This window comes from Nocardia coffeae (assembly GCF_019890715.1).
In the GTDB taxonomy this organism is placed as follows: domain Bacteria; phylum Actinomycetota; class Actinomycetes; order Mycobacteriales; family Mycobacteriaceae; genus Nocardia; species Nocardia jiangxiensis.
On the sequence record NZ_JAINZY010000003.1, the window covers coordinates 515465 to 571892 of the forward strand.

General features: G+C 66.6%; 57 protein-coding genes (2 of these 57 cut by a window edge). 34 read left to right on the plus strand and 23 right to left on the minus strand.

Annotated elements, in window-relative coordinates:
* Nucleotides 1-380: the 3' end of a DUF8176 domain-containing protein gene (locus K7711_RS15775; protein WP_222970074.1), read on the plus strand. The gene continues 613 nt to the left of window position 1, outside the view; the window shows 380 of its 993 coding nt (coding positions 614-993); its start codon lies off the left edge, out of view; its stop codon occupies nucleotides 378-380.
* Between the two features lie 19 nt (nucleotides 381-399).
* On the opposite strand, the gene K7711_RS15780 is transcribed toward K7711_RS15775, so the two are convergent.
* Entirely contained in the window at nucleotides 400-2046 is a 1647-nt protein-coding gene (locus K7711_RS15780; RefSeq protein WP_222970076.1) for an ABC-F family ATP-binding cassette domain-containing protein, read from the minus strand.
* A gap of 148 nt (nucleotides 2047-2194) precedes the next feature.
* On the opposite strand from K7711_RS15780, the gene K7711_RS15785 reads away from it, so the two are divergent.
* The 8 genes from K7711_RS15785 (at nucleotide 2195) to K7711_RS15820 (ending at nucleotide 7843) form a co-directional block, all read left to right on the plus strand.
* Nucleotides 2195-2389: a PspC domain-containing protein gene (locus K7711_RS15785; protein WP_040819176.1), complete on the plus strand. Its 195-nt coding sequence runs from the start codon at nucleotides 2195-2197 to the stop codon at nucleotides 2387-2389.
* A 113-nt stretch (nucleotides 2390-2502) separates the two neighbouring features.
* A complete protein-coding gene (locus tag K7711_RS15790; protein ID WP_222970078.1) occupies nucleotides 2503-2820 on the plus strand; it encodes a DUF6802 family protein in 318 nt (105 codons plus the stop codon).
* Between the two features lie 297 nt (nucleotides 2821-3117).
* The gene (locus K7711_RS15795; RefSeq protein ID WP_222970080.1) at nucleotides 3118-3453 is read left to right on the plus strand and encodes a hypothetical protein; all 336 of its coding nucleotides are present in this window, start codon (nucleotides 3118-3120) and stop codon (nucleotides 3451-3453) included.
* 28 nt (nucleotides 3454-3481) lie between these two features.
* Complete coding sequence (locus K7711_RS15800; RefSeq protein WP_222970082.1) at nucleotides 3482-5242, plus strand: hypothetical protein; 1761 nt, start codon at nucleotides 3482-3484, stop codon at nucleotides 5240-5242.
* A 38-nt stretch (nucleotides 5243-5280) separates the two neighbouring features.
* The gene (locus K7711_RS15805; RefSeq protein ID WP_222970084.1) at nucleotides 5281-5805 is read left to right on the plus strand and encodes a hypothetical protein; all 525 of its coding nucleotides are present in this window, start codon (nucleotides 5281-5283) and stop codon (nucleotides 5803-5805) included.
* Nucleotides 5806-5852: 47 nt separating this feature from the next.
* The gene (locus K7711_RS15810; RefSeq protein WP_222970086.1) at nucleotides 5853-6452 is read left to right on the plus strand and encodes a hypothetical protein; all 600 of its coding nucleotides are present in this window, start codon (nucleotides 5853-5855) and stop codon (nucleotides 6450-6452) included.
* 78 nt (nucleotides 6453-6530) lie between these two features.
* A complete protein-coding gene (locus tag K7711_RS15815; protein WP_222970087.1) occupies nucleotides 6531-7217 on the plus strand; it encodes a hypothetical protein in 687 nt (228 codons plus the stop codon).
* Nucleotides 7218-7231: 14 nt separating this feature from the next.
* Nucleotides 7232-7843, plus strand: coding sequence for a hypothetical protein (locus K7711_RS15820; protein WP_222970089.1), 612 nt, complete (start codon nucleotides 7232-7234; stop codon nucleotides 7841-7843).
* Between the two features lie 13 nt (nucleotides 7844-7856).
* Here the strand turns inward: K7711_RS15820 and K7711_RS15825 are convergent, their stop codons facing one another.
* Complete coding sequence (locus tag K7711_RS15825) at nucleotides 7857-8678, minus strand: YbaB/EbfC family nucleoid-associated protein (RefSeq protein WP_222970091.1); 822 nt, start codon at nucleotides 8676-8678, stop codon at nucleotides 7857-7859.
* A gap of 208 nt (nucleotides 8679-8886) precedes the next feature.
* On the opposite strand from K7711_RS15825, the gene K7711_RS15830 reads away from it, so the two are divergent.
* The 5 genes from K7711_RS15830 to K7711_RS15850 all read left to right on the plus strand — a co-directional run bounded on the left by K7711_RS15830 (nucleotide 8887) and on the right by K7711_RS15850 (nucleotide 10742).
* On the plus strand, nucleotides 8887-9030 hold the full coding sequence (locus K7711_RS15830; protein WP_222970093.1) for a hypothetical protein: 144 nt from the start codon (nucleotides 8887-8889) through the stop codon (nucleotides 9028-9030).
* Nucleotides 9027-9191, plus strand: coding sequence for a hypothetical protein (locus tag K7711_RS15835; protein WP_222970095.1), 165 nt, complete (start codon nucleotides 9027-9029; stop codon nucleotides 9189-9191). The genes K7711_RS15830 and K7711_RS15835 overlap by 4 nt, the downstream gene beginning before the upstream one ends.
* Nucleotides 9192-9321: 130 nt before the next feature.
* Entirely contained in the window at nucleotides 9322-9867 is a 546-nt protein-coding gene (locus tag K7711_RS15840) for a hypothetical protein (protein WP_222970097.1), read from the plus strand.
* Nucleotides 9868-9942: 75 nt separating this feature from the next.
* Nucleotides 9943-10362: a MarR family winged helix-turn-helix transcriptional regulator gene (locus tag K7711_RS15845; RefSeq protein ID WP_222970099.1), complete on the plus strand. Its 420-nt coding sequence runs from the start codon at nucleotides 9943-9945 to the stop codon at nucleotides 10360-10362.
* Nucleotides 10363-10409: 47 nt separating this feature from the next.
* Nucleotides 10410-10742 carry a rhodanese-like domain-containing protein gene (locus K7711_RS15850; RefSeq protein ID WP_222970101.1) on the plus strand — a complete coding sequence of 111 codons (333 nt, stop codon included), beginning with the start codon at nucleotides 10410-10412 and terminating at the stop codon, nucleotides 10740-10742.
* A gap of 53 nt (nucleotides 10743-10795) precedes the next feature.
* Here K7711_RS15850 and K7711_RS15855 read toward each other — a convergent pair whose 3' ends face one another.
* The 6 genes from K7711_RS15855 to K7711_RS15880 all read right to left on the minus strand — a co-directional run bounded on the left by K7711_RS15855 (nucleotide 10796) and on the right by K7711_RS15880 (nucleotide 16713).
* Nucleotides 10796-11749 (minus strand): hypothetical protein, encoded by a 954-nt coding sequence (locus K7711_RS15855; protein ID WP_222970103.1) that lies wholly within the window; start codon nucleotides 11747-11749, stop codon nucleotides 10796-10798.
* A gap of 437 nt (nucleotides 11750-12186) precedes the next feature.
* Nucleotides 12187-13350 carry a hypothetical protein gene (locus K7711_RS15860; RefSeq protein ID WP_222970104.1) on the minus strand — a complete coding sequence of 388 codons (1164 nt, stop codon included), beginning with the start codon at nucleotides 13348-13350 and terminating at the stop codon, nucleotides 12187-12189.
* Nucleotides 13351-13362: 12 nt separating this feature from the next.
* A complete protein-coding gene (locus tag K7711_RS15865) occupies nucleotides 13363-14013 on the minus strand; it encodes a hypothetical protein (RefSeq protein WP_222970106.1) in 651 nt (216 codons plus the stop codon).
* Nucleotides 14014-14017: 4 nt separating this feature from the next.
* Complete coding sequence (locus tag K7711_RS15870; protein ID WP_222970108.1) at nucleotides 14018-15286, minus strand: hypothetical protein; 1269 nt, start codon at nucleotides 15284-15286, stop codon at nucleotides 14018-14020.
* Nucleotides 15283-15627 carry a hypothetical protein gene (locus tag K7711_RS15875; protein ID WP_222970110.1) on the minus strand — a complete coding sequence of 115 codons (345 nt, stop codon included), beginning with the start codon at nucleotides 15625-15627 and terminating at the stop codon, nucleotides 15283-15285. Before K7711_RS15875 ends, K7711_RS15870 begins: the two co-directional genes overlap by 4 nt.
* 225 nt (nucleotides 15628-15852) lie before the next feature.
* Complete coding sequence (locus K7711_RS15880; RefSeq protein WP_222970112.1) at nucleotides 15853-16713, minus strand: dienelactone hydrolase family protein; 861 nt, start codon at nucleotides 16711-16713, stop codon at nucleotides 15853-15855.
* Nucleotides 16714-17007: 294 nt separating this feature from the next.
* Here K7711_RS15880 and glmS point away from each other — a divergent pair, with 294 nt between their 5' ends.
* Complete coding sequence (gene glmS, locus K7711_RS15885; RefSeq protein WP_222970114.1) at nucleotides 17008-18873, plus strand: glutamine--fructose-6-phosphate transaminase (isomerizing); 1866 nt, start codon at nucleotides 17008-17010, stop codon at nucleotides 18871-18873.
* Nucleotides 18874-18921: 48 nt separating this feature from the next.
* Here glmS and K7711_RS15890 read toward each other — a convergent pair whose 3' ends face one another.
* Nucleotides 18922-20115, minus strand: a complete 1194-nt coding sequence (locus K7711_RS15890) for an MFS transporter (protein ID WP_222970116.1) — start codon at nucleotides 20113-20115, stop codon at nucleotides 18922-18924.
* A gap of 136 nt (nucleotides 20116-20251) precedes the next feature.
* Here K7711_RS15890 and K7711_RS15895 point away from each other — a divergent pair, with 136 nt between their 5' ends.
* Entirely contained in the window at nucleotides 20252-20743 is a 492-nt protein-coding gene (locus K7711_RS15895; RefSeq protein ID WP_222970118.1) for a MarR family winged helix-turn-helix transcriptional regulator, read from the plus strand.
* Between the two features lie 498 nt (nucleotides 20744-21241).
* The gene (locus tag K7711_RS15900) at nucleotides 21242-21781 is read left to right on the plus strand and encodes a transglycosylase SLT domain-containing protein (RefSeq protein WP_222970120.1); all 540 of its coding nucleotides are present in this window, start codon (nucleotides 21242-21244) and stop codon (nucleotides 21779-21781) included.
* 4 nt (nucleotides 21782-21785) lie between these two features.
* Here the strand turns inward: K7711_RS15900 and K7711_RS15905 are convergent, their stop codons facing one another.
* Nucleotides 21786-22208, minus strand: coding sequence for a plastocyanin/azurin family copper-binding protein (locus K7711_RS15905; protein WP_235747213.1), 423 nt, complete (start codon nucleotides 22206-22208; stop codon nucleotides 21786-21788).
* 198 nt (nucleotides 22209-22406) lie between these two features.
* Here K7711_RS15905 and K7711_RS15910 point away from each other — a divergent pair, with 198 nt between their 5' ends.
* Nucleotides 22407-23846 carry an NAD(P)H-hydrate dehydratase gene (locus K7711_RS15910; protein WP_222970375.1) on the plus strand — a complete coding sequence of 480 codons (1440 nt, stop codon included), beginning with the start codon at nucleotides 22407-22409 and terminating at the stop codon, nucleotides 23844-23846.
* A gap of 10 nt (nucleotides 23847-23856) precedes the next feature.
* On the opposite strand, the gene K7711_RS15915 is transcribed toward K7711_RS15910, so the two are convergent.
* Nucleotides 23857-24675, minus strand: coding sequence for an SDR family oxidoreductase (locus K7711_RS15915; RefSeq protein WP_222970122.1), 819 nt, complete (start codon nucleotides 24673-24675; stop codon nucleotides 23857-23859).
* A gap of 162 nt (nucleotides 24676-24837) precedes the next feature.
* Between K7711_RS15915 and alr the strand changes: the two genes are divergently transcribed.
* From alr to tsaD, 6 genes are all read left to right on the plus strand, one after another.
* On the plus strand, nucleotides 24838-26013 hold the full coding sequence (gene alr / locus K7711_RS15920) for an alanine racemase (RefSeq protein ID WP_372460144.1): 1176 nt from the start codon (nucleotides 24838-24840) through the stop codon (nucleotides 26011-26013).
* A gap of 47 nt (nucleotides 26014-26060) precedes the next feature.
* Nucleotides 26061-27107: an alpha/beta fold hydrolase gene (locus K7711_RS15925; RefSeq protein WP_235747215.1), complete on the plus strand. Its 1047-nt coding sequence runs from the start codon at nucleotides 26061-26063 to the stop codon at nucleotides 27105-27107.
* The gene (gene tsaE, locus K7711_RS15930) at nucleotides 27100-27546 is read left to right on the plus strand and encodes a tRNA (adenosine(37)-N6)-threonylcarbamoyltransferase complex ATPase subunit type 1 TsaE (RefSeq protein ID WP_040819206.1); all 447 of its coding nucleotides are present in this window, start codon (nucleotides 27100-27102) and stop codon (nucleotides 27544-27546) included. Before K7711_RS15925 ends, tsaE begins: the two co-directional genes overlap by 8 nt.
* A gap of 244 nt (nucleotides 27547-27790) precedes the next feature.
* On the plus strand, nucleotides 27791-28540 hold the full coding sequence (tsaB, locus tag K7711_RS15935; RefSeq protein WP_040819207.1) for a tRNA (adenosine(37)-N6)-threonylcarbamoyltransferase complex dimerization subunit type 1 TsaB: 750 nt from the start codon (nucleotides 27791-27793) through the stop codon (nucleotides 28538-28540).
* A gap of 91 nt (nucleotides 28541-28631) precedes the next feature.
* Nucleotides 28632-29144 carry a ribosomal protein S18-alanine N-acetyltransferase gene (gene rimI / locus K7711_RS15940; protein WP_222970130.1) on the plus strand — a complete coding sequence of 171 codons (513 nt, stop codon included), beginning with the start codon at nucleotides 28632-28634 and terminating at the stop codon, nucleotides 29142-29144.
* 91 nt (nucleotides 29145-29235) lie between these two features.
* Nucleotides 29236-30270 carry a tRNA (adenosine(37)-N6)-threonylcarbamoyltransferase complex transferase subunit TsaD gene (gene tsaD / locus K7711_RS15945; RefSeq protein ID WP_222970132.1) on the plus strand — a complete coding sequence of 345 codons (1035 nt, stop codon included), beginning with the start codon at nucleotides 29236-29238 and terminating at the stop codon, nucleotides 30268-30270.
* A 152-nt stretch (nucleotides 30271-30422) separates the two neighbouring features.
* Here the strand turns inward: tsaD and K7711_RS15950 are convergent, their stop codons facing one another.
* The 4 genes from K7711_RS15950 to K7711_RS15965 form a co-directional block, all read right to left on the minus strand.
* Complete coding sequence (locus K7711_RS15950) at nucleotides 30423-32042, minus strand: phospholipase C (protein WP_308014752.1); 1620 nt, start codon at nucleotides 32040-32042, stop codon at nucleotides 30423-30425.
* Between the two features lie 118 nt (nucleotides 32043-32160).
* Nucleotides 32161-33333, minus strand: a complete 1173-nt coding sequence (locus K7711_RS15955; RefSeq protein WP_222970377.1) for a Dyp-type peroxidase — start codon at nucleotides 33331-33333, stop codon at nucleotides 32161-32163.
* Nucleotides 33334-33377: 44 nt separating this feature from the next.
* On the minus strand, nucleotides 33378-34565 hold the full coding sequence (locus K7711_RS15960) for an EfeM/EfeO family lipoprotein (RefSeq protein WP_222970133.1): 1188 nt from the start codon (nucleotides 34563-34565) through the stop codon (nucleotides 33378-33380).
* Nucleotides 34566-34803: 238 nt separating this feature from the next.
* Nucleotides 34804-36315 (minus strand): Hsp70 family protein, encoded by a 1512-nt coding sequence (locus K7711_RS15965; RefSeq protein WP_222970136.1) that lies wholly within the window; start codon nucleotides 36313-36315, stop codon nucleotides 34804-34806.
* Between the two features lie 713 nt (nucleotides 36316-37028).
* On the opposite strand from K7711_RS15965, the gene groES reads away from it, so the two are divergent.
* Together groES and groL are read left to right on the plus strand one after the other, a co-directional pair.
* Nucleotides 37029-37328, plus strand: a complete 300-nt coding sequence (gene groES, locus K7711_RS15970) for a co-chaperone GroES (RefSeq protein ID WP_040819216.1) — start codon at nucleotides 37029-37031, stop codon at nucleotides 37326-37328.
* 158 nt (nucleotides 37329-37486) lie between these two features.
* Complete coding sequence (groL, locus tag K7711_RS15975) at nucleotides 37487-39094, plus strand: chaperonin GroEL (RefSeq protein WP_222970138.1); 1608 nt, start codon at nucleotides 37487-37489, stop codon at nucleotides 39092-39094.
* A gap of 1017 nt (nucleotides 39095-40111) precedes the next feature.
* Here the strand turns inward: groL and K7711_RS15980 are convergent.
* The 3 genes from K7711_RS15980 to K7711_RS15990 all read right to left on the minus strand — a co-directional run bounded on the left by K7711_RS15980 (nucleotide 40112) and on the right by K7711_RS15990 (nucleotide 41827).
* Entirely contained in the window at nucleotides 40112-40411 is a 300-nt protein-coding gene (locus K7711_RS15980) for a hypothetical protein (protein WP_051192733.1), read from the minus strand.
* A gap of 1 nt (nucleotide 40412) precedes the next feature.
* Complete coding sequence (locus K7711_RS15985; protein ID WP_040819222.1) at nucleotides 40413-40988, minus strand: sigma-70 family RNA polymerase sigma factor; 576 nt, start codon at nucleotides 40986-40988, stop codon at nucleotides 40413-40415.
* 545 nt (nucleotides 40989-41533) lie between these two features.
* The gene (locus tag K7711_RS15990) at nucleotides 41534-41827 is read right to left on the minus strand and encodes a WhiB family transcriptional regulator (protein WP_040819224.1); all 294 of its coding nucleotides are present in this window, start codon (nucleotides 41825-41827) and stop codon (nucleotides 41534-41536) included.
* Nucleotides 41828-42490: 663 nt separating this feature from the next.
* Here K7711_RS15990 and K7711_RS15995 point away from each other — a divergent pair.
* From K7711_RS15995 to K7711_RS16005, 3 genes are all read left to right on the plus strand, one after another.
* A complete protein-coding gene (locus K7711_RS15995; protein WP_222970140.1) occupies nucleotides 42491-43399 on the plus strand; it encodes a hypothetical protein in 909 nt (302 codons plus the stop codon).
* Nucleotides 43400-43520: 121 nt separating this feature from the next.
* Entirely contained in the window at nucleotides 43521-44099 is a 579-nt protein-coding gene (locus K7711_RS16000) for a sigma-70 family RNA polymerase sigma factor (protein ID WP_040819228.1), read from the plus strand.
* Nucleotides 44092-45300 carry an anti-sigma-D factor RsdA gene (locus tag K7711_RS16005; RefSeq protein ID WP_222970142.1) on the plus strand — a complete coding sequence of 403 codons (1209 nt, stop codon included), beginning with the start codon at nucleotides 44092-44094 and terminating at the stop codon, nucleotides 45298-45300. Before K7711_RS16000 ends, K7711_RS16005 begins: the two co-directional genes overlap by 8 nt.
* Nucleotides 45301-45421: 121 nt before the next feature.
* Here the strand turns inward: K7711_RS16005 and K7711_RS16010 are convergent, their stop codons facing one another.
* Complete coding sequence (locus tag K7711_RS16010; protein ID WP_019932909.1) at nucleotides 45422-45835, minus strand: DUF5319 domain-containing protein; 414 nt, start codon at nucleotides 45833-45835, stop codon at nucleotides 45422-45424.
* A 393-nt stretch (nucleotides 45836-46228) separates the two neighbouring features.
* Between K7711_RS16010 and guaB the strand changes: the two genes are divergently transcribed.
* Nucleotides 46229-47770 carry an IMP dehydrogenase gene (gene guaB, locus K7711_RS16015; protein WP_235747217.1) on the plus strand — a complete coding sequence of 514 codons (1542 nt, stop codon included), beginning with the start codon at nucleotides 46229-46231 and terminating at the stop codon, nucleotides 47768-47770.
* A gap of 268 nt (nucleotides 47771-48038) precedes the next feature.
* Nucleotides 48039-49172 carry a GuaB3 family IMP dehydrogenase-related protein gene (locus K7711_RS16020; protein ID WP_222970144.1) on the plus strand — a complete coding sequence of 378 codons (1134 nt, stop codon included), beginning with the start codon at nucleotides 48039-48041 and terminating at the stop codon, nucleotides 49170-49172.
* Nucleotides 49173-49334: 162 nt separating this feature from the next.
* Here K7711_RS16020 and K7711_RS16025 read toward each other — a convergent pair whose 3' ends face one another.
* A complete protein-coding gene (locus tag K7711_RS16025; protein WP_222970146.1) occupies nucleotides 49335-50132 on the minus strand; it encodes an alpha/beta fold hydrolase in 798 nt (265 codons plus the stop codon).
* 376 nt (nucleotides 50133-50508) lie between these two features.
* Between K7711_RS16025 and guaA the strand changes: the two genes are divergently transcribed.
* A complete protein-coding gene (gene guaA, locus K7711_RS16030) occupies nucleotides 50509-52083 on the plus strand; it encodes a glutamine-hydrolyzing GMP synthase (protein WP_222970148.1) in 1575 nt (524 codons plus the stop codon).
* A 67-nt stretch (nucleotides 52084-52150) separates the two neighbouring features.
* On the opposite strand, the gene K7711_RS16035 is transcribed toward guaA, so the two are convergent.
* From K7711_RS16035 to K7711_RS16045, 3 genes are all read right to left on the minus strand, one after another.
* The gene (locus K7711_RS16035) at nucleotides 52151-52372 is read right to left on the minus strand and encodes a hypothetical protein (protein WP_222970150.1); all 222 of its coding nucleotides are present in this window, start codon (nucleotides 52370-52372) and stop codon (nucleotides 52151-52153) included.
* Nucleotides 52365-53879: a PspC domain-containing protein gene (locus tag K7711_RS16040; protein WP_222970152.1), complete on the minus strand. Its 1515-nt coding sequence runs from the start codon at nucleotides 53877-53879 to the stop codon at nucleotides 52365-52367. Before K7711_RS16040 ends, K7711_RS16035 begins: the two co-directional genes overlap by 8 nt.
* An 88-nt stretch (nucleotides 53880-53967) precedes the next feature.
* A complete protein-coding gene (locus tag K7711_RS16045) occupies nucleotides 53968-54612 on the minus strand; it encodes an MspA family porin (RefSeq protein WP_222970154.1) in 645 nt (214 codons plus the stop codon).
* A gap of 801 nt (nucleotides 54613-55413) precedes the next feature.
* On the opposite strand from K7711_RS16045, the gene K7711_RS16050 reads away from it, so the two are divergent.
* Both K7711_RS16050 and K7711_RS16055 read left to right on the plus strand, forming a co-directional pair.
* Nucleotides 55414-56178, plus strand: coding sequence for a TnsA-like heteromeric transposase endonuclease subunit (locus K7711_RS16050; protein ID WP_222970156.1), 765 nt, complete (start codon nucleotides 55414-55416; stop codon nucleotides 56176-56178).
* 4 nt (nucleotides 56179-56182) lie between these two features.
* Nucleotides 56183-56428, plus strand: the start of a protein-coding gene (locus tag K7711_RS16055) for a hypothetical protein (protein WP_222970158.1). It continues 2016 nt past the right edge of the window; the window shows 246 of its 2262 coding nt (coding positions 1-246); its start codon is at nucleotides 56183-56185; its stop codon lies beyond the right edge, outside the window.

A 56428-nucleotide genomic window follows, 5' to 3' on the forward strand; every position in this document is an offset into this window, starting at 1 on the left:
ACGCGGACGAGGTCTCCGGCACCGATCCCGGCGGCACGAGTTCGGGCCCTGATGCGATCCTCGCCTTCGAGCGCGCCTACTACGTGCAGCGTTCCGGTTCGGCGGCGCGCGCGGTCGTCACCGACGATGCGACCGTGTCGTCGGCGTCCGCCGGCCCCTCGGCCTTTCCCGCCGCGGAGAACATCCAGCGCGGGATCAACCAGGTCCCCGTCGGCACCCGGTACTGCGTGCAGGTCACCCGCGGCAGCTCCGACGGCAGCCAGTGGGAGGTCCGTCTCACCCAGCAGAAGCCCGGCGAGCAGCCGCACACCTTCACCCAGATCGTCAGCACCCGAACCATTTCCGACCGCACCCTGATCTCCGCGATCAAGGAGGGCTGAAAGGCCGGCGGTGCGCCGATCAGTCCTGGGTGAGCTGCCCGTCGGTCATCCGCCACCGCCGCGTCGCCCGGACGGTGTCCAGCATGCGGCGGTCGTGGGTGATGAGAATCAGTGTGCCGGTGAAGGATTCGATGGCCTGCTCGAGTTGTTCGATCGCGGGCAGGTCCAGGTGGTTGGTGGGTTCGTCGAGGATCAGCAGGTTCACCCCGCGCGCCTGGAGCAGGGCCAGGGCGGCGCGGGTGCGTTCGCCGGGGGACAGGGTGTCGTTGGCGCGCAACACATGTGGCCCGCGCAGCCCGAATTTGGCCAGCAGCGTGCGGACCTCGGCCTCGGGCTGGTCGGGCACCTGGGCGCCGAATGTTTCGGCGAGCGAGGCAGTTCCGCGGAACAGGCCGCGCGCCTGATCGATCTCGCCCACGGCCACCGCCGAACCCAGTGTCGCGGTTCCGCTGTCGGGCGCGATCTTGCCCAGCAGCACGGCCAGCAGAGTGGACTTGCCGGATCCGTTGGCGCCGGTCAGCACGATGCGATCGCCCCAATCCACCTGGGCGGTAATCGGTCCCAGCGCGAAATCGCCGCGGGTGAGGCTCGCGCCGGTGACGGTGGCGACCACCGAGCCGCTGCGCGGAGCCGCGGCGATCTCCATCCGCAGCTCCCACTCCTTGCGCGGCTCCTCCACGACCTCGAGACGTTCGATGCGCCGCTGGGTCTGGCGCATCTTCGAGGCCTGTTTCTCGGTGGACTCCGCGCGCATCTTGCGGCCCGCCTTGTCCGAATCGTTCTTGGCCTTGCGGCGGGCGTTGCGGACGCCGTGTTCGAGCCAGTTGCGTTGCGTCATCGCGCGCGCCTGCAGCCCCTCTTTGGTGTCCGCGTACTCCTCGTAGGCTTCGCGGGCGTGGCGGCGGGCGATCTCGCGCTCGGCCAGATAGGACTCGTAGCCGCCGTCGTACAACCCGACCTGCTGCTGCGCCAGATCCAGCTCGACGATGCGATTCACGGTGCGTGCCAAGAACTCCCGGTCGTGGCTGATCACCATCAGCGGCACCCGCACCCCGGACACGAAGCGCTCGAGCCGGGCCAGCCCGTCCAGATCCAGGTCGTTGGTCGGCTCGTCCAGCAGCAGAATGTCGAAGCGGGACAACAGCACCGAGGCCAGACCCGCCCGCGCGGCCTGCCCGCCGGACAGACCCGTCATCGGAGTGTCCAGCCCCAGCGGCAGGCTCTCGATCAGGCCGAGTTCCGCGGCCACCTCCTGCGCCCGCTGGTCCAGATCCGCACCGCCCAGCGCCAGCCAGCGCTCCAGGGCGGCGGAATAGTCATCCGCGTCGTCCGGGGCTTCGGCCAGGCGTTCGGCGGCGGCGTCCATGATCTGTTGTGCCGCAGCGACTCCCGTGCGCCGGGACAGAAACCCCAGTACCGTCTCGCCGGGCGCGCGCTCGGGTTCCTGCGCGAGATAGCCGACCGTCGCGTCGGGCGGGCTCAACGAGATCTGCCCCTCGGACGCGTAGCCATCGGACAACATCCGCAACAGTGTCGACTTCCCGGCCCCATTCACCCCGACCAGCCCGATCACGTCTCCGGGCGCCAGAATCAGATCCAGATCGCTGAACAGGACGCGTTCACCGTGCCCGGCGGACAGGCTGCGGGTGTGCAGCGTGGCGGTCACGACCGCCGTCCTCGGCTGACAAGCTTGTTCACCCTCATGAGTCTGCCGTGCTCGGGGTTGTACCCCGAGATCGGGCCCGGGGAAATCAGGGTGCGCATCGGTCCTGGTCCCGATGTGCGTTCGAGTGCTCCGGCGGCACAGTGGAGATATGACAACCAGTGATATGCGCCGCCTGACCCGTTCCCGTACCGATCGCTGGATCGGAGGCGTCTGCGGTGGCCTGGCCGAATACTTCGGCTGGAACGCCACTCTCGTCCGCCTGCTGTTCATCCTGTCGTGCCTGCTGCCCGGACCGCAGTTCCTGATCTACCTGGTGCTGTGGGTGGTCATTCCGAAGGAGTGAGCCGACATCGGCGAGTTATCCACAGGAACGAGCAGAAGGCGGATGCGCCGCGGGTGGGTCGGATGACAGGATGGAACCACTTCCCTGCCGGACCCCCATCCGAGGAGCTGTACATGGTCAATTCGGGCGACCTGCCAGGCCTGGACATGCCGGACGTCGACGCGCATTCCGATCTCGGCGGCCTCGGCGCCATCGAGCTCCACCACCCCACCCAGGATCTCAACGGCGACCACATCCCCGACGCCGAAACCGTCCAGGGCCCGCACTCGGTGGACGTGTGGAGCGATATGGACCACGACGGCTTCGCCGACCACCTCACCGCCGTGGACAACGACGGCGACTATTCGGCGTGGGAGTTCCACCACAACTCCGACGGCACGACCGAATGGGTGCGCACCGATCAGGGACATCTGGGCGATCACAAGCACTGAGCGAGGCCGGATTCGACGGCCTGCGGAAGCTGGACCCGCGGTGGTGCGAGTGCATTCGACGCTACGTCGATGTCGCCGCTTGCCGCCGTGGGGCCGACAGCTCGGCTGATCGCGTTGTGCAGCTGTGCGATCCGATTCACCAGTGCGGGCGGATTGCCCGAACTCCCGCTATCGGCGACTCCTATGATCGAACGGAACCGTTCGTATTCCGCGTGCGTCCAAGTTGGTAGGGCGTTCGCAGGCCGAAGGATCGGCGCGGCGATCGCCAGGACCGGTCGGGGAGTGGAGGAGGCAGCGATGGCGAACGCACCGTTGGACGTCAGCACGGACGATCTGGCCAAACTTGCTGGTCATATGCGGGATTCGGCGACGACTGTCGCCAATCAGTCCAAGGCGGTGAGCAGCGGCGATCACATGTTCGGTACCGGACGCAACGGCGCGGAGTGCGAGGCCGGTCGTGCTTACGTGGCGCAGGGCACCGCGATCCACGACGGGCTTCAGCACATCGCCGACTGGCTACAGCACTGGAGTGATGCGACCACTGCCACGGCCACCGCACTGGGGGCGAGTTCCATCGCATACGGTTGGACCGACGGTTACAACGCCGAGCAGATCTCGAATGCCGACAAGTAGTCGCGGACAATCACGGGGAGTATGAGATATGGGGATTGCGGCACCGACCGGCGACGAGGTCAAGGCGCACGCGGGCGAGTCGGTCGATCAGATTCTCGACTGGGGCGCGAAGGGGGGAATCGTATATTTCATGAAATTCTACCCGCTGTATCTGAAACTGTGGCCTTCGAATCGTAGCCTCACGGATATCGAGGCCCGATACGACGAACAGCGCGGCATGAACCTCGCGAAACTCGCCGGGACCCGTGATGCCCTGTCGTCTGCGCTCACCCAAGCGCAGACGGAGCAATACACTCAGCAGAACTGCGCTATTCGCCTTCAAGCTGTCTGGAGTGGTGGGGCGACCTCCGAGACTGCGCACAAGATGGCTGTCGAGCAGGTTCGGCTGGCAGGTAGTGATATCGAAGCAGCGCAGGCTGCAGTCGATGCGATCAGCAAGTTCATTGACATGGCTCGCAGTGCGGTGACCGGTAAAGCGGCCAATGTTCGCAGTATCGCCGATTTCGACGGGGAAGATCCGAAGCTACAGATTGATGGCAGGTCTGCGGATGACATTCAGGAAATGATCGACATTCGTAACGCCAAGGAATGGATCAGTAATAAACAAGCGGATCATGTGGAAGACTGGTTCCCTGCCAGGCAGTTGAACAAGCTGTATCCAGACGATGAAGGTAAGAATTCTGTCAAACACTATGATGCTGGCGCCATAGGGCGGGGGGAGGCCGCTCAGATTGCGGTCAATTGGTGGTTGGATAACGTCTTCAAAGGAGATGTCGAAAGGAAGCTGGCAATACTCGACACGGTTTGCAACGAGGCCGACGGCGATATCAACAGCGGCTACAAACTCGTCACCGATGCGATGAACGCGGTGCACGACACCAGGTATCCGCGCCCGGCAACGCAGAACGCCGCCCCAGCACCGGCCCCCTCGCCATCCCCGTCACCGTCTCCATCTCCGTCCAAGTCGACAACCACGGCATCGACGACGACCGACGACTCGGGGGACAAGACGACAACCACGTCTCCCACGAAGAACACCAACACCAACAGCAACTCGAACCTGAGCACCACACTCTCCAGCCTGGCCAGTCAGGCCAGTTCGCTGACCAGCACTGCCTCCTCGGCATTGAACGGTCTGGGGAGCACGGTGAATTCGGTGGTCACGCAGGGGGAGAGCGCGATCAGCGCGCTGTCCGGGCAGATCGAGAAGGGCATCGACGGCGTCCTGAAGTCGGCGAGCGGCGCATCGGGCGCCTCGGGGAAGTCCGTAGCCGAATTCGATATCGCCGGAAAGCATGTGAAGTTCGGGCTCGGTGCGCAGGGCGGTCTGTCGCTGGATCTTTCGGACTCCGCCGGCGAGGACAAGACCTACACACTCGAACTCGACGAGCACGGGATGCCCGTCATCTCCACCGAGGACCACGGGGCGTCGGGCCCGCACGGTACTTCGGATGCTCAGGGCGCGTCCGGATCTCACAGCACATCGGATTCGCACAGCTCTTCCGGCTCGCAGAGCAGCTCGGAATCTCCAGGCGCATCGGGCAGTTCGTCTTCGACAACCTCGGACTCCGGCAGTCAGGCGAGCAATCACAGCTCGGGTGAGCAGAATTCGGCGACCGAGCAGACCGGGAACAAGACGCCGAGCCTCGACACCGGGACCAGCGTCACCCCTGGAACTGCCACGCAGAAGGACCAGTCCAAGTCCGACCAGGTCAAGAATCAGACCACCCCTTCACCGGCGAAGCCGTTCGACAGTGGCGCAGAGCTTTCCGAGGCGGGCCCGCTGTGATCTACGCAGGTACCGACTGAACACGGAGTGTCGAAATCGTGGACTACGCCGCTGAAATCGAGCGCATCGGAGCGGAGAACCGCCGCCGCATGTCGATGTTGATGGACGAGCTGGACGAGGCCAAACTGCAGACCGAGCGCAATGCTCAGGCATGCGCCGAGCGGTTCGCCGCGGAAGCGGCCCACGAGCAGGGCGAGCGCGAACAAGCCGCCCTGCCCACAGCCGACGAGGAACACGCACGCCGCGCATCCGAAGCCCGCGAACAGCAGGAGGCAGCGGCCCGCCGCGAAGCGCAAGCGCAGCAACAACGCACGGCTCTGCGAGCCGCACCCGTGCGCAGGGCCAACGACCCCGCGATCCAGCAGCACTACGAGCCACTCCGCGAAAACCGCGAGCAGACCGAACAACTCACCGAAGCCGAACGTCGCGAGACCGAACTCCGCGAACAACGCGCCGCCATCGCCCGCGCCGCCGCCTTCCGCAAGGCCAACGACGTGGTCCGCCCGGTCGACGACGAAGACGAGGACGACGAGTACTACCGCCGCAAGAGCTGGCTGGTCTGAGCAGGCCGGCGTCGCGGTTGGTCGGATCGATGATCGAAGGGGGATGAATGGCCGTCGGTGTGAAAGTGCCACCAAGCGAAGACTTCTCGGGTTTCTGCGGCTTGGTCGCCAAGCAGGGGGAGCATTTCGGGCCCATGGTCGCTTGGACCGGAAAGCAGTGTTCGGATGTGGACGGCCTGGATGGACTGTTGACGGTGCTGAAGCCGACCGTCAAAGGAGCGGCCGAAGAGATCGGCGACATGCTGAAGCAGTGTCAGACCGGTATGGGGACTATCAAAGACAAGGTCAGCACGGTCGACAAGGAACTGCGGACCGAGGACGAGAAGAATGCGGCCGCGCTGAAGCAGGCGTTCCCGGACATGGTCTCCGGGGTTCCCGATATCTCGACTTTGAGCACCCCGGCCGGAGAGCAGTTGAACTTCAACGACGAGGAAGTGACACTGAAGGAACCGTCGGAGACCAGCAGTACCAAGTCGTCGTTGCTCACGAGCGTTGCTGCGGGATTTATTCCGGGGGCCAAGGACAATAGTAGTCCTTCGGTTCTCGCGCAGTACAAGGATGACTTCAAGGCAAAAGGTCTGGGTAATAAGTGGAGCTCTGCAAAGGGGACCAGCATATCGCAGACGAAAGGGATTCTGACAAAGTAGATAACCGGTGAAGGTAATTCTATCTGGATAGCCGACAAGGCATTCAAGTTCATCACCGGTCACAGCTTCATCGATCTTATGCTCAAGCCGATACTCGGTGATTGGGACCGCCTGATTTACCTGCATGACGCATACGACACGCTCGGCGACGCATGCTATACGGTGGCGGGAACTCTCCGCAAAGGATCATGGAAGCTCGGCAGCGAATGGCAGGGCGATACGGCCACCGCGTTCGATTCGTACATGTTCCGCTGGACGAATGGAATCGGCGGAGTCGGAGATCGGGCCAAGGTCATAGCGGACGAGTACAAAAAAGGGCACACGATCATCCTTTCCATCGTGCAACTGGTCGTCTCTTATGCGAGCCAGGCGCTGGACAAGGAGATCAAGCAACTTGCCTTGGATGTCGAGAAGACGGCAGCGGTCGACGGGGCGGTGGAGGTTATCGGTGGCGGTCCGGAGGATCCGCTCGCCGATATCGTTGCCGGTTTGTTCACTGCCGCGCAAGCAGTGCAGATCTACAAGGATGTCAGAATGGTGGTAAATGTTATCGAGCAGATCGATAATTACTACAATCTGATCAAAGAGACGGTGGAAGAGGTGAAGTCGGTGGTCGAGAAGATGCAGCATCCTGATTTCTCGGGGAATCAGAGCGTCGGTAGCCTGATTCGGGATGTCGAACAGCACGGTTTCGACTTCGAGAAACAGGGCGGCTGGACACCCGAGGACGGTACATCCCGCACCGGCTACCTGGCGGCTCTCTGATCGGGGCGAATCGAATGCTGGAAAATGCGACGGAGTTCAGTGTCAAATTTCGATTTCTCGGAGAGAAGCGACACGATATCTTTGTTCCAGGGGAACGAAAACCGATTGCTCGCATGGAGCTGGTTGATAGGACCAGGCCTGGAAGCAAGCCGAACGTGGATCTCCTTCGTGTGTCCACCGGGGAAAAATTTCGGGACGCTATCGGATACGTCAGGCTCGGTGAATCTGCGCTGAATGCTGCGCGGAGGAGGGTTGGGAAGGTTTCTTTCGCAGGCGGGTATCCTGACGGTCCCATCACCGGTGAATTCGACCAGTTCGGGCTCGGCAAGCTGACACGGCAATGCGTTCGAAGCGACTCCAAGGCTTCGAACGGAAAAATGAGTCGCTGGGCCATGTTCAGGGAGGAAACGGGTCCTCATATTGCCCGGTACAGTAGTGCTGAAAGTGCCGGATTCACGGTAACCGCGCCGCGGAAGGGGTCGCGGGTCCATTTTACGGTGCACGACGAACGAGTGGACCGATTTCTGATGCTGGCCACCTACCAGCAAGAGGAAAAGGCCAATTTTCTCTTCATCGCGGGCTTGTGGTTGCTGATGGGCGTGCTGCGTCTACTTCCCGGGGCATGAGAATGGCCGGAGATCAGACCATCCAGGATTGCCGGGGCTGCCCGTAGCCGTCGTCCTCGTCCCAGTCGGACGGTCCGACGACCTGGTCGCGGTTGGGTTTGCGGGTGCCGGGGATGACACGGTTCACGGAGACCGGGGGTGCCGGTGGGGGAGTGACGGGCGGGGTCTGCGGAGCCGAGGGACTGTCCTGATCCGGCACCTGGGGGATCGGGAAGAAGACATCCATCTCCGGCAGATCCGCCGGGATGATGTCCGATTCCACTGCGCCCATACGGGTTTCGTACATCTGGCGGGCGGCCCGTTCGGCTGCCTCGGTGATCGCCGCCGCCAATGTGCCGACGGTGCCGCCCTGGTAGGCATTCGGCGAGATCTGCACGACCGCAACGATCCCCAACGCATCGACGCCGACGCGGGCCGTGTGATCGGTCGACGCCGCTTCCACTCCGGAATTCTCGTTCGTAGCGGATGCGTTGGTGGAGTGCGGGATTCGCGGCTCGTCGACGGCCTCGCTCAGTTCCCGGCCGATCTCCGCGATCGGCGCCACCGCCGACTTCGTGCTCTGCCGAACCTGGCGAGTGGCCTGCTGAGCCGCCTCCACCACCGATTTGCCGAGATACTGCGGAGTACTGCGACGAAATGTCTCGGGAGCCAGCGTCACTGCGGTGACCGCACCCGTGGGGCTCACCGTCACCTCGACCAGTCCGTCGGCGGACCGGGCCTTCGCGCTGACCGCCGCAAGCTGCCGCTGGGCGGCCTTCAGACCGGCCTCCTTGCGATCTATCTCGGCAAGGATCGCATCGAAATCGATCGATTCGAAGCCGGCTTCTTCGCCCATCGGAACTCCCACACCCTCGGTTACTTCGCTCGATGATAGCCCCGGCGACAGAATGCCGGGCGCCAAGCCGTGGTGATCGGAAACACCCTGTGCAACATGGGAAATCGAAGGAACCGAACCTGGTCCGCATGCGTCCAAGGAGTCAGCGGGAGACACTGACGGCCGGTAACCTACCGGCCGATACATCCAGAGCGAAGAGGGGACGCGCGTGGCCGCAGCGCTGAATGTGCTGTCGACGGAGGACATCATCGGCTATCCGGGCTCGGGTGCCGAGCAGGGGGAACGCCTCGAGTCGGTGAACTGCACCGGGTTTTCATCGTCCCGAATCTCGATGAGTTCGCGGGATTCGTGACGCCCAGTCGGGCATTCGATTTCCTGCTGGCCTTCTCCTGTCTCCTGGTGGCGCACGACAATTGGGGTTCGCTGAGCCTGCGCAAGTTCGTGACGAGATTTGCCTCGCACTTCGATCCACAGAGCTGGAAGGGGCCGAAGGCGCTCGCGGGCTGCAGATAGGGGATCGCCGGGATGACTCGGCGACGGAACCGAGAAGTACAAAATCCGTTGGGTACCAACATAATCGGTATATTCGATTCGTCAGGTAACCCGGTGGAGCAGTAGTTCGATCAAGGGGAGATGAACCATCATGCTGGGTGAACTGGCGAGTTTGATCGCACGTGACTTGGTCATGGATCGGGTCGACCGATACGTGGAACGCAGGCAGGAGCGTAAAGGAAAGTTCGGTGTGCCGGTCGTGACGTCGGTCGCCGCGATCATCGGCACCGTGGCCACGGTCGGATGGCTTCTGGTCAACTTGCGCTTCGAGCATTCGGACGGTGTGCCGACCTGGATTTTCGCTGTACCAGGTGCGCGTTTGGCCTTGGTGTTGCTGGTTGCCTACGGTCTGCGCCCTGGTGGGACTGCGCGGCGCGGCGGTCGGTGGTATTTCGCGATGGTATTCGCCGAGATTGCCAATCTGGTCGTCGTCATGGCCGACGTGGTCGGCCTCATCGCAGTCGGTCTCGCAGACCTCGTCAGGGGACTCAACGCGATCAGTCCGGCCGGCGGGGTCGACCTGGGGCCGAAATGGCTCGGGTTGGCGCAGACCGCACTGATCGTCGTCGCGTTACTGGCCGATGCGGTTGTCGGCCTGGCTTTGCTCATCCGGCGGCGAGCATTGGAGCCGAGCTGATCCGGTAGCGGCTGCTGCCGCAGTCGGCTGACCGCGCTCGGCCTCGCCCTCGACGGATCGCGGTAGCGTGCACGCATGTCCGACGCGCCCCCGTTCAGCCCCACGATCATGCTGCTGACTCTGAGTCGGGTATGGGAGGCGAGGCTTGCGGACGGTCTGAGGCCGCTCGGGCTGACGACGCGGCAGTACGGGCTGCTGGGACATATTCGCGGGACGCCGGGGATCTCGTTCAGTGAACTGGCGCGACGTTCGCGGATCACCGTGCAGAGTGCGCACACCGCGGTTGCGCGGTTCGTCGCGGCCGGTCTGGTCGATGACGGGACCGCGCATGCCGGCGCGGCGTCGACCCTGAGTGTCACGGCCGAGGGGGCCGCCGTGCTGGATCGGGCCGCGGCTCTCGTCGTCGATCTCGACGTGGAGTTCGCCGCCCAGAATCCGGAGCTGGCGGATGCTTTGCGGGCGCAGATGATGCGGGCGCTGTCGTCATCGGAGTAACCTTCAGTTAGGCTGAAGGTTATGGAATATGGCAAGGCTCGGAACGTATGAGTATCCGGCACTATCTGCGTCGGCCCCCGGCTGTCAGTGCCGCGGAGGCGGTTTCGCTCGTCGAGCGCGGCGCGCTCGTGGTGGACGTACGCCGCCAGTTCGAGTGGAATCGGGTGCACATTCCCGGTGCGGTTCACGCACCCCTGGAAGTGCTGCTGGACCGCTGTGCGGAGTTTCCCGAGGATCGTCTTCTCATCACTTTCTGCACCGGTGGACTCCGATCGGCGGGTGCGGCGAACTTGTTGGTGGAGAACGGATTCGAGGCAATCAATATGAGCGGCGGTCTGGTGCAGTGGCGTGCCGCGGGCGGTCCGCTCACCGACTCCTGAGCGGCTTTCGGCGACTCTGGTCGTCGTCGGTAGCGGCCCTGGGGCCCGTCGCTTCAGTGGGTTTGGGGGCCTACGACATCGACGGCCTTGTCGGCGGCCGCATCTACCCATGGCTCCACGCTGCTGTCCTGGGTCAGGTTGATGTAGATGCCGGTGGCTTGGATGAAGTACCGATGGTTCGACAACGACCACTGGGACTTGGTGGCGCGCGCGATGTCGCCGCTGCAGGCCGCGTGGCCGACTCCTGTTGTGGGACACCAGATTGCCCAGTCCTGGGTGGCCCCCTTCAGGGCGCTGTAGGCGAGGTTGACATTCACCGTGTCGGGAAAGACCAGGACATTCACCGAGACCAGGATGTGTTCGGCGCTGTCGATGTAGGTCCCGGACATATTCGTGGTGCAGTTGTTCTGGCGCAGCGCGTTCTTCACATTCTCGGAATCGGATTCCTGGATGCAGACCTGCGGACCGCTGCCCACCAGGTTGTACCGCACCCCCTTGGCATCTGTGAAGGATTGGGCCAGTAGGGCATCCGCGGTGAACGGGGTCCGGTCGGTCGAGGCCTCGTCGAGTGTGTTCGGGTCGAACGGTGGTGTTGTCGGGGCAGTCGAGTATGTGGTGGTCGGGGACCAGCTGTCCGTGGTCGTGGTGGACGAGGTCGAGTGTGCGGAAGCGGAATCGTGGCTGCCGGAATTACTCGCGACGACCGCGATCACCGCGACCAAGGCGACGACAACGACGCAGCCCAGGACGATGGCGATCACCTTGCCGGCCCCGCTCGATCGGGGCGGAACGTAGTACGGCTGCTGCACCGGCGGCTGTTGCCAGGACTGCTGGCCTGGCTGTTGCTGCCAGGACTGCTCGACCGGCTGTTGCGGCCATGATTGCTGGGACTGCTGCCCGGGTGACCACTGCTGCGGTGGCTGTTCCGTCGGAGACTGCTGTGGCGACTGTCCTGTCGAAAGCTGCTGCGGCGGTTGGCCGGTCGACCCAAGCTGCTGTGGCCACATCGGCTGTGTGCCTGGGTGCGGTGTCCCCGGTTGCTGCGGCCATGTCGGCTGTACCCCGGGTTGCTGTGGCCACGCCGACTGTGCCCCTGGTTGTGGCCAGTTCGGCTGTGCCTGTGGCTGCTGGGTCCCCGTCGGCTGCGGCCCCGGTTGCTGCGGCCAGGACGTCGGCGGCTGCGGCTCGCCGCCGATCGCGTTGTTCCCGAACCACACCGTGGGTTGCGCCGGGGAGGGGGTCGGCGCCGATCCCGCCCCCTGCCTCGGGTCGCTGCTGCCGCCGTCCTCACCCTGCCGACCGTGCGGCGGGACCTCGCCTGACATTTTTCCCCTCCCATAGACGGATAATTCCGTCTCGACATGCTGTTCGGAGTGTAGAACATGTGGAAGATCGGGGTGCGGCCGGGAAAATCGCAAAGTCGGTGGCCGTCAGGCGGTTTCGGTCAGCGGCGGTCGCGCCACTGCACCGCGGTCAGGATGTAGTCCTCGATTCGGGCCGGTCCGGGCAGATCGCCGGCGGGTGAGCAGAACGCGACGGCGAAGGCGGGCGGGACGTACAGGTCCATCAACCAGATCGCGAGCAACCTGCCGAACGACGGATATCGGCCGGTATCGGGGCGGAGTGCAACCAGACCGAACACGGCTTTGCCGAGTGTGGTGTGGACGATCGCCTGGATGATCACGCGGTTGACGAACGAGGTGGCCAGCCAGCCGAGGACCGTGAATACCGCGATCGGTACGGCGTGGTGCCAATCACGATGTAACAGAGCATCTTTGGCGGACTCAGGCGCTTTCGTGAAGGCGACGGCCGCGCCGATTGCGAGATGGATGAGCACGTCGAATGCGAATCCGAGTGCACGCCTGAGCTTGCGCGGCGACGGATAATCCGGATCATCCAGCGCACCATGCCGTTTCGGCTTCGCCTCGGTGTCGGGCGCACCGGGACGTTTCATCATGACCCGGCCGTTCTCCCGCTGCATCTCGTACCCGCCCGCATCGGGCGCGCCGGATGACCTCGGCTGATCGGCTCCTGGATCGCGGTAGGTGAAGGTCGGAGGCTGCCTCGCTGCGGAGTAATACGCATACCGCAGTGGTCCGCCACCCTCGTTCACCGAGATGATGCCGTACTTTCGCGGATCGCCCGCGAACCAGATCTCGGTGGTCCTGTGGTTCACCAGCTTGCCGATCTGATTCGACCAGGTGTTCAGGATCAGCGCCGACACCGGCCGCCGGTTCCCGTCGAGCACTTCCACCCACTCGTAACGGCCGGTGGAGATGTAGTTGATCGGCCAGCACATCCACGGATTCCGCTTCAACGCCTTGCGCCGCCGTCCATGTATCCACAAGAACGTCAGCGCGAACATCAAGCCGAAAACGAACACGATGAACAGCGGCCCGGGGAGGAACCGACCAGCCTTCGCCGCACCGTGCATCCCCGGCTGATCGAACTTGTTCACCGCAACCACGGCCAACGGCCCGCAAGCGGCACTGAAAAGCGTTGCCACCCAGAGCCACAACCGGCGATGCCCGAGCGCGGCACGAGTGGCAGGCCAATCTATCGCCCGTGGCGGACGATCGGAATCGACGCCACTGAAGGTTTGGTTCACCATCTCTCCCGGCTAGAGATTCAGACTGGAGTACGCGGGCGTCAGCTCGGTGAAATCGATCGATGTGGCCATGCCGAACAGCATTTCGCCGTACAGCGGGCCGGAATCGACCGCCAGTGTCGAGAACTCGATAACCGCCACGTTCGTGCCGTCATCAGAGGGGACCAGCGCTTCGAGCTGAAAGACGGTGACATCGTCGGATCTGCCCTCGTACGCCGAAAGGTCGGGGGCGGGGAACCGACGCGTGAACTCCGAGAACAGCATCGGTCGGCCGTCGGCCTCGACAGGTTCGACGACGGTCGAGGGGGCCTGGGCCAGCTTGTTCATCGCGAAGTCCTGTACGACGAGCCGTGGATTCTGCGGATCTCCGCCCTGCAGAAGTGAAATCGTGATCCACGACGTGACCTGTTCGCCCGCCTCGGTCAAGTGGCGACCGACTCCGCAGTACACGGTCCGGCGAGCCGCCAGTGCCTTCAGGAAGAACTCGAGCACGCCCAATACGTCGGAAACACTCGAATTCAGCGCATCCGGAGCGGCTTCGGTGATCGGTCCCGCGGCATTCTGGAGGGCCTGGTCGATATTCGTGAGCGGGAGCGGATGGTATCCGGGCGGGATATCCACTGTGATCGAATACTCGATCTCACGTTTCGGTGTGATGCTCATGTCCTCAGCTCGTCGCCTCGTTGTATCCCCAGGTCCCGATCTTGGTCACCGAAGTCTTGAGCCCCTTGAAGACCTTCAGTGCAACTGCGGGATCGGCTGTGGCATGCGCGCCTTCGACCTTCATGGCTTGGAGGACCGTATGGGTTCCCGCAGTGAAACCGCTGCTGTTGAGCGCTGTCGCAAGCTTGTTGGTGCCATCGCCGATCATCTTGTTGTTTACCCATCCGGGGGCATGCGCGGATTCCGACCACGCACGCGCCATGCCTTCGAATCGGCCGACGTCACCAGCCGCATCACCCAACATGGCAACCTTTCCGACCTTGGCCAAACCGCCCACCCCGGGGATCACGCTCAGCGCGTCGCCGCCGACGGTCTCGGCAGCCTTCAGTTTGTCCGACCAACTGCCGTGCAGGAATGCGTTGCGGATGTCCTTGTCGGTCGCGTCCAATGCGAGTGCTCCTGCGCCTGCGGCAAGCGAGACCCCCAGGGCGATGGCGTCGATCGGCGGGGGAGTGACGACAGCCAACAATCCGGCTACCGAGGAGATGATCGAGAGAGCCTCGTGTAATCCCTTGCGATGCTCGTCGATCCACTTCCCCACCGCCTTCACCGCATCGGTGATGCTGTCCCACCAATGATGGTTCGGGGCGCTGGGGGCGAAATCCTTTGCGGCGGCGTCGAGTTCGGCGGCGACCTTGCGGGCGAGTTTGCCGTGTTCGGATTCCAGGTCCTTGGCTCGCTTGATGACGGAATCTATTGCGCCCTGGTAGTTGTCGACCGAGGTGCCGGCGGAGCGGACGGCGGCCGTGGCGGTGTCGAGGCGGGATTGGGCTGCGGCCAGGGCATTCTGGTCGGTGAAGGTTTGGTTGGCCAGGCCGAGGTCCGGATTGGCCTTGGCTTGTTGCAGGGCGGTGACGGCCTTGGCGTGGTTGTCGCGGGCCTCGGCGGCTTCGGTCTCCAGGGTTTTGGCGGTGTCCTGGTAGCCGACCAGGCCGGTGTGCCATTCGTCCAGGACGGTGACGGCGCGTTCGAGGGAGTTCTGCGCGTAGCCGAGATCCTGGGCGAGGGTGTTGTCGAAGTGGGAGCGGAACGCGTCGCCCGCGTCGCCCTTCCAGATGTCGTCGTTGCTGTTGCGGAGACGTTTGAGCAGATCGTTGGTCTCTTTGACGGCGGTACCCGCGGAGTTGATCTCGGTTCGCAGGCCCGAGACGTCGTCGGGCGTGCCGGGGACCGGGTTGAAACCGATGTTCGGGTACGGGTTGGCCTGGTTCATGCCTTGGTCTCCGTGCCGGAGGTGCCCTCGACGACGGACTTCGCCTGCGCCAGGGCCTGCGCGAACGCGGTGTCGGCCTCCTGATAGGCGTCGTGGCATTGCGAGATGCCGTCCGCGGTGGACGTGGCGGACTTGCCGATCTGCTCGATCCCGTACTTCCATCGGCGTTGGAAGCTTTCGGCGGCATCGTTGAGCACCTTCGGTCCGATATCGCCGTGACCGCCCTGCGCCATCGCCTTCATCGCATCGGTCAGCACCTGTTCGGAGTTGCGCAACGACTGCACCGCTTTACCCAGTGCCTCGATGTCCACCGAGAGAAAACCAGCCAATTCTCCAGCCACCTTTTCATTCCGTCACGAGACGTACGACGTCTTCAGTGCTTACTTGGACGTCTCCGACACCGTTCCGGTTCCATAGCATTCGGGTATCTCCGCATGCTCGGGCAAGGCTCGATCGCGCGACGGCCGATCGGCGGCCAGCGCGCAGCCGACGAACGAGCAGCAACGGACACTCAGCGTGAAATCGGGCAAAGCGGGCGAATTATGCTGTCCGTCAGGTGGTTTCGCTTACTTGCGCAACAGCTGGACAACCTGCAGCAGCTCCATCTTCGACGGAGGTTCGGGCTCCTCGACCGCATGCGGATCGATGATCGCCGTGCGTGCGATCACCTCTTCCGGTTCGGCGAACGCCTTGTACTTCTTGTCGCCGAGCAACTGGTAGGTGAGATATCCGACAAGCAGGCCGCGGGTGAGGCGTTCGGTCTTGGGTTCGAACTTGGTCGCCCCCAGCGCGGAAAGGACCCGACGGCCCCGGACGATGCCGTTGCGAGACGCGCCGTCGACCGAGCGCAGCACCGCGGGACCACCCCACGCGGCGGCCAGCGCGACGGCATCGGAGCCGACCTCGTCGAGCTCCGCGCCGGCGCCCAGGATCAGAGCGGGCGATTCGATATCGGGCGCCAGGGATTCAGCGGAGGGGGCGGTGACCGCGGGGTAGAGCGCGGCGACGGCCGCGACCTTGCGCTGCGAAGCCGCGATGACCGCGGCGCCCGCACCCATACCGTGACCGGCCAAGGCCAGTTTGTCGGGATGAACGCTGATCTTGCCCTCGCCCAGCCGCACTCCGGTGCAGATGTCCAGGGTGGTGAGCAGGTCGGTGGCCAGGTTCAGGTGCGAGGGGATCGGTCCGCGCTCGGTATCGGGTGCGGCCGCGACGAAACCCCAGGAGGCGAGATGTTCGAGCAGCTTGCGATAGTTGCCCGCACCGGTGAGCCAGCCGTGCCCGAACACGACGGCGGGCAGGTTCAGACCCGTCTCCGGGGTCAACACCAACCCGGGCTGCCCGGCGATGCCGAGATTGCCGTGCAGGACCCGGTGGGGGCCGGGGCTGGCCAGGGTGCTCAGGAGCGATTTCACAGACGCCGACACGACGTCGAATTTATCCGATAGCCGTCCGCGAACGGCGTTTCGCCGGATCTCGGGGTCGTCGTCGAGCCGATCGATCGGGGCGGCAACGCATCTGCCAGCGGTTTCCCGGGGCGAATAGCTCCGACGTTCGCAACCGTCCGCGTCGGACGCGCCCGGGTCCCGGACACGCCAAGACCGCGCCGCTCGAGCGAATGTGCCCCTTTGCCGCACCGAACGAGCGCAGCCGGGCACGTGCGCGAGCGCATCGCGCGGCCCTGTCGCTGTCCCGGTTGCGCCCCAGTACGCTGGTGCCCCATGTGCGGAATCGTGGGCTACGTGGGATACCGGGACGCGCTCGGCGTCGTCGTGGACGCGCTGCGCCGTATGGAGTACCGGGGATACGACTCGGCGGGTGTGGCCATCCTGGACGGTGCGGGCGAGATCGCCGTCGAACGCAAGGCCGGTCGCCTGGCCAATCTGGAGGCCGAGCTGGCCGAGGCCGGAGTGTCGAACTTCGCCGGAACCACCGGAATGGGTCATACCCGATGGGCGACGCACGGCGCGCCCACCGACCGCAACGCGCATCCGCATCGCGATGCGACCGGTGCGGTTGCCGTGGTGCACAACGGCATCATCGAGAACTTCGCGCCGCTGCGGCATGAGCTCGAATCCGCCGGGGTGGAGTTGCGCAGCGATACCGATACCGAGGTCGCGGTGCATCTGGTCTCGCGCGCCTACGACTCGGGGCCGACCGCGGGTGATTTCGTCGCCAGTGCGCTGGCCGTGCTGCGTCGGCTCGAGGGTGCGTTCACGCTGGTGTTCACCCATGCCGCGCATCCGGACACGATCGTGGCCGCGCGGCGGTCGACACCACTGGTGGTGGGCGTCGGCAAGGGCGAGATGTTCATCGCCTCGGATGTCACCGCGTTCATCGAACACACCAGGGAGGCAGTCGAACTCGGGCAGGACCAGGCGGTGGTGATCACCGCCGACGGGTACGCCGTCACCGATTTCGACGGCAATTCCGGTGTGCCGACCCGCCCGTTCACCATCGACTGGGATCTGGCCGCCGCCGAGAAGGGCGGTCACGACTACTTCATGCTCAAGGAGATCGAGGAGCAGCCCGCCGGGGTCGCCGACACGCTGATCGGACACTTCGACAAGGGCCGGATCGTGCTGGACGAGCAGCGCCTGGCCGATCAGGAGCTGCGCGAGTTCGACAAGGTCTTCGTCGTCGCCTGCGGCAGTTCGTATCACGCGGGTCTGCTCGCCAAATACGCCATCGAGCATTGGACGCGGCTGCCCGTCGAGGTGGAGCTGGCCAGCGAATTCCGTTACCGCGACCCGGTTCTGGACCGGTCCACGCTGGTGGTGGCGATCTCGCAGTCCGGGGAGACCGCGGACACGCTCGAGGCCGTGCGGCACGCCAAGGAACAGCGGGCGCGGGTGCTGGCCATCTGCAATACCAACGGCGCGCAGATCCCGCGCGAGTCCGATGCGGTGGTGTACACCCGCACGGGCCCGGAGATCGGCGTCGCCTCCACCAAGGCGTTCCTGGCGCAGATCACCGCGAATTACCTTGTCGGCCTTGCCCTCGCGCAGGCGCGCGGGACCAAGTACCCGGACGAGGTGGCTCGCGAATTCGGCGAACTCGAGGCGATGCCGGCGTTGGTGGAGCGCGTGCTGGAGACCGCGCCGCAGGTACGGGAGATCGCGCGCCGGTTCGCGAACGTCTCGACGGTGTTGTTCCTGGGCCGCCACGTCGGCTATCCGGTGGCCCTCGAGGGTGCGCTCAAACTCAAGGAACTGGCGTACATGCACGCCGAGGGCTTCGCCGCGGGTGAGCTCAAGCACGGTCCGATCGCGCTGATCGAGGAGGGGCTGCCGGTCATCGTCGTGATGCCCTCGCCGAAGGGCCGCGCCGTACTGCACTCCAAACTGCTCAGCAATATCCGGGAGATCCAGGCGCGCGGCGCGAGCACCATCGTCATCGCCGAGGAGGGCGACGACACAGTGCGGCCCTTCGCCGACCACCTCATCGAAATTCCGGTCGCCCCAACGCTTTTCCAGCCGCTGCTGTCGACGGTCCCGCTGCAGATCTTCGCCGCGGAGGTGGCCCAGACCCGCGGCTACGACATCGACAAGCCGCGCAATCTGGCCAAGTCCGTCACGGTCGAGTAGTAGCGGGCCGCCGGATGCGGGTGGTCCGGCGGCCCGGCGCGACGCGGGTCAATCGGCTACTGCGGCAAGCGGTTCGGGTTCCGGGGTGACCTGTGCGACCGAACGTCGCTCGAGGGCGCCCGAGAGTGCGGCCAGGCCCAGGGCGCTGCCGGACAGGACGACGCCGACCCAGTTGGGCGCGGTGTAGCCGAATCCGGCGGCGATGACGAGGCCGCCGAGCCATGCGGCCAGGGCGTTGCCGAGGTTGAAGGCGCCGATGTTCAGGGCCGAGGCCAGGGTGGGTGCGCTGGCGGCCTGATCGAGGACGCGCTTCTGCAGCGGCGGGACGGTCGCGAATCCGAGTGCGCCGATCAGCACGACGGTGATCGCGGCGGCGATCTTGTCGTGCGCGGTGAGTGTGAATACGCCCAGTACCACGGTCAATGTGCCGAGGGTGAGGTAGAGCATCGGCATCAGATGGCGATCGGCGTAGCGGCCGCCGATCAGATTGCCGATGAGGAAGCCCAGGCCGAACAGCACCATGATCCAGGTGACCGAACTCTCCGCGTATCCGGTGACCTCGGTCATCATCGGTGCGAGATAGGTGATCGCGGCGAACACGCCCCCGAAGCCGAGCACCGTCATGGCCATGGCCAGCAGCACCTGGGGATTGGCCAGGACGGCCAGTTCGCTGCGCAACCGGGCTTCGCGCGGGGCGGCCTGATCGGGGACCAGCGCCGCGACCCCGGCGGTGGCGAGCAGGCCGACCGCTGCGATCAACCAGAAGGTGATCCGCCACCCGAAATGCTGGCCGAGCAGTGTGCCCAGCGGTACGCCCAGGACGGTGGCGACGGTGAGTCCGGTGAACATCAGCGAGATCGCTCCGGCGCGGCGATCCGGGCTCACCAGCGTTCCGGCGACGATCGACCCGATCCCGAAGAATGCGCCGTGCGCCAGCGAGGCCACGATGCGGCCGGTCAGCATCAGGCCGAAAACCGGTGCGAGAGCGGACAATACGTTGCCGGCGACGAGTAGCAGCATGCTGATCAGCAGCATCCGCTTGCGGGAGACGCGGGTGCCGAGTCCGGTCATGATCGGCGCGCCGATCAACACGCCCAGGGCGTATCCGCTGACCAGCAGGCCCGCGGTGGGGATCGGTACGTGATAGCCGCTCGCGATATCGGGCAGCAGACCGACGACGGCGAATTCGGTGGTGCCGATGGCGAACGCCCCGAGTGCCAGGGCCAGGAGTGCGAGGGGCATGGGTGGAGCCTCCACGTGTGTTGCGGGTAAGCATTACAGGCGTCGACAATAGTTGCAGACGCGTGTTAATTGCAAGCGCGGTATATTTCGGAAGCGGGGTATCCTGAAGAAACAACGCCGCACGCAGGAGGAATCGATGACCGCGGACGCCGCCCTGACCGGTCTCGCCGACGGCTGGTACGCACTGTCGGTGCTGCACGCCCGGATCGAGGCGCATATCGAACGCGCGCTGCAGGCCGGTCACGAACTGAGCGTCCGGGAGTATTCGCTGCTGGTGGTGCTCAGCCGTCAGCACGACGGGCAGGGCGGGCACCTGCGGATGAATCAGGTCGCCGATGCGGTGGCCTTGAGTCAGAGTGCGACGACCCGGCTGGTCACGCGGTTGGAGGATCGCGGTCTACTGCAGCGTTATCTGTGTCCCGACGACCGCCGGGGGATCTACACCGATGTCACTGCGTCGGGATTGCGGTTGCTCGATCAGGCGCGGCCCACGCATGACGAATCCCTGTCCGGCGCACTCCGGCAGGCGGCCGCGGACCCCGAACTGTCTCCCTTGGTCGCCGCGGTCGAGGCGCTGAACGCTTCCTCGGCGCACGGTGCGCGTACTCGCGAATACCGTCCGGTGTAGCTGGCGGCCGTGCCGATGTCGCTCGATTCGGTCGCGTGGTCACCGGTGGATAACGCGAGCCGTTCATATATCGCAATCCGGTGGCGCGGCCGGTCATGGCGGCTTCGTATCGTTGTCACACTGGTCACGCTGGTGTGATCCATTATCAGACGCTCTCCGAGAGTCAGATATGTCACTCCCGAAAGAGTGTTTAGTTGTCTTTTCGTTAACCTTGCGTTCATCTGTCGCGACCATTCTGTGACTTGCCGAGATGAGCTTCCAGCAAATCTCCAGCAGGTGGACACGACCGCTTCGGCGACATTCGTCGCCACGGCCGCGTCGGCAGTCGCCGGTTCCGGATCCGGTGTGAGACCGCGCGTATCCGTCATGTCTTCGGATAACTGAATCTCCAACTCCCAGAACACAACCGACAAACGGACAGGTAGCGGTGAACGCTCCGGCCGCCAGGTCGAATCCGAGCGCTCTCGGTACCGTCGCGCTGTCAGAAACACAGTCGAGATGAACTTTCGAAAACTGATCCCCCTGACCCTGCTAGCCGCCGTCGCGGTCGTACCCGTGGCAGCAAACGCTCAGACCCCCATCGCCGGTGTGCCGCCGCAGTTGCAGCAGCAGGCCCTGCAGTTGCAGCAGCAACTGCCGATGGCGCAGCAGAACCAGCTGCAGCAGTTCCTCCAGCCGATGCCGCAACCGCTGCCGCAGCTGATCCCGCCGGCCTTCGCGAACAACCTGGACGGCTGGATCCGCAACGCGCAGTTCGTCATGTCGCAGCGCGGCATCCCCGGCAGTTACGAAGGGATCCACCGCAACATCATGCGGGAGTCGGGTGGCAACCCGCGCGCGATCAACCTGAGCGACTCCAACGCCGCCCGCGGCATCCCCTCCAAGGGCCTGATGCAGGTCATCGACCCCACCTTCCGCGCCTATCACGTGGACGGCACGTCGTGGGACATCTACGACCCGGTCGCCAACATCAGCGCGGCCTGCAACTACGCCGCCCACCGGTACGGCACGATCGATCGCGTGTTCTCGGCGTACTGATCTGCTACTGCACGGTGATGGTGCCGTGCATGTCCGGGTGCAGCGGGCACAGATAGCGGTACGTGCCCGGCACGGTGAAGGTGTGACTCCAACTGCCCGTATTGAAGATCGGGCTGTTGATGCCCATCGCGCTGTCACCGATGCCCTGCACCGCGTGCGGGAAACGATCGGCGAAGTTCCACGTCACGGTGCCACCGGCCTTGATGGTCACCGCATCGGGTGCGAACTTCATATTCTTCACCTGGACCGTCACCGCTCCCGCGGGCGCGGCCGCCTCGGCCGAGGATTCCGACCCGGTCGCCGAACCGGATGTCGGTGCGGATGTCGTTGTCCCGGAACCACATCCGCTCACCAGTAGGGTTCCCGCGAGTGCGGCGACGCCGAATCCGGCACGCAGCATTTTCCGGCGGCTCCAGTCCATCGGCATGCCGCCCAGCCTAGCCCCGCCCGATAACCCCCGGTTCGCCGCAGCACCGTTGTCCGGTTCGTCGCGTTACGGCGCCGACCGGTGACGGCCGCTGCGCAGCGGTTACGTCTCGTTGCATCGACAGCGCGGTCGGTGCCGCGGCGTACTCTGCTGTCGTCGGATGTGCCGGGGTCGGTGGGCAGGAGGCGAACGATGGCGGTGCGCGGGTATTACCCGGTCGATGCGGTTCGGACAGCGGAGTCCGAGCTGTTCGGGCGGGTCGCGGCCGGGGTGCCGATGCAGCGGGCGGCGTACGGGCTGGCGAATGTCGTCGCGGGGGAATTGCGCGAGCGGACCGGCGGCGTGGCCGGGCGTTCGGTGACGTTGCTGGTCGGGTCGGGGGACAACGGCGGCGATGCGCTGTGGGCCGGGGCGATGCTGCGGCGGCGCGGGGTCGCGGTGTCCGCGGTGCTGCTCTCGCCCGAGCGGGCGCATGCCCTGGGGCTGGCGGCGTTGCGGCGGGCGGGTGGGCGAATTCGGGAGGATGTCGGCTCGCCCGATCTCGTGGTCGACGGGATCGTCGGTATCTCCGGACACGGTTCACTGCGGCCGCGAGCAGCGGAGCTCGTTGCGGCGGTGGATGTTCCGATCATCTCCGTGGATCTGCCCAGTGGCGTTGATCCGGATACCGGCGCGGTGGACGGGCCTGCCGTGCGGGCGGATGTGACCGTCGCATTCGGTGCGTACAAACCGGTGCACGCGCTCGCCGCGCCCTGGTGCGGGCGAATCGAATTGGTGCCCATCGGATTACGTCTGCCCGAGGCCGAACTCGCCGCATTGGAACCGGGTTCGATCGGTGCCCAGTGGCCGGTTCCCGGCCCGTACGACGACAAATACACCCAGGGGGTCACCGGTATCTGCGCCGGGAGCGCGACGTATCCGGGTGCGGCGGTGCTGTGCACCGGCGCGGCCGTGGCGGCGACCTCGGGAATGGTGCGTTACGCCGGTACCGGTGCAGCTGAGGTGCTCGCGAACTTTCCGGAAGTCATTGCCGCCGAGACGATCTCGTCCACCGGCCGAGTGCAGGCCTGGGTGGCGGGGCCCGGCGCCGGTACCGACGACTTCGCCCGTGAACGACTTTCGGAAATCCTCGCGACGGATCTGCCGGTCGTCGTCGACGCGGACGCGCTGACCCTGGTGGCCGCGGACCCCACCCTGATCGCGGGCCGCACCGCGCCGACCGTATTGACCCCGCACGCCGGTGAGTTCGCCCGCCTCACCGGCGCGGATCCGGGCCCGGACCGGGTGGCGTCCGTGCGCGATCTCGCCGAGAAGTGGCAGGTCACGGTGCTGCTGAAAGGTCGAGCCACGCTGATCGCCGCGCCCGGTCGCCCGACCTTGATCAACGAGGCGGGCGGTTCCTGGGCCGCCACCGCGGGCGCGGGCGATGTGCTGTCCGGCGTCATCGGCGCACTGCTGGCGGCCGGGCGCGACCCGTCCTGGGCCGCCGCGGCAGCCGCCCGAGTCCATGCCCTGGCCGCCAACCTCGCCGCGTACGCCGAATCTCCCAGCGGCCCAGGCGCTCCCATCTCGGCGAGTCCGCTGTTGCAGCACATCCGTCCGGCGATTCAGACCTTGCGCAGCTACGGCATCGGGTAGCGGCCGGGTTTCACTTGCCCTGGGCGAGTTTGGACACCGTGTCCCATTCGCGCCACTGCGCCAGCCGGGATTCGTAGTCGGCGGTGGCGATGCCCAGCGGATCCACGCCGAAGAAGATCCGCAACGGCGGTTTCTCGGCGTCGACGATCTGCAGGATCGCCTCCCGGGTGCCGGTCGGCTCGCCGACGCTGCGCGCGGCCCGCTGCTTCTCCCGGACGTCGCGAACCGCCTCGTATGCCGGATTCGGGGTGCTGCGCTTGGCGGACGGCCCGGCCCAGTCGGTGCTGAAACCGCCCGGCTCGATCAGCGTCACGTGAATGCCGAAATCGGCGACCTCCTGGGCGAGCGACTGGGAGAACCCCTCCAGCGCCCACTTCGACGCGTGGTACGCGCCCACATTCGGGAATGCGCTGATCCCGCCGATGCTCGACACCTGGATGATGTGGCCGCTGCCCTGCGCACGCAGAATCGGCAACGCCGCCTGCGTCACCCACAGCGCGCCGAACAGATTCGTCTCCAGCTGCGCGCGGACCTCCTGTTCGGTGAGCTCCTCGATCATGCCGAAGTGGCCGTAACCGGCGTTGTTCACCACGATGTCGAGCCGCCCGAAATGCTGCGCCGCCTGCTGGACGGCCGCGAAATCCGCGTCCCGGTCGGTGACGTCCAGGTGCAGCGCCAGGAAGGTGTCGGGATGTGCGGCGGTCAGATCGTCGAGAGTGCTCATCTCGCGTGCGGTTCCCGCGACCCGGTCGCCCCGCTCGAGCGCGGCGATCGCCCACTCGCGGCCGAATCCACGCGACACACCGGTAATGAACCAAACCTTGCTCATGGTGACCTTCCATGTCAGTGGTCGGGGTCTGTCGGCCCCGTGATCAACGGTAGGCACCTGGAGTGTGCTCCAAGCAAGCGCTTCTCCGAGGCTTCTGCGCAGATTGCGGGGCGGATGCTGGAACGCGACCGACCGCGGACGACGGTCCGGACCGACCGGACGATGGTCCAGGGTGTGGCAATGGCAGGATCGGTAGCCGTGAACAGCACAGCAGCGCAGGTGGAGACCGTCATCGACCTGGACGCCATCGCACACAACGTGCGTGTGCTGCGCGAGTACGCCGGTGACGCCGGGGTCATGGCCGTGGTCAAGGGCGACGGCTACAACCACGGTGCGGTGCAGGTGGGCCGTGCCGCGCTCGCGGCCGGGGCCGCCGAACTCGGCGTCACCACGATCGCCGAGGCGCTGCATCTGCGGGCCGCGGGGATCGACGCGCCGATCCTGAGCTGGCTGAACATCGCCGACGCCGATTACTCCGCCGCGGTCGCCGCGGATATCGAACTCGGCGTGTCCTCGGTGTGGCAGTTGCGGGCGATCGAACAGGCCGCGCGCGCCACCGGGGTGAGGGCCACGGTCTCGCTCAAGGTCGACACCGGACTGAATCGCAACGGTGTCTCCGATATCGAATATCCGCAGGTCCTGGGGATGCTGCGGGAGCTGGTCGATGAGCGCGCGGTCCGGTTCCGGGCGATCTTCTCCCATCTCGCACACGCCGACACCCCGCAGCATCCGGGCAACGACATGCAGCGCGATCGGCTCCTGGACGCCATCGCCGCGGCGAAGGAGTTCGGTCTCGAGCCCGAACTCGCCCATCTGGCCAATTCGGCCGCCGCGCTGGCTCGGCCCGATCTCACCTTCGACATGGTCCGGCCCGGCATCGCGATGTACGGGCTGTCGCCGATCGAGGAGGCCGGTTTCGGGCTGCGTCCCGCGATGACGTTCCAGGCGCAGGTCGTACTGGTCAAGCGGGTCGCCGAGGGGGAGGGCGTGTCGTACGGGCACGAGTGGATCGCACCGCGCGACACCACCGTGGCGCTGATTCCGGCCGGATACGCCGACGGTGTGTTCCGGTCACTGGGTGGGCGGATCTCGGTGCGTATCGGCGAACGCGACTATCCCAGTGTGGGCAGAGTGTGCATGGACCAGCTGGTGGTCGATCTGGGAAACGACGCCGCCGGAGTCCAGGAGGGCGATACCGCGGTGCTGTTCGGTGGCGGTCCCGGGCAGACGCATCCGCAGCGATGGGCCGATCTGCTGGGTACCATCCACTACGAGATCGTGTGCTCGCCGCGTGGGCGGGTGGCGCGACGGTATGTGGGCGGAGGGGCTTGTTCATGAAATATGCTCGGCCACAAAGGATTGTGAAGGTCGTCTGTCAGGGTGGGATGGCGACCGCGGGTGTGCTCGGCACGCTGGCCGCCGCCCATGCGTTGCGGCGCGTCGGCGCGTCGGTGCAGTGGCCCGCCCGCGGCGACGACCTGCGCGACGAGGATTTCACCCTGCTCGATCGGGATCGGGCGCGCACGGTTGCCACCGAAGACGGTGTGGCACTGGCGGTTCGGGAATGCGGCTCCGAAGATGCTCCCGCCACCGTGGTTTTCGTGCACGGATTCTGTAACAGTATGGAGTCCTTCCACTTTCAGCGGCGCGATCTCGAGAAGCTGTGGGGCCCGGACGTTCGCATGATCTTCTTCGATCTGCGCGGGCACGGCCGCTCCGGTGAGTCGAGTGTGGGCGGCTGCACGGTGCCGCAGCTGGGCCGCGATCTGGTCGAGGTGATCCGGGCGTGCGCGCCGGACGGTCCGTTGATGCTGGTCGGACATTCCATGGGCGGCATGGCGATTCTCGCTGCCGCCGCGCAGTTTCCGGAGTTGTTCCAGGAGCGGGTGCGGGCGGTCGCGTTGCTGTCGACGGCCGCGGCGGAGGTCGCCTCGGCCGGTGTGCCGCAGTTGCTGCGCAATCCGGCGCTCGACGGATTCCGGCTCGCCGTGCACAGCGCGCCCGCACTGATCCAGGCCGGGCGGGTCGCCGCGCGGCAGGTGATCAATCCGATCCTGCACGTCAGCTCGTTCCACGGCGACGTGAGCCCGACGCTGTCCCGGTTCACCACCTCGATGATCGATCGGACGCCGGTCGCCACGGTCGTGAAATTCCTCGAGGCCCTGCGGGTGCACGACGAATCCGCGGCGCTGCCGACCCTGGCGGCGCTGCCGGAACTGGTCCTGGGCGGCGGGCACGACATGGTGATTCCGTTCCGGAATTCGGTCGCGCTGGCCCGCCGGTTGCCCGATGCCGACCTGGTCCGCGTCACCGACGCCGCGCATATGGTGCACATGCAGTATCCGGATCTGGTCAATGCCGCACTGGATCGTCTGCTGTTGCGTGGCGGGCTGCTCGGCGCCGGGGGAAAGCAGGAGGTCGCAGGTGGCTGAACAGCGGATTCTGCCGACGGTCGAGGATACCGAGGCGCTCGGTCGCGAACTGGCCCGCGATCTGGGGCCCGGTGATCTGGTCGTGCTCGACGGTCCGCTGGGCGCCGGGAAGACCGCGCTGACCCGCGGGCTCGCCGACGGGCTCGGTGTGCAGGGACGAGTCAGCTCGCCGACGTTCATCATCGCCCGGCAGCATCGCGCCGGGGATCATCCCGGCGCGGTCGGCATGGTCCACGTCGATGCCTACCGCCTCGGCGGGGATCTGGACGAACTCGATTCCCTCGATCTGGACACCGATCTGGATCACGCGGTCGTGGTCGTCGAATGGGGTCTGGGCGTCGTGGAACATCTCACCGATCGGCACCTGCGCGTCGTGTTGCGCCGCGAGCCGGACTCGGACGTTCGCACCGCCACCTGGGAGTGGGTCGCGGCCGGCTGAACCGCCGCGGTGTGATGCCGGACACCATTCCCGGGTTCGAAAGCCGGATCGACCGGTGGTGCACATCGCGGTGACGGTCGCATCGTTGCCGGTAGTCGTTGCGGTACTTGGTCGTTGGCGGCGATGGACGAATCGGCGCCATCCGACGCGCCGCGGGACGGCGATACCGGTGCGATGGAAGGGTGAACCGGGGGCGGGCAGGTTGCCGTCGGGGAGGTGACCAACCGGTATCGTTGAGGCAATCATGCTTGTACTCGCCCTCGACACCGCGACGCCTGCCGTCACCGCGGGACTGGTGGCACTGGAGCAGACCGCGCCCCAGCACCACGAGGTCCATACGCTCGCGTCCCGGGTGACCGTGGACGCTCGCGCTCACAACGAGGTGCTCACTCCGCAGATCCTCGAATGCTTCGACACCGCAGGGCGTTCCCGCGCCGAACTCGACGCGGTCGTCGTCGGTGTCGGGCCGGGCCCGTTCACCGGCCTGCGCGTCGGGATGGCGACCGCCGCAGCGTTCGGCGACGCGTTGGGTCTGCCGGTGTACGGGGTGTGCAGTCTGGACGCGATCGCCGCGGCCGCGTGGCGCGACATCTCCGCGGTCGACGCCGAACTGCTGGTCGTCACCGATGCCCGTCGTCGCGAGGTGTACTGGGCTCGCTATCGCGCGGTGTCCAAGGCGGCCCTGGCCGGATCCTTCGTGGTCGGCAACGGCAACGGCGGTCCGCAATCCCGTGCGGTGGTGCGCGTCGCGGGGCCGCAGGTGTGCAAGCCGGGTGATCTGGAGTCCGGCGATTCCACCGTGATCGCCGGATCCGCTTCGCACGTGGACTTTTTCGATCTTCCGGTGCTGCCGGTGGAGACCCCGTCCCCGGCCGGACTGGTCAGCTGCGCCGCCGCCGAACTGCTGGCGCGGGCGACCCCGCAGCCGCTGGTCCCGTTGTATCTGCGCCGCCCGGATGCGGTCGAACGCAGTTATCAGGCGGTCCGGGCATGAGTGGTCAGGGCCGGAGGCGGCAGCGGAGCGTCACCACGCAGGCCCCCGCTCATGCCCGAGATGATGCAGCCATGAGTGGTCAGGACACAGCATGAGTGACCGGATCGCACCGGCGATCCGGATCGAGCCGATGGATCGGTCCGCGATCGATCGTTGTGTGGAACTCGAGAAGGTGCTGTTCCCCGAGGACGATCCCTGGCCGGATGTGGCCTTCGAATCCGAGCTGGCCGGTGCGCACAACCGCTACCTGGTCGCGCGGGACGAATTCGGCCACATCGTCGGCTACGCCGGGATCGCGCTGCTGGGTCCGCTGGATCACCCCGAGGCCGAGGTGCACACGATCGGCGTCGACCCGGACAGTCATCGTGGCGGGATCGGCACGACGCTGCTGCGCGCGCTGCTGGCCGAGGCGGGTAAGCGCGGCGGGCCGGTGTTCCTCGAGGTCCGCACCGACAACGTTCCGGCGATCGCGCTGTACGAGAAGCACGGCTTCCACATCATCGGTCTGCGCAAGAACTACTACCAGCCCAGCGGGGCCGACGCGTTCACCATGCGCCGTCCCGCGACCGACGGTATCGCCGATCCGAACGGGGTGCTCACATGAATCGCGGCGCACCGCCGAGCTCGTGGATTCGCGCGGGTTGTGAAATAGGCTGTCGCACAACCGATGTGCGGACCGACAGGGGTGTGCGGGCATGATCGTGATGGGCGTGGAGAGCTCCTGTGACGAGACCGGGGTCGGCATCGTGCGCTGGCACGAGGACGGCGCCTGCGAACTGCTGGCCGACGAGGTCGCCTCGAGTGTGGAACAGCACGCCCGCTTCGGCGGCGTCGTGCCCGAGATCGCCTCGCGCGCACATCTGGAGGCGATCGTGCCCGCCATGCGGCGCGCACTCGCCGCGGCCGATGTCGCCCGGCCCGATGCGATCGCGGTGACCATCGGTCCCGGGCTCGCCGGTGCGCTGCTGGTCGGCGTCGCGGCCGCGAAAGCCTATGCGGCGGCATGGGATATCCCGCTGTACGCGCTGAACCATCTCGGCGGCCACGTCGCGGTGGACACCCTCGAACACGGTCCGATGCCGCCGTGCGTGGCGCTGCTGGTGTCGGGCGGGCACACCCATCTGCTACACGTCACCGATCTGGCCGAGCAGATCACCGAACTCGGCAGCACCGTCGACGACGCCGCGGGCGAGGCCTTCGACAAGGTGGCCCGGCTGCTGGATCTGGGTTTCCCGGGCGGCCCGGCACTGGATGCGGCTGCGGCACACGGTGATCCGCAGTCCATCGCCTTCCCGCGCGGGATGACCGGCCCCCGCGACGCGCGCTACGACTTCTCCTTCTCCGGCGTGAAGACCGCCGTGGCCCGATATGTCGAGGCCGCCCAGCGCGACGGTCGCGAGCTGCCGATTCCGGACATCGCGGCCTCGTTCCAGGAGTCCGTCGCGGATGTGCTGACGCTCAAGGCGATTCGCGCGGCACAGGACGTCGGCGTGGACACCCTCGTCCTCGGCGGCGGCGCGACGGCGAACTCCCGCATCCGCTCGATGGCTCAGGAACGTTGCGCCGCAGCCGGTATCACCCTCCGCGTGCCCAAGCCGCGCCTGTGCACCGACAACGGCGTCATGATCGCGACGCTGGGCGCCCACGTCATCGCGGGCGGCGCGAAACCTTCCCCCCTCACCGTTGCCACCGACCCCGGTCTCGCGGTCTCGACCACCCAACTGCCCTAGTCCGCCGGCCATACGACAGGGGATCGGCCGGTGCTGATTCATCGCGCCGGCGATCCTGTTCGATGTTGCCGGTTGGATCGGTCTCCGGCGGCTCGTCGAGTGGGGTGTAGTTCGGGCACTGACGGGTTGTCGTTCCCGAACTACCCTCCGCCTCAGTGCTTTTCGGAACCGTCCGCGTTGAGGATCAACTGGGTGGCCTTGGGGGAGGCGAAGTCGAACATGCCGGACAGGTCGCCTGCTGTCGCCTCGGAGGAGCCGTTGCCCAGGGTGGGCAGCGACCAGTTGGACTCGATGAACTTCACGATCGAGGTCTCGTCGGTGAGGGTGTGATCGACGTGGTTCGTCTTCGCGTAGGGAGAGATCGCCAGCAGCGGCAGGCGCGGGCCGGTGCCGCAGCGGCCCTGGTGACCACCGAGGGCGGGCTTGCTCGCGCACGGGCCGTAGACGTCCGAGGCGCTGGTGGAACCGTTGATCACCGGTCCGGCGACGTGGTCGTACCAGCCGTCGGAGTCGTCGTAGGCGATGAAGATCGCGGTGGACTTCCAGTCCGGCGACTGCTGGATGGCGTTGATCCGATCCACCAGGAAGTGCTGCTCGTCGATCGGGTCGGAGTAGCCGGCGTGGCCGTCCTGATATTCGGACGCCTTGACGTAGCTCACCGCGGGCAGCTTGCCCGCCTTGGCGGCCTGATCGAACCACTCCAGCCCGTACTGGTGATTGGCCGGACCGGCGTGGCCGACCTCGTCCAGCGAGGCGGGCACGGTGTGACTCGGATTCGAGGTCGACTTGAAGTACTGGAACGGCTCGTGGTGTGGGCTGTAGTCCAGCACCTGCTGACCGCCGAGGTTGGCGTGCTTCGAACCGCACACCGCCTTGCCGTCGGCGTTCTTACCGGTCGGGGTGAATCCGCCCTGGAACCAGCCCCAGCTGATGCTCTTGTCGTTCAGCTCGTCACCGATGTTCTTGGCGTTCATCGCCATCAGATTGTCGGTGGTGGTGTGGCTCTTGTTCGAGCAGTCGTCGTAGGCGGGGTCGGCGTCGTCGATGTCGGAGCCGATGCCCTCCGCGTCGGGCGCGGCGACCAGATTCGGATCCTGCACCGGCTTACCGGTTTTCGCGTCGACGGCCTGTGCGCCGTAGGTCTGCGCGGCGGTCACCTCGAGCGCGCCCGGCGTGGACGGGCCGAAGGTGGTGCCGAAGGAGTTGTCGCTCAGCGCGTAGTGCTGGGCGTAGTTCCACATGGCGGTGACGGTGTTGCCGTCGTAGTAGTCCATGACGATCCCGTTGGGACCGTAGGCGGCCGGGCATTCGTCCTTCTGCGTCTTCTGGACGAACTGATCCATCTTGCCGTTGTTGAAGGCCTCCTGCTCGGCCTTGTACGAATGGTCCTGATCGCAGGTCATGGCCTGATCCGGACCCAAGCGCTGCGGCTGGAACAGATTCGGGTTGTGCGTCAGCAGATCCGGGGTCAGCCCGTTCACCGCCGGGGTGCCGGGCGCGGCGGTGAACGGCACGCCGTCGGTGTTGGCGGCGTTCGGGTACGTGCCGAAGTAGTGGTCGAACGAGATGTTCTCGTCGTAGAGGACCACGATGTGCTTGATCGGCGTCGTGGTCGTCGCCGACTGATCGGTGGCCGCGGGGCTCGTCGAGGACGAGCAGGCGGCCGCGAGCAGCCCCACCGTCGCGATGGCGGCGGCGATCGTCGTGCGTCGCTTGTACTTTCCGCTGCCACCCTGCGCCGGTGCGCGCCGCGTCTGGGAGCCTGTACTCACGTGTCCTCCTGGGTCGATCCCGCCTCGCCGCTCATGCGAAGTCAAACGATAGTCACGAGTGGAGATTTCCCAGGGGTGAACACCGGGCGACGTCCGCTTGTCGGATGGAAGATCCGACTCACGTCAGCAGGGCACGCGCGTAGAAGTCCGCGTCGTCGTGCACGCCCGGCAGGATGAAGAAGTATCCGCCGCCGAACGGTGAGATGTAGTCGACCAGCGGTTCGTCCAGCAGTCGCTGCTGCACGGCCTCGAACTGCGCGTGCGGATCACGCTGATAGCACAGGAAGATCAGGCCCTGGTCGAGATTTCCGGCGTCGTCGTTGCCGCGGTCGTAATTGAAACTGCGCCGCAGGATCTGACTGCCCGCGGTGTCGGGCGTGCGCGGATTGGCCAGGCGGATATGCGCGTTCAGCGGGATGACCAGTCCGGTGGGGTCGTCGCCGTAGTCGGGGAGGTCGCTCTCGTGATTGCCGTTCAGCGGCGCGCCGGTATCGCGCACCCGGCCGAACATGTTCTCCTGCTCGGTGATCGCGACCCGGTCCCAGAACTCCACCAGCATCCGGATCAACCGGACCACCTGATAGGTGCCCCCGGCGGCCCAGGCGGGTTCGTCGGTCCCGGTCCACACCAGATGCTGGAAGTCGGTACCGGCCGGATTGGCGATACCGTCCTTGAAGCCGAACAGATTTCGCGGCGTCCCGCTCGGCCGGGGCGGGCTGACGAAACCGTTCATCCGCCAGCGCGGCTGCAGCGCACCGCGCGTCGCGCGGGTGATGTCGCGCAGTGCGTGCACACAGACGTCGGCGTCGGTCGCGGTCAGCTGCAGGCTCAGATCGCCGTGGCACCAGGCGGGTCGAAGATTGTCGTTGGGGAACATCGGCATCGCCGTCAGCCGTGCGGGCCGCTTGCCGGACAGGCCGTATCGGTCGTCGAACAGACTCGCGCCCACGCCCACCGTGATCACCGGCCCGCCCGGCGGCGCCTCCGGACCCAGGACGCCGTTGTCGGCGGGCGGTGCGGTGATGCCGACCGCGGACGGCGGGCCACCGGCGCTGAGGATGCGGGCTCGTTCGGTGAGGGTGCGGAACAACTCGGTCAGCTCGGCCGGATTCTCGGCGATCACATCGAACGACGCCGTGATGCCCTGCGCACCGTCCGGCGGCGGATCAGCGATTCCGGCCTGGTGGATCCCGTGGAACGGCGGTGCGGCCTGTGCGGCGGTCACCGCATGCAGTGCGGCGGGGGCGACCGTCGAGGCCGCGGTCACCGCGCCGCCGACGCCCGCGGCCATCGCACCGCGCAGGAAGGAACGCCGACTCGGCGACGGATTCGCGGTCACTGGAACGTCTTTCGCGGTTTGCAGATGGTCGCGATCGGGGCGAGGTACTCCAGCAGCTGGCTCAGCGTGCCGTTCAACCGCTGCCGATCCGACGGGCTCAGTGCGGACACCGCGGTCCACGTGCCGCCGGCGGGATCGCCGGGCGTGGCATCGGTGTGGTGTGCCTGCAGCATGGCATCGAAGCGGTTCAACCAGGTCGTGACCTGCGGGAGCTGCTGATAGCGGGTGCGCAGCACCGGATCCAGCACGGTGAGCAGTTCCCGGGTCCCGGTGACGTTCGCCGCCGCGGTGGCCAGGGAAGTGCCGCTGCCGTAGTCGGCATCGCCGGTCATCTCGAATTGCAGTGTGTTCTCCAGGATTTCGTGCGTGCGCAGGCCCAGGTCCAGCAGCGGCACCTGGATGTTGGGGAAGTCCGCGACCAGTCCGCGCACATCCCGGGCCAGCTGATCGGCGGATCCGGACAGCGTCGCGGCCGATTCGCCGTGCCACAGACCGTATTCCACCCGATGAAATCCGGTGAACTGCGGATCGGCCGCGCCCCCGGGCAGTCCGTCGGTCCGGCCGTCGAGCTTTCCGTCGTAATCGCCGAACGCGTCGTAGGCCGCGCCGAGACGTTCGTAGTCCAGATGAGCGGTCAGCCAGGCCGTGCGCGCCGCGGCGAGATCACCGCGATCGACCGTGTCGCGCAGGGTGTCGGTGTCGGTGGCCAGCCGGTTCAGCCCGGCCGCAACGTAATCCACGTACTGCTTGTCCGGTCCGTACAGATCCTCGGGGGTGACCGGCGCCGCCGCCGAGGCCGCGGGCGGTCCGGCGATCGTGACGGTGGGCCCGGTGATCATCGCGTTGCTCGAACCCTCCATGGCGCACCGGAAGGCGAACGTGCCACCGCCGACGTCGACGCGCGTGCTGCGGGTGGTGTTCGGCCCAATATTGGGCACCTCGGCGGAGATCGCACCGGTGTGCACGTCGATGAGGTCGACGGTGGTCGGATTGGATCCGGTATTGCGGAAATAGAGCGTCTGCTGACCGGTGTGCGGATCGGTCCAGCCCTGGCCGCAGGCGTCTTCGGAGACGTCGATGATCTGCCGGGCGGGCTTCGCGGGAGCGGGGTGCCCGCATGCACTCGCCGCCGCCGCGGTGCTCATCGCGGCGACGGCCACGACAATCCGGCGTACTGGTCCCATGCGCATGACCGCGACAGCTTACGGCAGCCACAGGCACCGAAGCAGGGGCACACGATCTGTACAGCGAGTATTCATTCCGATGTCGCAGTGGGCCGATGCGACGACGATCGGCCGGGGCGGCGAGGTGGATTCGGCTCACCCGGCTGCGCCGGTACCGGCATCAGGCAGATGCGGATCATGATCCGGCGCAGGTGTTTTCGGTCGGAGCCGGGACGAAGATCGGCGCGGCGTGCTGTCGTCAGTCGGCGGGGTGGAGGGTGGCGCGCGCGGCCGAACCGGTGTTGGCTCGCGGCAGTTGCGGACCGTGACTCGGCGTCGTCGTCAGTGCCGGCGCGGGTGTGGTGGTCGGAGCCGGGACGCTGTTCGGCACGGTGGGTTGCGGGGTGGTGGTGCCCAGCAACGGGCCGAGCAGGTGCGGCAGATCCGGCAGCGGGATGGGCGGCAGGCCCGGGTCCGGGCGCAGCGGCACGCCGGTGGTCGCCGGCGTCGCGCTCGGTGCGGTGGTGGTGGGTTGCTGGCTGGTGTCCGTGGCGGACGGGGTCGGGGTGGTGGTGGCCACGGTGTGCCGACCCGGCGCGAACTGCTCGGTGGTGGTGCTCGAGGAGCTCTCGGGAAGGCTGGGCGGGGGCGTCGCGGTGGTGGTGGGGATATCCGCGGTGCGGCTGGTACCGGCGGGGGTGACGTCGTGATCTGCGGTCGGGACCAGTTCCTTGACCCCGTAGCCGACGACCAGGCCGAGCACCACGACCGCACCGGCCAGGGTGCCGATGAGTTTGGTGAAGGTGCCTGGTTTGGCGTCCGAGCCCAGGCTGATCACCGGGAAGGCCGAGGGCTGCGCCGAATCGGCAACCAGCGCAGCGCCTTTCGCGGTCGCTGCCTCCGGCTCGGGCACGGTCAGGACCACGACGTCGAGCAGATCGGCCAGGCCGTTGACCACGGCGGCCATATTGGCGCAGCCGCCGATCACGGTGACCGCCCGCGGATATTTCGGCGCGCGCGCGAACACCGCGGCGGCGAAGACCGCGGCCTCGTGGAGCAGATCGGCGATCAGCTCCTCGAAATCGGCGCGGGTGAGTTTGAGCGGCTGACCGGCGACATGATCGATGGTCACCGCCGGGGCGATGGACAGATGCTCCTTGGCGGCTCGGGCGCGGTTGACGAGCATGGCGCGGTTGGGCCGGGTGCCGCGACGGGCGAAATGGCAGTCGAGCAGATGGTGGTAGATTAGCTCGTCCATGGCGTCACCGCTGACGGCGCTCGTGCGCTCGCTGTGTAGCACCGCGTCGTCGGCGACGTCGGCCACCGAGACGGTCATGCCGGAGGAGCCGAGATCGATCAGGCCGACCGTCTCGTATCTGTCCAACAGGCCGGTATGGCGCAGATAGGTAAGTGCGGCAGTGCTTTCCAGGATCAGTTGCACGTCGCGGCGCTGGCGGCCGATGGCGGAGCGGATCGCCACGGCCTGTTCCCGATCGCGGTACGCGACCGCGATGGCGCCGGGGGTGGGAAACGGTTCGCCGGGCGTGGGCGCCGGTCCGGCGGCGTGCGCACCGCGCGGGTACACGAATTCGCGGGGCATCTGAGTGGTCATCAACTCGATCGAGGAGGCCACCAGATCGCCGAGATCCGAATGCGCGGCGTCTGCGGAGACGATTCGATAGTCGAAGTCCTGAGCGCCGTTGGGTGCGGTGGCGACCAGCGCCGAGCACACCACTTCGTTCCCGGCGGAGATACCGAGGGATGTTCGCACGTTCACCTCCCTTCGAGCGGATGGTCATCGCGTCGCCGACCATCGGATGCGGACAGCACGGGCATCCGCGTGGATGGCGGATGGCCCGAGCTGATCGGGCCGGGCCCGTGGTCCGTCGGGGCGTGGGGTCCGGCGACGATCACTTGCGGTCTGATACTCGTTCCATGGTGTGCGCCAAGGGCTCGCGCGGGGTGAAGCAGTATGTACAACGCTCGGCGGATCGCGTGACGGTGTGCAACCATCCGACATGTACCTCCCGACGGCACGGAGCCTTCTAGCGGTACGGCGTCTGCTGGCACGGCAACATCACGGAGCCGTCGTCCATAGTGTCACATTCCGTTATCCGAACGTTACAGATTTTTCAGATCGATTGCCACCGTGTGGACGATGTGACGCGAGTTACCCGTGAGGTCCAGGGTCAGCGGGGGTTTCCGGCGAAAAATCGTCGGCGTGTCGCGCAACGTGTCGCGACACGGCGGGTTGCGAACGGGTGTCGGAGAATCAGCACTACCCAACCTTGAGCGCTGGCACTCTGCTGTATAGAGTGCTAGGTGGCACTGGTGGAAGTTGCTCAGCTGCCAGCACGACCACTGCACTGGGGTCCCGGCACCCGCGACGACGGGGCTATGGGCAGGGTCGGCACACGACCGAAACCGTGAGTCCGGGGAACAGCCCCGGACGAGTAGAAATCCCCTGAAAGTGGAGGGCTCAACGTGGCGAGCGTGAACATCAAGCCGCTCGAGGACAAGATCCTCGTCCAGGCCGGCGAGGCCGAGACGACGACCGCCTCCGGCCTGGTCATCCCCGACACGGCGAAGGAGAAGCCCCAGGAGGGCACCGTCATCGCCGTGGGCCCCGGGCGGATCACCGATACCGGTGACCGCATCCCGGTGGATGTCAAGGAAGGCGACACCGTCATCTACAGCAAGTACGGCGGCACCGAGATCAAGTACAACGGCGAGGAGTACCTGATCCTGTCGGCGCGCGACGTCCTGGCTGTCGTCAACAAGTGACCCAGCCGTAGACGAACGCTGCCCCGGCGCCCCGAGATGAGGCACCGGGGCAGCATTCGTTACGGCCCCTTCCTCGGCGCTCGCGCAGGGCCCGGCGACAGTCCGCTTACGCGGGGCCACCCGGCGCCGACGATCAGACACTGAAGGAATTCCGAAACATGGCAAAGCAGATCGAGTTCGACGAGAAGGCTCGTCGGGCAATGGAGCGCGGCGTCGACAAGCTCGCCGACGCCGTCAAGGTCACGCTCGGCCCCCGCGGTCGGCACGTGGTCCTGGCCAAGGCGTTCGGCGGCCCGGCCGTCACCAACGACGGCGTCACCATCGCCCGCGACATCGACCTCGAGGACCCCTTCGAGAACCTCGGCGCGCAGCTGGTCAAGAGCGTGGCCACCAAGACCAACGACGTCGCGGGTGACGGCACCACCACCGCCACCGTGCTGGCGCAGGCGCTGATCAAGGGCGGCCTGAAGAACATCGCCGCGGGCGCCAACCCGATCGCCCTGGGCTCGGGTATGAGCAAGGCCGGCGACGTGGTCTCCGAGGCGCTGCTCGCGGCCGCCAAGCCGGTCTCCGGCGAGAAGGCCATCGCACAGGTCGCCACCGTGTCCTCGCGTGACGAGGAGATCGGCGAGATGGTCGGCAAGGCTCTGACCACCGTCGGCAAGGACGGCGTGGTCACCGTGGAGGAGTCCTCCCTGGTGAGCACCGACCTCGAGATCACCGAGGGCGTGCAGTTCGACAAGGGTTACCTGTCGGCCTACTTCGTCACCGACCTGGACAAGCAGGAAGCGGTGCTCGAGGACGCTCTCGTGCTGCTGCACCGGGAGAAGATCAGCTCGCTGCCGGATCTGCTTCCGCTGCTGGAGAAGATCGCCGAATCCGGCAAGCCCGTGCTGATCATCGCCGAGGACGTCGAGGGCGAGGCGCTGTCCACCCTGGTCGTCAACGCGATCCGCAAGACGCTCAAGGTCGTTGCGGTCAAGGCCCCGTTCTTCGGCGACCGCCGCAAGGCGTTCCTGGACGACCTGGCCATCGTCACCGGCGCCACCGTCATCAACCCCGATCTGGGCATCAACCTGCGTGAAGCGGGCCTGGACGTGCTCGGTTCGGCGCGTCGCGTGGTCGTGAACAAGGACGAGACCACCATCGTCGACGGCGCCGGCACCCAGGAGGCCATCGACGGGCGAATCGCCCAGCTGCGCAGCGAGATCGAGGCCACCGACTCCGACTGGGACCGCGAGAAGCTCGAGGAGCGGCTGGCCAAGCTGGCCGGCGGCGTCGCGGTGATCAAGGTCGGTGCGGCCACCGAGACCGCGCTCAAGGAGCGCAAGTACCGGGTCGAGGACGCGGTCAGCGCGGCCAAGGCCGCGGTCGAGGAGGGCATCGTCCCCGGCGGCGGCACCGCGCTGGTGCAGGCGAGCACCAAGCTCGCCGAACTGCGTGAGTCGCTGACCGGTGACGCGGCCGTCGGCGTCGAGGTCGTCCGCAAGGCGCTCGAGGCCCCGCTGTACTGGATCGCCAGCAACGCGGGCGTCGACGGTGCGGTCGTGGTCAGCAAGGTCGTCGACGGCAAGGAGGGCTTCAACGCCGCCACGCTCGTCTACGGCGACCTGGTCGCCGACGGTGTCGTGGACCCGGTGAAGGTGACCCGCTCCGCGGTTCTCAACGCCGTCTCCGTCGCCCGCATGGTGCTCACCACCGAGAGCGCCATCGTCGACAAGCCCGCCGAAGAAGAGGCCGACGACCACCACGGTCACGCGCACTGAATTTTCGGCCTCCGCTCCGCTCCGGCGGGTTCGCGGCCCCTGAGGGCCGCCGTTCGGCCCTCGAGACTCGGGCTTCGCCCATGCGCTTCGAGGGCCGAACGGCGACCCGGCCGCGAACTCCTCGCTCGAAGGCTCGCTCCGTGCGGGGGTGGGAGCGAGCGCATCTCGCGTGTTGGGGGTGATGGCGTCGCGACGGCTTTTGTGGCCTGTGCTCGCTGCCGCGTTCCCAGGGCTTGTGCTTGCTAGCGGGCTCGGGTGCTGATCGACGATGCGGCGTGCACGGTCGGTTGAAGGCTCGCTACGTGTGGGGTGGGAAAGAGCGCATCTCGCGGTCGAGGGTGATGCCTTCGTCTCGTGACGGCCGTTGTGTGGCCTGTAGTGCTCGCTGCCGCGTACCGGACTCGTGCTCGCTTGCGGGCACGAGTGCTGATCGGCGATGCGGTGTGAACGGCCGGTCGAAGTTTCGTTCCGTGTGGGGTTGGGGGAGTGCGCATCTCGCGCAGTCGGGGTGATGGCCCTGGTATTGCCACGGTGTGTCGGCGATCTGTTGGGCGTGTCGCTGAGGATCGTCGCCTGCGTGTCTCGATTGTCGGTCGCCGCCGAGTGACGCGAACTCCTCGCTCGGGGACTCGCTTCGTGTGGGGTTGGGGCAGCGCGTATCTCGCGTGGTTGCGGGTGATGGCCCCGTTTCACTTCTGTGCGTGCGGTCTGCGGGCTCGGCGCTGAATGATCGAGACAGCCATGTGTTTCGAGAGTGTTCGTCTGCGGTCGGCCGCGAAGGGGCGTTCCGGGGGGATCTGTGCGCGGTTGGGGGAGTGCGTCTGTCGCGTTTCCGGTGGGATATCTTGATGGGATATCTCGAATTTCGGCGGGCCGGACCGTTCGGCATTCGCGTGGGGGTAAACAGAATTGCGGGCCGTTCACATTCATTCATGAATGTGAACGGCCCGTCGGCTTATCTGGAATATCGAGATTCTCGGCTGCGGATTCGGTTGTCGTGCAGCGGGATGGAATCGGCTAGGCGGTCGGGCTGCCTGGATGCACCGGATTACGCGGTGTATGGGCCGGTGTGGAACTTTCGGACTCTTCCGCGGCGATCATGTCCAAAACGCGATCACGCAGCGAGGCGGGCGGTGGGGTTGCCGACGCCGAGGCGAACAGGGTGAGAGCTTGTCGGTTCAGCTGCACTTCCGTGTTGAAGTCCGCACGCAGCACCGGGTCGTCGCCGTCGGCTATCTCCCGCACTGCGCGCTGGTCCTCGTCGCCGATCGACCCGAGCGCGACCATGTGCGCGAGATCGATCTGGCTTTCGTTCATCTCACGTCACTCCCAAATTCTTCTTCAGTCTGGTCAAACCGTCCCGAATACGGGACTTAACGGTCGGTAACCCTACGCCGAGCTGCGCAGCCACCTCCGCATACGTATGTCCGCCGAAGTAGGCGAGCGAAATCGCCTCTCGCTGTGTGGCGGTCAGCGTTTCCAGGCCCGCGCGCACGGCCTGCTGCTCCAGGCGCCGCCCGACCTCCTCGGTGACCTCGTCGAACTCGTTGCCGAGAGTGCTTGCGCCGTAGGCGACCTCGCGTAGGGCGTGGGCCTGTTCCGCGCGCACCCGGTCGACCGCTCGTCGATGGGCCAGCGTCATCAGCCAGGTAACCGCGGAACCCTTGGTCGCATCGAAATTGGCTGCGGTACGCCAGATCTGCAGATAGACCTCTTGCGTGGTCTCCTCCGCATAGCCCGGATCGTGTAGAACGCGCAGCACCAGGCCGAATACGCGTGCACAGGTTCGGTCGTACAGTTCGGCGAAGGCTCGCTGATCGGACAGTCCGCACCGTTCGAGCAGTGCTGCCAGTTCGAGTCCTTCGGCTGCGCGCGCCGTCACTGCAGAGTTCACCCTGGGGGAGTTCGCCCGCCCGTCCCGAAACGCTTGGTGGAACGAGTCGTCCTCTGCGGCTGACGGCCGCGTTGTCACAACGCTCCATTCTGTGTCATCGGCCACTACCGTAGCCTGCCGCTATGACCTCCTCTTCGCTGGGGTATCGGCAAAACCGACTGCGGCTCAGCGGTTTTCGGACATCGATCGACACGCGGAGAATTTTTCAGGAGACACGCCGCAGACACGCCGAAGGTATCTGCGAAACGCCGTATTTGTGCACAGTGGATCAACGCCGAACTCGTTGTGACGGATACGGGCTGCTGCATGGTTGCGCAAACCGTTTTCGTTGAATCAGGCGACGTGTGCCGTATATCGGATGGCAACGATGCCGACTGCTGCACCGCAGGTCCTACGGGGGTAGCCGAATATTCCAGGGTGCTCGTTCGTGCTGTTCACTGGCCGTGTGCTCGAATGGCCGGGCATTTGCTAGGCATTCGGCGCACCCGCGCCTGCGGATGGGGAGAAATTTTCTCCGGACCTCGGCGACGAGCCGTCCGGACTGCTCAGACGGCGACGCGGCGGCGGTTGCGGCGCGCGTGCATCTCGCGTTCGGTCTCGGACAGACCGCCCCAGATGCCGTACGGCTCGCTGACCTTCAGGGCGTGGCTACGGCACTGCATGAGCACCGGGCAGTTCCGGCAGATCTCCTTGGCGCGCAGCTCACGCTGGGTGCGGGCCCGGCCGCGTTCGCCGTCGGGATGGAAGAATACCGACGAGTCCACTCCGCGGCAGGAACCGCGCATCTGCCAATCCCAGACGTCGGCGTTCGGCCCGGGGAGGTGAGTGGGCATGGGCATGGTGAACTCCTTGATGGTGCGAGCTCGTCGGCGTTGTCGAGCGGTGCGGTAGCAACGGTCTGTCCGGCCCCGGGGCGTGGCCGGATGAGACCTCGCCGAGATCGGGCTCGGACCGTATCGCCGGGGGTCCGGCGATCGCAGTTCGCGGCACTCACATTTTCGTGAGGCGCCGACGACGGCGATGTCGTACGTTAGGACGGACAAACAAATCGAGTCAATAGTTTCCACATTGGGGATTTCAAATCGAGGGAATCGCAGATTTAACCTCTGCGCTGTTTACTTTTCAGCTCCCTGTCGAGATACTGATCTGTTTGGTGGTTGCAAGCGGTTGGCGCGCAATCATGTGAGCGCTCACAAAACCGCAGGTAAACGGTAGTTTCCTGATGGAAATGCGTAGTTCCCGCGACTCTTGCGCATCCTGGGGGATGTGACCCAGATCATGGTTTGAGCAGGCGGTTATCCACCCCGAGGGGGTATCCGGATGGACATTCCGGGGCGGGCAGGTTAATTACTCGAAAAGCATGCGAACTTTCGATGCGCGTGCTAGCCGATTGCGCGGGGTAGTTTTACGAGATCGAAACACCTGCGAGGCTTTCTGCATGCCGGATGGTTGCCAGGAGTTCCGCGAACGCATCGGAACGGGTGCGTCGATAGGGTACTGCGATGCACGAGTTCAGTTCTGAATCCCGGCCGCGGCACGCGATATTCGCCGCGGCCGCCTTCGGCGCCGACCCGTATGTGGCGACCGCGGAATTGCCCGCCGCCGCCGACGGCGTCGAGTCGTGGCTGCGCGCGGTCGCGCTCGGCGGGCAGGGCCGGTATGCCGCCGCGCGCGCCGAACTTCGCCGCACATACCGGCTGACCGGCGATTCGGCACTGCGTTCGCTGGCCGACAGCACCGAGGCATCACTGCTGCGGCAGCTGGGCTGGCACGCCGAGGCGGCGATATCGGACGGGCGGGCGCTGGCCGGCGCCTGCGATTCGGGAACGTCGTCCGCGCCCGAGGTTCGCGTGGTCGATACCGAAGTGATCTTCGTCACCCGCATCGAAGCGGTGTGCGATGCGCTGACCGGACTTGCCGCCGATGCGCTCGGAACCGCTCGACCGGCGCTCGCCGCTCGGCTGCTGGAACGTTGCCGCCCCTCACTCGAGGCGTGCGAGGGGTGGCGCACCCGGCTGCGCTGGCACTGGGTCTGCGCCGAGACCGCGCTCGCGGCCCCCGGCACGAATCTGATCGAGCGTTCCGCCCGCGATCACGCCGCGGCGGCCGTGGCGATCGCGGAGCGCTGCCCCTCGGCGAGACACGCGGTCAAGTCCCGTCTACTCCTGGCCGCCGCGACGGCCGCCGAGGGTGATCTCCGTCGCTCCGCCGAACTCGCCGCGGCCGTCGCCGAGCAGTGCCGCGAACACGGTCTGCTGCCGCTGCATTGGGCGAGCGCGATGCTGCGCGGCGGAGTCGAAACCGGTTCCGCCGCAACACGCGCGGCTGCCGAAGCCGCAGAGTGCGCCCGTGAACTGGCAGTACGCGGCGGTCGATTGCGTTCGGACACCGGGGTTCTCGGCGACCGATAGATTCACCGTGTTGCCGAGTCCGAGGTTTGGAACGGCTATTGTTGGTTTCGTTCCGCCGACCGGCGGAAGCACTGGTCAAACATGGACCGTGCCACTTGTAACGCCAGGAATATCTCTGACGATGACGCACACGGGCGAGGAGTTGGACACCGCCGTCGCTGCCGCAGCGCAGGGTGATCGTTCGGCTCTGGCCCAGGTATTGGAGATCGTTCGCCCGTTGGTAGTGCGCTACTGCCGGGCGCGAATCGGTTCCGCGGAGCGTGGGCAGCTCTCCGCGGACGACGTCGCACAGGAGGTGTGCCTGGCCGTGATGACCGCCCTGCCGCGTTATCAGGACCAGGGCCGGCCCTTCATGGCTTTCGTCTACGGAATCGCTTCGCACAAGGTCGCCGACGCCCATCGCAACGCCGCCCGTAACAAGTCGGACGCGATGGCCGAAGTACCAGATGTCATATCCACCGACCAGGGGCCTGAGCAGCGAGCTCTCGAGTCCGAGGCCGGACGGCAGATGAACACCCTGCTGGCCACGCTTCCGGAGAAACACCGAGAGATCCTGATCCTGCGCCTGGTGATGGGTTTGTCAGCGGAAGAAACCGCAACCGCCGTGGGCAGTACGGCGGGCGCGGTGCGGGTGGCTCAGCATCGGGCTCTCGCGAAACTCAAGTCACAAGTGGCGAGGGCAGGTGAAATGTATGGCTAGGGATGGCGAGCGCGGTCGGGGCGACTGGAAGGCGCGGCTTGGATCGCAGAACAGCGGTCCCTACGCCGAGGATTCCGGTGACACGGGACCGGTGGATATCGTCGCGGTTCGTCGCGACGATGCGCTGATCGATGCGATCGCCGGCGATGGGACCGTTTCGACGGACAGCGACGAGGAGTATCAACTCGCGACGCTGCTGGCGAGCTGGCGGTCCGACATCGTCGACGAGCCGTTGCCGGCCGGACCGGATCTGGACGACATTGTCGCGGCTGTCAACCAGGAAATCGGTGCTCGGCAGACAAGGGTCAACGCCACCAAACGCGGTCACCTCCGGCTCGTTCGCCCGCTCATGGGCGCCGCGGCCGCGATAGCGCTGATCGCCGGTGGTATGACGGCCTTCTCCTACAATGCCGAGCCCGGCGATCCGCTGTGGAAGGTCAAGGAGGTCGTGTTCAGTCAGCAGGCCCAGACCACCATCGCGCAGAACGCCCAGGGCGATATGGCCAAGGCGCAGGATCTGATCGCCGCGGGTCATCCCGATCAGGCCAAGCCGCTCCTGGCGAGCGCGCAGGCCAGCGCCGGGCAGATCAGCGATTCGGGTCGCAAGCAGACTCTCAACGACCGGTGGAACCAGGTCTGGACGCAGTTGCAGGCGAAAGCTCCGGAGATCGCCGCTTCGCTGATTCCCAGCGGAGTTCCGGTGCCCACGCTGCCGAACTCGTCCGCGTTGCCCACGACGCTCCCGTCGTGGCCCAACAGTGGACATCCGGGCAGCGGGACTCCTTCGACCACGCGTGACCCGCGGATTCTGCAGGGCACGCCGGGTCAGCCGACTTCTCCGCATTCGCCGGTCAGCACGGTGCCCGGTGGCGGAGTGACGCTGCCGACCACCCTGCCGGGAACCCCGCCGACCTCACATTCGAATCCGCCGACCACGGTGGTTCCGCCGACCACCCGGCCCGGCGGGCACGAGCCCGGTTCGACCGTTCAGCCCACGGGCCTGCCGACCAGCATCGTGGTCGTTCCGACGATGGGGACGGGGCCGACGACACATCCGGTCCCGACGGAGAATCCGCTGCCGACCCAGCATTCGCTGCCGTCGGCGCATACGGGTCCGGTCGTACCCTCGACGGTGCACATACCGTCGGGGGACGGTCTTCCGTCAGGGGGCGGTCTGCTGCCCGGCGGGGGCATCAAATAGCCCGCAGCGCAGGCACAATCGAACAACGAGGCGTTCTAGCAACGACCGGACGGCCCCCAGGGCGTCCGGTTTTTCTTTTCGCCCGGCCGACGTCACATGCGTCGGCCGGGCGAAAAGTGGATCAGGCGTCGAACCCGTCGAATCCGTCGCCGTGCAACGCCTCGTTCATCGAGGCGTCGGCGTACCCGCGGCAGTAGTCCCACGTCACGTAGGCCTCCGGGGTCGGATCGTAGGCGGGCTCGTGCGGGCGCACCGTACCGTCGACCAGGAGCTGGAGTAGGTTGGCGCGCAACATATCCCAATCGTGGTAGTGATCTTGCCGACAGTCCTCGCAGCTGACCACGAGCCCGCGGATACCGCGGTGCGCCAGTAGCGCCTCGTAGACAGCGAGGTCGGCGAGATCCTCTTCGACCGCTAGCCGCTCGTGAGGATCCAGCGGCTCCCCAGGCTCGATGGCATCCAGCGCGGCCGACGGGTCGGAGGGATCTCCGGCGAACGGGTCCGGCGGCAGGCCAGGTGGTAGATGGTCACGCACATTCCCACGGTACGCAGAACCACCCCCTCCGCGCCAGCGCTGCGCATATTTTGACGCGCTTGTCGCACCGATTCGAGGGGTTGGGGCGGTGCACCGGGGCCTGCGGTCCGAAAACAACCGGCAACGGATGACTGTGCGGGACAGATCAGTCCGGCCCGGAGCCTGAGCGCGTCCAGCAAACCCCGCATACCCCCGAACGCGCAACTCGGGAGGCATCGGGTCCGGGCACTGGTCCCGTGTCGGCGGAGCCGCCGCGCTCGCACACATTCGCGGCCGATACCATGGAGCCCAGGTGCCGGGAAGAGTCTTCGGTGCCGTATCCGTCAGAATAAATTCGCGAGCTCGGGCGTGTTCCGGGCTCACGGCGTTCGAGGTCCAGGAGGGGTCGATCCGATGAGTAGTCCCGTGATGGGCGAACACGCCGTCCGCCCTCGTACGGGTGGCGACGATCCGAACAAGATCGCCATGCTCGGCCTCACATTCGACGATGTGCTGCTGTTGCCCGCCGCTTCGGATCTGATCCCCAGCTCGGTGCAGACGTCGAGTCGGCTGAGCCGGGAGATCACGCTGCGCACGCCGCTGGTGAGTTCGGCGATGGACACCGTCACCGAGGCCCGGATGGCGATCGCGATGGCGCGTGCGGGCGGTATGGGCGTGCTGCACCGCAATCTCGCGGCCGCCGATCAGGCATCACAGGTGGAGACGGTGAAGCGCTCCGAGGCGGGCATGGTCACCGATCCGGTCACCTGCCGCCCCAGCGACACTCTCGCCGAGGTCGACGCGATGTGTGCGCGCTTCCGCATCTCCGGTCTGCCGGTGGTGGACGAGACCGGTGAGCTGGTGGGCATCATCACCAACCGCGACATGCGTTTCGAGGTCGATCAGAACCGCCGCGTCGCCGATGTGATGACCAAGGCGCCGCTGATCACCGCGCAGGAAGGCGTCACCGCCGAGGCCGCGCTGGGCCTGCTGCGTCGCCACAAGGTGGAGAAGCTGCCGATCGTGGACGGCGAGGGCCGGTTGCGCGGGCTCATCACCGTCAAGGATTTCGTCAAGACCGACCAGTACCCGAACGCGACCAAGGACCGCGACGGGCGTCTGCTGGTCGGCGCGGCCGTGGGCGTCGGCGAGGACTCCTGGTCCCGCGCGATGACGCTGGCCGACGCCGGGGTCGATGTGCTCGTGGTGGATACCGCACACGGCCATCAGGTGCAGGTGCTGGAGATGGTCACCAAGGTCAAGACCGAGGTCGGCGACCGCATCCAGATCGTCGGCGGCAACGTCGCCACGCGCGAGGGCGCCTCGGCGCTGATCGCCGCGGGCGTGGACGCGGTGAAGGTGGGCGTGGGCCCCGGCTCGATCTGCACCACCCGCGTGGTCGCCGGTGTCGGCGCGCCGCAGATCACCGCGATCCTCGAGGCCGTGGCCGTCTGCAAGCCGGCCGGTGTGCCGGTGATCGCCGACGGCGGCATCCAGTTCTCCGGTGACATCGCCAAGGCCATCGCGGCCGGTGCGTCCACCGTGATGCTCGGCTCTCTGCTGGCCGGCACCGCCGAGTCGCCCGGTGAGCTGATCCTGGTGGGCGGCAAGCAGTTCAAGAGCTACCGCGGCATGGGTTCGCTGGGTGCGATGCAGGGTCGTGGGCAGGCCAAGTCCTACTCCAAGGACCGCTACTTCCAGGACGACGTGCTCGCCGAGGACAAACTGGTGCCCGAGGGCATCGAGGGCCGGGTGCCGTTCCGCGGCCCGGTCAACCAGGTGATCCACCAGCTGGTCGGCGGTCTGCGGGCGGCCATGGGCTACACCGGATCGCAGTCGATCACCGATCTGCAGGACAAGCAGTTCGTGCAGATCACCGCGGCCGGGCTCAAGGAGAGCCACCCGCACGACATCACGATGACGGTCGAGGCGCCCAACTACACCGGGCGCGGCTGACACCCCCGGTAACCGGGGGGTGACTGGGCGCGGGCGAGGGTGGTTAGGCTCTTGCTGTGCGTCCGGATTCTCGCGACATCGGGCCTGATGGTTCGTCGCGGGCGACGGGGGCAGTTGCGTGTGCGGCGCGCCCGGCCGTCCGGACCGTGACATGTGCTCCTCACGGAGCACCAGGCGGCTCCGCAGACCGGCGAGCCTCCCGGCTCCGCAAACCCGCGGTGCCCGAGGCGGCGCAGCACACACTGCGCAGGAATTAAGGAGTACTTACATGCGCGACATGGTCGAGATCGGCATGGGCCGGACCGCCCGGCGGACCTACGAACTGGACGATGTCGACATCGTTCCCTCCCGGCGCACCCGTTCGTCCAAGCAGGTGTCGCTGGCCTGGCAGCTCGACGCCTACCGGTTCGACATCCCGCTGGTGGCGCATCCGACCGACGCGCTGGTGTCGCCGGAGTTCGCGATCGAGCTCGGCCGCCTCGGCGGGCTCGGCGTCATCAACGGTGAGGGGCTGTGGGCCCGGCACGCGGATGTGGCCTCCTGCATCGACCGCCTGCTCGAGGTGGCCGAGAAGGAGGGCACCGAGGCCGCGATCGCCCTGCTGCAGTCGCTGCACGCCGCGCCCATGCAGCCGGATCTGCTGGCCTCGGCCGTCGCGCAGGTGCGGGCCGCCGGTGTGACGGTGGCGGTGCGGGTGAGTCCGCAGAACGCTCGCGCGCTGACCCCGAGTCTGGTGCAGGCCGGGATCGACCTGCTGGTCGTGCACGGCACCATCATCTCCGCCGAACACGTCGGCGATGGGGAGCCGCTGAACCTGAAGACCTTCATCGCCGAACTGGACGTTCCGGTGGTGGCGGGCGGGGTGAGCGATCACCGCACCGCACTGCATCTGATGCGTACCGGCGCGGCCGGTGTCATCGTCGGGTACGGCTCCACCGCGGGCGCGACCACCACCGGTGAGGTGCTGGGCATCGGGGTGCCGATGGCCACCGCGATCGCCGACGCCGCCGCGGCCCGCCGCGACTACCTGGACGAGACCGGCGGCCGGTATGTGCACGTCATCGCGGACGGTGACGTCGTGTCCTCCGGGCAGTTGGCCAAGGCCATCGCCTGCGGCGCCGACGCGGCCATGCTCGGCGTCCCGCTGGCCCTGGCGCAGGAGTCGCCCGCGCGCGGCTGGTACTGGCCCGCCGCGGCCGCGCATCCGTCCGTCCCGCGTGGGGCCCTGCTGAAGTTCGCCGACGAGGACGACCGTCCGACCCTGCAGCAGCTGCTCTACGGCCCGTCCAGCGATCCGTGGGGTTCGGTGAATCTCGTTGGCGGCCTGCGCCGTTCGATGGCCAAGGCCGGCTACCGCGAACTGAAGGAATTCCAGAAGGTCGGCCTGAGCGTGCGCGCTTGACTGTTCCGCCTCCCCGCGATTTTTGCGTGTCGTCGGGTGCGGGAGGACTCGCGTCTCGGGCCGACGGTCGGGTGCCGGGGCGGCTCCCGGGCGTACCCCGGGAGTTACCCATGTTCACACGAGATCAGTTGTTGCCCTTCGAGGCATCGAGATGGGCGGGTGTCAGTGGGATTGGGTCAATACCGTTTCTCGGAGGAATTTGCGGATCGCCGAGTTGACCTGGGCGGGGTGGGTCATGTTGACCGCCTGACGGGCTGCCTCGATCTCGACGAAGCGTGAATTCGTCAGGCGCCGCGCCATTTCCACCGCGTTGGTGCGGGCGATGCCGGCCTGGGTGGGGTGGATGACCAGGACCGGGCAGGTGATCTCGGGCAGCCGGTCCAGGATCGAATCGCGGCCCAGGATGCAGCCCGCGGCCACCTCGGTGGCGTGTGGGTCGCGCGCGAGCCAGCGCTTGACCCACACCGCGCGGTACCAGGCGTCCTCGCCGATCAGCCACTGCGCGAGATGCTCGGCCATCTGGCGGCGCAGGCGTGGTTCGTGCCAGCGCTCCAGGAAGCGACGGGAATTGTCCAGCTCGTGGGTGGTCGGGGCGTGCGCCTCGGTGGCGATGAGGATCAGCGCCGCGACCCGCTCGGGGGCCAGCAGCGCCGTGCGGATGGCGCTGAACCCGCCCTGGGAGGTGCCGCCGACGATCGCGCGCTCGACCCGCAACTGGTCCAGCACGGTGAGCGCATCGCGCGCGGAGGTCCAGTAACTGAACGGCAGCCCCTGGTCCCGGGTGTCCCCATGACCGCGGGCATCCCAGGTGACGATGCGGAATTCCGGGGACAGCGCAGCGACCTGCGAGGCGAACATCGTTCTGTCCATGAAGAATTCGTGCCCGAGTAGCACAACCGGGCCGTGTTCGCCGCTGTCCTCGTAGTGGATTTCGGCGTCGATCGCACGGGCGAATGGCACGAGCACGAGGATAGCTGGAACACCCGTCCCGCACGGGCGGTTGTCCAGCTTGTCCCACCGGTACTCCACGATGTGCCACCGAATCCGAGGCTGCTCCCGGTTCGCCGGAGCAATGTTGCGCCGCACGGAGATTGAGACCAGAACACATCACCTGGGTATTCGTGAGGTGCGCACTGTCGCGGCCCCGCACGGAGCGAGCCTTCGAGCGAGGAGTTCGCGGCCGGCTCGCCGTTCAGCCCTCGAAGCGCATGGGCGCAGCCCGAGTCTCGAGTGCTGAACGGCGAGCCTTGGGGGCCGCGAACACGGCGGAGGCCGAGAACCCAGCACACGTCGGAGCGAAACGGAGGCAGAAAATGCAGCATCGTAGACTGTTTCGGTGGCAGAAACCCAGCGACCGGTGCTCGTTGTCGATTTCGGGGCGCAGTACGCGCAGTTGATCGCGCGGCGGGTTCGCGAATCCAGCGTGTACTCCGAGGTGATCCCGCATTCCACGACCGTCGAGGAGATCGCCGAGCGGGCGCCGCTCGCGGTGATCCTGTCCGGCGGGCCGTCGAGTGTGTACGCCGACGGCGCGCCGCAACTGGATCCGCGCCTGTTCGATCTGAACGTCCCGGTCTTCGGCATCTGCTACGGATTCCAGGCGATGGCCCAGGCACTGGGCGGTACGGTCGCGCACACCGGCACCCGCGAGTACGGACGCACCGAACTCAGCGTCGACGGCGGTGTGCTGCACGGCGGCCTGCCCACCGTGCAGCCGGTGTGGATGAGCCACGGTGATGCGGTCACCGACGCTCCGGCGGGATTCGAGGTCACCGGCACCAGTGCGGGCGCACCGGTGGCGGCCTTCGAGGACACCGAGCGGCGGCTGGCCGGTGTGCAGTACCACCCCGAGGTCCTGCATTCCCCGCACGGTCAGCAGGTGCTGAGCCGGTTCCTGCACGAGATCGCCGGTATTCCGGCGTCGTGGACCCCGGCCAATATCGCCGAGGCGCTGATCACGCAGGTGCAGGATCAGGTCGGCGACGGACACGCGATCTGCGGTCTGTCCGGCGGCGTGGACTCCGCGGTGGCCGCGGCGCTGGTGCAGCGGGCCATCGGCGACAGGCTGACCTGTGTGTTCGTCGATCACGGTCTGCTGCGTGCGGGCGAACGCGAGCAGGTGCAACGTGATTTCGTCGCCGCGACCGGCGCCAAACTGGTGACCGTCGACGCGGTGGACAAATTCCTCGGTGAGCTGAAGGGCGTCACCGATCCGGAGGAGAAACGCAAGATCATCGGGCGTGAGTTCATCCGCTCGTTCGAGGACGCCGTCGCGCAGGTCGTGAAAGATGCCGGGGCCGTGGAGGGTTCGGCTCCGAAGGTGGAATTCCTGGTGCAGGGCACGCTGTATCCGGATGTGGTGGAATCCGGCGGCGGCTCGGGGACGGCGAATATCAAGAGCCACCACAACGTCGGCGGTCTGCCGGACGATCTGGAGTTCTCCCTCGTCGAACCGCTGCGGTTGCTGTTCAAGGACGAGGTGCGCGCGGTCGGGCGCGAATTGGGCCTGCCCGAGGAAATCGTTGCGCGCCAGCCGTTCCCGGGGCCCGGACTGGCCATCCGCATCGTCGGCGAGGTCACCGGGGACAGGCTCGAGACGCTGCGGCACGCCGACGCCATCGCCCGCGAGGAGTTGACCGCGGCCGGACTGGACCGGCAGATCTGGCAGTGCCCGGTGGTGCTGCTGGCCGATGTGCGCAGTGTGGGCGTCCAGGGGGACGGCCGCACCTACGGTCATCCGATCGTGCTGCGCCCGGTGTCCAGCGAGGACGCGATGACCGCGGACTGGACACGGCTGCCGTTCGACGTCCTCGAGCGCATCTCCACCCGCATCACCAACGAGGTCGCCGAGATCAACCGCGTGGTGCTCGACGTGACCAGCAAGCCACCGGGGACCATCGAGTGGGAGTGAGCGCTGGGCTCACATGAGGGCAGGGCCCGGACCGTCGAGCGGTCCGGGCCCTGCTGTTTCGGGAGTGTCAGCGTCGGCGTCGACGCGGCGAGATCACCATCACGATCCCGGCCACGATGGCCACGGCCACCACGATCCAGCCGACCGGGACGACGCTGTGCGCGGGCCACGCGGACGGTCCGAGGAACGCCCACACACTCACCGCCAGTGCCAGCAACCCGGCGAACAGGAGTGAGAACGACGGTCCGCGACGGGTTTCCGGATCATCGGTCCTGGTGTGCTCAGCCATGGGTCACCTCCGCAGCTCCGGCCTGAACATCGACATCGAGGGTGAGCACCGGGCCGGTCGCCGGGCCCACGAGTCCTTGCGGGCAGCTGACATCGCCCACTTTCGCCCGGCATCGCGCGTCCAGGCGCATCGACGCGGGCACCAGGACGTGGAAGTCGCCGGCGCGCACATGGACCGCGACCGTGCGATTCTCGGTGAGGTTCAACGACCGCAGATCCAGCGTTCCATCGCCGACGGTGATCTGGTAGGCGGGATTCAGTTCGGCCATCGTGGCCGGTTTCCAGGTGTGCTCGCCCATCGCGGAGCGGTCGAATGTCACCGGGCCGACGAGCGAGGCCAGGATCACGAATCCGGCCAGCGGCGCCAGCAGCACCATCAGACCGTAGCCGCGCCGCAGGAACGCACCGATCAGCAGACCCAGTCCGACCACCGTCAGTGCCACCGCGCCGATCCGGCCCGGGGTCATCCAGCTCACGCCGGCGGCCGTCAGCGCACCGGCTCCCGCTGCCGCGAGTACGGCCAGGCCGATCACGATCGGGGTGAGCCGGGAGCGGGGACGTGGCGGTGGCGGGGTCGGCAGTACCGGCCCGCGCGGGGTGGGATCGGGCAGATCCCAGGCCAGCGGGGTCACCCCGAGCGGATCCCAGCCCGAGGCGGTCGGGCCGATCTTGGACGGGTCCGGCGTCGGCCGGAACGGGCCGGTGCGCGGGGGTGGGATCGGTTGTGTCGCTTCGTCTGTCGGTGTGCTGGACGAATCCTGTTCTGCGGGACTCGAATCCAGCGGGGGGTCGGTGCGGAGTACGGCGGTGTCCGACGCGGCGGTATCGGCATCCGGGGCGCGGTCCTGCGGAATGACTTCGGTAACCGTCTCGAATGATGAAACCTGCTGTTCGGCAGTGCTTTTCGGCTGATCCGGCTCGTAGTGATCGGGCAGTCTGGTGTAGGGGCCGTAGGTCGGCCCGGTCCAGGCGGGACCGCCCGGGAACACCCCGGGATATCCGGTCGGGGCGGGTCCGCCGTCGGGCAGCAGCGGATCGGTGCTGCCCGCGGGCGGATTGGGTTGCCGCAGGTACAGCAGCCACCAACCGGCCACCATCAGCGCGAAACTGATCAGTCCGGCCCCGCCGAGACCGGCGCCCACCGGCCCCACGGTGCTGACCGCGATCACCAGCGCCACGATCAGCACCAGCGTCTTGGTCGGCGACTGCATGCTGTGCCCCCGGCCGATCAGGCTCTCCGCGGCGGACACGTCGTCCTGCGCGGCGGGCATCAGCAACCATGCCAGCAGATACAGCACGATGCCCGATCCGCCGAAGATCGTCGACACCACGAAGGCGACCCGTACCAGCACCGGGTCCACCCCGTAGCGCTGCCCGAACCCGGCCGCCACACCGGCGACCGGCCCCCGGCGCGGCAGTCGCACCGGCCGCGTCCGCCACAGGTGCTGGAGCTGTTCGTTGAATCCGGTCCGGCCGGTCCCGCCGGTCCAGCCGTTCGCTCTGGTCATGTTGTCCATGGTGGCGGTGCTGGTGCCCGGATCGCATCGGGGATGACCCTGATTGGTCTCGGAGAAAATCGGTTCGGCGACGATCGCGCTACAGCACGACCGGATCGCCCATCACCCACTCACCCCCGTCGACCTGCGGGGACGATGCCTCGATGATGGTGTACGCCTGCACGGTCAGCGGACCGCCGCAACCGTTCACGCGGACCTGGAAATCGCGGCTCACGACATATCCGGTGAGTCCCGGGGTGAGGGCCTTCTCGCCCACCCGGATATCGGTGATCTTGCCGGGGGTGATGGTGAGCGAGGCGTCGAATCCGGCGTTCACGCTGGGGCCGATGGTCACCCCGGCGCTGGGGGTGACCACGTCGCCGACCGAGACACCGGCGGTGGCCCCGGCGTCGAGGCTCGCTCCGGCGTCGACGGTGAACGACACGTCCAGGTCGACCGCGCAGGCGACGAAGTATCCGGTGCGGATCTTGCCGGTGCCCGGACCGTCGAACCGGCCGTAGGAGGTGTTGTCCAGATATGCCTCCCGGCTGGTCGGCATGCCGTTCATCGGCGGCACCGGATGGACCGCATTGCCCATGTGCCCCACCGTGAATGTGAATCCCCCCGGTGCGGCGACCGTCTTCTCGTGCGGTGCGAGTTCGCCGGTGTCCGCCGCCGCGAGCGGCGCGGTGAATGCCAGTGCCGCGGCGGTGACGGCGGCGGCGAGTGCGGATGCGATGTGCATGATGTCCTCCCCTGAACTACTGCGACCCGCCTCCAGATGGCGGATTCGCGGACCGTGACGGCCCGAGAGAAAGGTATGCGCGTCAGCCGGGGCGCTTCGCCTGCTCACCCCGGCAACCGGCGGTGAAAGCGCTGGTCCGACCGGCCACGGCCGGTTTTCCGGAACGGCTGCCACCCACCGCGACCGGACCTGGACCGTTGTCCGGTCCGGACAGTCGCCGGGCCGGGCCTTGCGCAGGTCACGCCCACCGGCGGTCCGGACCGGCAGTGCTCTCGCGGGTCACCTGTCCGCTGGCCGTCGCCGAGCAGCGGGACTGGCTCGTGGCAAGACGATCGGGTTGGCGCGAGGCCATCTGGGCACGGTGCACGATCACGGCCACTCCTACGACACGATTGTCGACACGAGCACTGCAACGCCCGCCGAACTGGCCGGGGTCGTGCTGCGGCGAGAGCGGACCGCGGGCAGGTGACGTCGTCCCGACCATGCATCGGGTGACGGGTGCGACCGGTAGGTGACGACTGCGACCTGTCGTCACGGCTCTGTGACGACAGATCATAGTTGTCACCAGTCACTCCCACTGACCTGGGCTGCCGGCGAAAAGTACAAGCGATAGTTGTCACCAAATACAAGCCGTACTTGTCACCACTTTCTGGGCGTGTCGTGCTTCGACTCGCCGTGATCGGCCGTTATTTCGCTGATTCGCGAGATCGGACCGCGGGACTTGGGCTTCCATGTCTTTTGATGAGCATGACGGTGTGGTCTCATACATGCAGTTGGCTGGACCTAGCTACGGTCGCGAAGGTGTCAGATTCCGCCACCGAGTACCTCGTACTGGGCGACTGGCCGGACCGATGGTCGGCTACCCATCGCCGGGGTTCGACGGAAATTGTGACGCCGGTGCGGGAGTTGGCGGCCTTGGTTCTGTCTGGGTGTCAACCGGTTCGGCGCTTCTCCTGGCATCGTTCCCAGCGGCATCGTTCTGGTTTGCACTACATGGTGAGTACAGGCCGTCATCATGGCTTCGAGTCCCTGGCGGAAGCGCGTCTGTTGATGATGCTCGATTTCGCCGGTGGCATCGACGATGTGTTGTCGCAGCCGATTCGGTTGCGATTCGAGACCAAAAGCGGTGCCGCCGAACATATCCCAGACTTCCTTGCGGACACTGTTACGGGTCGATGGCTGATCGATGTCCGGCCGGCGGGACGTATCAAGCTCACCGACGAGATTGCCTTCGCCGCTACTGCTCAGGTTGCAGGGATGCTGGGCTGGGGTTACGCAGTGGTCACTGGAGGGCGACAGCCGGCCATGGTCACGGTGGATACGTTGTCATCGCAGCGGCGGCCGTTGGCCGATCCGCTCGACATGGCTCACACAATGCGGTCGATCGCTGCTAAGGGAAGTGTCACATTTGGTGAGTTGGCGGAGATGGCTGAAGTACCGGTGATGGCGAGATCGATTCTGCTACAGCTGCTTTGGCGTCGCCAACTCGGCATGGACTTGGCAGAATCGCTTGGCGATCGGACAGTCATCGCCGCTCCCGTGGGTTCATCCAGGCGGGTGGGCTGAAGCGATGCTTGATCTTTCGCCCGGTGCGGCTGTTGTGCTGGACGGCCGAGAATGGTGTGTAGAAGGGTGCGAGCCGCAATTCGGGCGAGTGATGCTCGTCGATGCCTCTGATGGGCGGCGGATGCGGGCCAACCTGGGGATGCTCGCCCATCATCCCAACTGTCGTCAGTCCAGCCGGACCACGGCATCGCGAGCAGCTGCGAAGGGGCGTCAGGAACCGATCGAGTCAGACCTGACGCGGCATCAACGC

Excerpts from the sequence above, each read along its gene's own strand:
- K7711_RS15900 (WP_222970120.1), top strand. The coding sequence starts at position 21,242 with ATGAACTTTCGAAAACTGATCCCCCTGACCCTGCTAGCCGCCGTCGCG.
- K7711_RS16005 (WP_222970142.1), top strand. The coding sequence starts at position 44,092 with ATGGCTAGGGATGGCGAGCGCGGTCGGGGCGACTGGAAGGCGCGGCTT.
- tsaD (WP_222970132.1), top strand. The coding sequence starts at position 29,236 with ATGATCGTGATGGGCGTGGAGAGCTCCTGTGACGAGACCGGGGTCGGC.
- K7711_RS15955 (WP_222970377.1), bottom strand. The coding sequence starts at position 33,333 with ATGGCCGCGGGCGTCGGCGGCGCGGTGACCGCGGCCTCGACGGTCGCC.
- K7711_RS15840 (WP_222970097.1), top strand. The coding sequence starts at position 9,322 with ATGCTGGGTGAACTGGCGAGTTTGATCGCACGTGACTTGGTCATGGAT.
- K7711_RS16045 (WP_222970154.1), bottom strand. The coding sequence starts at position 54,612 with ATGCACATCGCATCCGCACTCGCCGCCGCCGTCACCGCCGCGGCACTG.
- K7711_RS15850 (WP_222970101.1), top strand. The coding sequence starts at position 10,410 with ATGAGTATCCGGCACTATCTGCGTCGGCCCCCGGCTGTCAGTGCCGCG.
- K7711_RS15800 (WP_222970082.1), top strand. The coding sequence starts at position 3,482 with ATGGGGATTGCGGCACCGACCGGCGACGAGGTCAAGGCGCACGCGGGC.
- K7711_RS15790 (WP_222970078.1), top strand. The coding sequence starts at position 2,503 with ATGGTCAATTCGGGCGACCTGCCAGGCCTGGACATGCCGGACGTCGAC.
- K7711_RS15810 (WP_222970086.1), top strand. The coding sequence starts at position 5,853 with ATGGCCGTCGGTGTGAAAGTGCCACCAAGCGAAGACTTCTCGGGTTTC.
- K7711_RS15905 (WP_235747213.1), bottom strand. The coding sequence starts at position 22,208 with ATGCCGATGGACTGGAGCCGCCGGAAAATGCTGCGTGCCGGATTCGGC.
- glmS (WP_222970114.1), top strand. The coding sequence starts at position 17,008 with ATGTGCGGAATCGTGGGCTACGTGGGATACCGGGACGCGCTCGGCGTC.
- rimI (WP_222970130.1), top strand. The coding sequence starts at position 28,632 with ATGAGTGACCGGATCGCACCGGCGATCCGGATCGAGCCGATGGATCGG.
- K7711_RS15845 (WP_222970099.1), top strand. The coding sequence starts at position 9,943 with ATGTCCGACGCGCCCCCGTTCAGCCCCACGATCATGCTGCTGACTCTG.
- K7711_RS15820 (WP_222970089.1), top strand. The coding sequence starts at position 7,232 with ATGCTGGAAAATGCGACGGAGTTCAGTGTCAAATTTCGATTTCTCGGA.
- groL (WP_222970138.1), top strand. The coding sequence starts at position 37,487 with ATGGCAAAGCAGATCGAGTTCGACGAGAAGGCTCGTCGGGCAATGGAG.
- K7711_RS15925 (WP_235747215.1), top strand. The coding sequence starts at position 26,061 with ATGGCGACCGCGGGTGTGCTCGGCACGCTGGCCGCCGCCCATGCGTTG.
- K7711_RS15795 (WP_222970080.1), top strand. The coding sequence starts at position 3,118 with ATGGCGAACGCACCGTTGGACGTCAGCACGGACGATCTGGCCAAACTT.
- K7711_RS15990 (WP_040819224.1), bottom strand. The coding sequence starts at position 41,827 with ATGCCCATGCCCACTCACCTCCCCGGGCCGAACGCCGACGTCTGGGAT.
- K7711_RS16040 (WP_222970152.1), bottom strand. The coding sequence starts at position 53,879 with ATGACCAGAGCGAACGGCTGGACCGGCGGGACCGGCCGGACCGGATTC.
- K7711_RS15825 (WP_222970091.1), bottom strand. The coding sequence starts at position 8,678 with ATGGGCGAAGAAGCCGGCTTCGAATCGATCGATTTCGATGCGATCCTT.
- K7711_RS15815 (WP_222970087.1), top strand. The coding sequence starts at position 6,531 with ATGCTCAAGCCGATACTCGGTGATTGGGACCGCCTGATTTACCTGCAT.
- alr (WP_372460144.1), top strand. The coding sequence starts at position 24,838 with ATGGTCCAGGGTGTGGCAATGGCAGGATCGGTAGCCGTGAACAGCACA.
- K7711_RS15785 (WP_040819176.1), top strand. The coding sequence starts at position 2,195 with ATGACAACCAGTGATATGCGCCGCCTGACCCGTTCCCGTACCGATCGC.
- K7711_RS15855 (WP_222970103.1), bottom strand. The coding sequence starts at position 11,749 with ATGTGGCCACAGCAGCTTGGGTCGACCGGCCAACCGCCGCAGCAGCTT.
- K7711_RS15865 (WP_222970106.1), bottom strand. The coding sequence starts at position 14,013 with ATGAGCATCACACCGAAACGTGAGATCGAGTATTCGATCACAGTGGAT.
- K7711_RS16000 (WP_040819228.1), top strand. The coding sequence starts at position 43,521 with ATGACGCACACGGGCGAGGAGTTGGACACCGCCGTCGCTGCCGCAGCG.
- K7711_RS15960 (WP_222970133.1), bottom strand. The coding sequence starts at position 34,565 with ATGGGACCAGTACGCCGGATTGTCGTGGCCGTCGCCGCGATGAGCACC.
- K7711_RS15995 (WP_222970140.1), top strand. The coding sequence starts at position 42,491 with ATGCACGAGTTCAGTTCTGAATCCCGGCCGCGGCACGCGATATTCGCC.
- K7711_RS16020 (WP_222970144.1), top strand. The coding sequence starts at position 48,039 with ATGCGCGACATGGTCGAGATCGGCATGGGCCGGACCGCCCGGCGGACC.
- guaB (WP_235747217.1), top strand. The coding sequence starts at position 46,229 with ATGAGTAGTCCCGTGATGGGCGAACACGCCGTCCGCCCTCGTACGGGT.
- K7711_RS15870 (WP_222970108.1), bottom strand. The coding sequence starts at position 15,286 with ATGAACCAGGCCAACCCGTACCCGAACATCGGTTTCAACCCGGTCCCC.
- K7711_RS15980 (WP_051192733.1), bottom strand. The coding sequence starts at position 40,411 with ATGAACGAAAGCCAGATCGATCTCGCGCACATGGTCGCGCTCGGGTCG.
- K7711_RS16035 (WP_222970150.1), bottom strand. The coding sequence starts at position 52,372 with ATGGCTGAGCACACCAGGACCGATGATCCGGAAACCCGTCGCGGACCG.
- tsaB (WP_040819207.1), top strand. The coding sequence starts at position 27,791 with ATGCTTGTACTCGCCCTCGACACCGCGACGCCTGCCGTCACCGCGGGA.
- K7711_RS15915 (WP_222970122.1), bottom strand. The coding sequence starts at position 24,675 with ATGAGCAAGGTTTGGTTCATTACCGGTGTGTCGCGTGGATTCGGCCGC.
- K7711_RS15895 (WP_222970118.1), top strand. The coding sequence starts at position 20,252 with ATGACCGCGGACGCCGCCCTGACCGGTCTCGCCGACGGCTGGTACGCA.
- K7711_RS15890 (WP_222970116.1), bottom strand. The coding sequence starts at position 20,115 with ATGCCCCTCGCACTCCTGGCCCTGGCACTCGGGGCGTTCGCCATCGGC.